Here is a 57,671-nt window from a genome sequence, read left to right on the forward strand (position 1 = left end):
GACGATAGCAATTTTTCCCTCTGTCAGATGGGCGCCGATAATATCGGGTCTCTGGGTGTATCGAACCTTTGGGAAAGGATTAAACTTGCTCTTTCGCTTTCCTCCCTCCAATTCTTTCATCAGATTTTCCACCAGAGTCTGGTCACCGACGGAAACGCTGTCCAATTTGATTTTTGACAAGGCAGTATCCACTTTTGAGACAAGGTCTGCATCGGCAACCCCTTTCATATAGCAGAGTGCCACATCGGTCTTAGACTTTTCGCCGATGTTGAAACTTTTGAAGATCAGACGATTGTCACGGATTCGCCTGCGGATCAGTCCCAGATTTTCCATGAAGCTCTCAGTAAAGCCGTCCTTTGCGCCGCGCAGGGTCTTTTCCTTCTCTGGTTCCTGGACACTGCGGCTGGGATAGCTTCTGGTATCGGCTACGATGAGCTTGTCGAAGCCGTCCATCATCACTACGGACAGACCGGCGTAGAGCTGCTTTACTACATTGGGGATATCCGTCTCTGCCGTGCTGGCAAGGAACGGAAAGACTTTTTCTAAAAAGTCGTCGCTCGTATCCACATCTTGCATATCAGAAGTGGTCACTCCCATAAGGAAATTGAGTAGCAGCTGGCATTTCTGGCCGTCAGTCAGGCCGTCGACAAAATACATGCGCCCTGGTTTTCCGGCGATTTTGATGTGTCTCTCCACAAGATCAAAGCTTTCTCCTACTGGCAGCTGACCGGTAAAATGTTCTAAAAAATATTCATATCTATTTAAACTCATAAAAACCTCCTTATTGCTTATCATATATTTTGTCAAAAACCTTGAAATTCATACCGTCCAAAGTATATAATGTAAGAACTTAGCGAATTACCAAAATGGAGGTTTTAATAAATGGATGATAACAAATTAGCAGAATTGCTGTTTCCGCAGATAAAAAAGAGAGCGGAGGATTATGAAGCCATGTATCCTGCGAGAAATCTGCCGGAAGGAGCGAAAGTGACCAGACTTGGTCCAAGCCCGACAGGATTTATCCATCTGGGCAATTTGTACGGCGCTTTTGTCGATGAAAGACTGGCCCACCAGAGCGATGGGATCTTCTATCTCCGAATTGAAGACACCGACGATAAAAGATATGTAGAAGGCGCTGTAGAAATCATCATCAATTCTTTAAAGTTTTTCGGCATTCACTTCGACGAAGGTGCGAGTCTGGAAGGCGACTTGGGCGATTACGGCGATTATACCCAGAGCAAGAGAGGTGAGATCTATCAGAGTTTTGCAAAGAAGCTGGTAGCAGAAGGAAAAGCCTATCCTTGTTTTCTGACGGAAGAAGAGATTGCAGAGATCAGAGCAGGACAGGAAGCGGCTAAAGCAAATCCGGGAATCTATGGAGAATATGCAAAAAGCAGAGAACTATCTTACGAGGAAATTCTGGAAAACCTGAATGCTGGAAAACCTTACGTTCTCAGGCTTAAATCTGATGGAAATCCTAATCAGTCAGACGAAACCGTAAGGAAAATCAGAGTCAACGACGCAATCAGAGGGATTTTAGAGATGCCGGAGAACTTCCAGGATGTGGTCATCCTCAAGGCAACTGGTATTCCGACTTATCACTTTGCCCATGTAGTTGACGACCATTTGATGCGGACAACCCATGTAATCAGAGGGGCTGAATGGCTGCCATCTCTGCCGATTCATGTGGAACTGTTTGAAAAGCTAGGCTGGGAACCGCCGATTTACTGCCATACTGCTCAGCTGATGAAGTTAGACGAAGAAGGCAATAAGAGAAAGCTATCCAAGCGGAAAGATCCTGAACTTTCACTGGATTACTATAGGAACCAGGGGTACCATCCCGCTGCTGTGAGAGAATATCTGCTGACCATTCTCAATTCCAACTTTGAAGAGTGGAGAATGGAAAATCCAGACGCACCGATTGACGATTTTACATTTACCACGGAGAAGATGAGCAATTCCGGCGCTTTATTTGATTTGAACAAGCTCAATGATATCAGCAAAGACGTGCTGCTGCGCATTCCGGCAGCAGAGTTGTATGCATTTCTCAAGGAATGGGCGGAAGAATTTAAGCCTGAGATCATGCACATTTTTGACGATAGAGCATATCTCGAAAAAATCCTCGACTTGGGAAGGAACGACAAGAAACCGAGAAAGGATTTCATCTATGCCCAGCAGATGATTGCTTTTATCAGCTACTTCTTTGATGATCTGTTTCAGGTAGAAGATGAGATGCCGCAAGAGGTGCCGTCAGAGGATGTACCAGCGATTTTAAATGCTTATCTGGCAGGTTATGATCACAGCGACGACCAGAGCCAGTGGTTTGATAAGATTAGAAATATCGCCACAGAGCTGGGTTATGCCGCAAAACCGAAGGACTTTAAAAAGCATCCGGAGGATTACAAAGGTCACGTGGGCCATGTCAGCACTGTCATCAGAATTGCATTGATGGGACGGGCACAGTCTCCTGATGTTTGGGAGATTCAGCAGATTCTTGGTGAAGAAAGAACAAAAGCGAGAATTAGCAGGTATCAATAGAGTTTAAATAGCGGGCTGCTCTGCAGCCCGTTTTTAGCGCAAAAACGGAGTAAAAAAGACGGCCTATTGATGATAACAGCCAGCTTGATTATTATAAAAGACAAAGAAAGCCGAAGACTTTGGTATATTGGACTCTTTGCTGTTCTCTTTAGCATATACAGCGCCTCAGAAAACCGTTTCAACCTGTATATGACTGCGAATCCATATCTGATGTATCTGATTAACTTTATTGTATTTGCAGCATTTCCGCTGCCTTTACTGATGTTTTTCCGTGAATCGGTAAATAAAAACTACAAAAAGTTCTACAATGTCATTATAGGGGCCGGTCTGGTCAATCTCACCGTGCAGATGGCGCTTCACTTTGGCCGCATTCTCGACTTGCGCGAGATGCTGCTGGCCACTCATATTGTTGATTTTGGCGGACTTATTATCATTATATGTACGCTTTTGAAAACGCCTTATGACGTCTCAGAAAGGAAGAGGCGGACACTGCTCAGCATTATCCCCATCGGGTTGGGTATGTGCCTGGATCTGCTGACGCATTACACCCATTTCATAGAATCGGCCAGCAATAGCTTTTACACCCAGGTGGGCATCCTGCTTTTCCTGGCTATGGGGGCAGGCTCCGTGATCAAAACCGTCCTAAACAGCTACAAAGAAAACTTCAAAAACCGTTACTATAAGATGATGGCGTTTCAGGATGGACTGACCGGACTCTACAACAGAGCAGCCTTTATGGAGGAACAAAAGCAAATAGACCGGAATCGAAAGAAGTATCAAAATGTAATCTGCATCTGTGCTGATGTCAACAATTTGAAGCAGATAAACGATGAAGACGGTCATTTAATTGGTGATCAGGTCTTGTGCAGGGTTACGATAGCCTGCAGCCAGGAGAAAAGATGGAGACATGTACCAAACGAGCTGACGATCGAATGTATGAGCATAAAAAGGCAATGAAAGAGGGACGCCTGCGTTAACGGGCCCATAGGCTAAGTGTCTCTGCTTTCATGATTTCTGCAAAGTCCTCCATGCCATTCGCCCATCAAATTGCTGTTTGAATCCTTTTCGGGCAGATTCCGCCGCTCCAACGCCAATTTAGCCGCCAGCATACAATCGTTACAAAATAAAAATGCAGCAGGATATCCTGCTGCATTCTTGACGTGCTATATTTTCTCGATTTCTTCTAAGGAAAGTCCGGTGATCTCTGCAATATCATTCGCCTCAAAGCCTTTTGCCTTCATCTTGCGGGCAGTTTCGCAGAGTGCGTTTTTTTCGCCTTCTTTGCGTCCTTCTGAAAGTCCCTCTTTTTTGCCGATGCTGAAACGTACATCCATTTCTTCTTCCAGTGTCATAATCTGTTCAATCTCCTTTCTACCGTTCAGTTCCTCTACCAGGTGATGGATCTGTTCAATAAAGGAGTCATTTGACGGTATTTCCTGGCTATTGACATAGCTGAAAAATTTTCTCAGCGACGTCGGAACCTTTTCTTTTGGACAGGTTGTATTTAAGATTACTGTATACGTTTCGTCGCCATAAGGCAAGGCATTTTTCACGTCATATTTCTCAAAGAAGTAGACAGGTTCCTCCAGGTTGTAATAATCAAAAGTACAGATGAAAATGACAAAAGTTGGCTTTAACTCAGAATAGGAGGAGCTTTATTGCAATATTGACCTTAATTGTAATATATTGACTGTAAATATATTACAATTAATTGGTTGATATGTCAAGTATGCAAATCCGATTTTATGTAAGTTATGTGAAGAATCCAATTTTCTATTGACTTTTGCGTCAATGCTTGATAAGATACTTAAAGTTTTTTAATTAAATATTTTTAAATAAATAAATTTAATTAAAAATATTAAAATAATTTTGATTGTAAACAAGGAGAAATAAAGATGAATTTTGAAAAAGTAAAAGAGACAATGGTTAACACTTTAGGATGTGACGAAGAGAAGATCACCATGGAAGCAAGTATTGCAGATGATCTGGGCATCGATTCATTGGATGCAGTGGAGCTGGTTATGGCACTGGAAGAAGAGTTCGATATCAAAATTCCTGACGAAGAGCTGGGCAAGATGAAAAAAGTCAGTGACATTGTAGGCTGCATCGAGAAGTATCAGGCGTAAACCATGGAACAGAAGGAAATTTATGATCTCATTGCCAGATTTGAAGGTTCCTCTCTGACTGTCATGGAGATTGAACAGGACGCCTTTAAAATTCATCTGGAAAAAGGCGGTAGAGAGACGCAGCCAATACAGGCAGCAGCGCCCCAGATACAGATACCGCAGGCCCAGGCAGCGGAAAATGGCTATGAGAAGGTCAGAGCGCCTCTGGTAGGCGTATATTATGCGGCAGCAGCGCCGGATGAACCGCCTTATGTCAGCCTGGGAGACCGTGTAGCGAAGGGGCAGGTGCTCTGCTTAGTGGAAGCAATGAAGATGATGAACGAACTGAAATCCCCTGTGGATGGAATCGTGCGCAGCATCAAAGGCGTCAGCGGCGAACTGGTAGAGTATGATCAGATTCTATTTGAGGTTGAACCATGTTAAAAAAGGTACTTATTGCAAATCGGGGTGAGATTGCGGTCAGGATCATCCGCGAGTGTCTGGATTGTTCTATTGAGGCGGTCTCCGTCTATTCAACAGCTGATAAACAGGCGCTCCATACCATCATTGCGACAAAGGCGATTTGCATCGGTGGTCCGAGAGCAGGCGAGAGTTATCTCAATATCAGCAACATCATAGAAGCGGCCAAGGCGGAAAAATGCGACGCTATCCATCCGGGCTTCGGTTTTCTCTCTGAGAACAGCCAGTTTGCCCGGGCCTGTGAGGAAAACGGCATTAAATTTATCGGCCCGGCTTCTGACACCATCGACAGGATGGGAAACAAGTCTGCCGCCCGCAGACTGATGGTGAAGGCCGGCGTTCCTGTAGTGCCAGGTTCTGATGGCGCCGTCAAAGACGCAGAAGAAGCCGTGACCATTGCAGACAAAATCGGCTATCCGGTTTTGCTCAAAGCCTCTGCTGGCGGCGGCGGCCGGGGCATGAGAAAGGCCTATGATAAAGAAGAAGTCCGAGAAGGTTTTGCAGCGGCATCAGCGGAAGCGGAGAGCTGCTTCGGCAATGGCGAAATGTATGTGGAGAAGCTGATTGAAAATCCACGTCATATCGAATTTCAAATTTTGGCCGACGGCCAGGGCAATGTGGTACATCTAGGAGAACGAGACTGTTCTGTGCAGAGAAGAAACCAGAAGCTGGTGGAAGAAGCGCCGGCCTGGGGACTTTCCAGCAAACTGCGAGACGAGATGGGGGCGGCGGCCGTCAAAGCGGCGAAAGCCGCAAATTATGAAAATGCAGGGACCATCGAATTTGTCGTCGACAAAGACAACAAGTTCTATTTCATAGAGATGAACACCCGGATTCAGGTGGAGCATCCAGTCACGGAAATGGTGACAGGCGTCAATATCGTTAAAGAACAATTGCGTATTGCCGCCGGTCTGCCATTAGGGTTTTCGCAAGAGGATGTGCAGCTTTCCGGCCATGCGATTGAATGCAGAATTACAGCGGAGAATGTCTTTGCTAATTTTGCCCCGTGTCCCGGGAGGGTAGAGTTCATTCATTTTCCAGCCGGTGCAGGAATCAGAGTGGACAGCGCCCTCTATAACGGATGTCAGATCAGCCCGTTTTATGATTCCATGGTGGCAAAGATCATCGCTCGCGGCGACACTCGTTTAGAGGCGGTGAGAAGAATGCGGCGTGCGCTGGAAGAGACGGTCATCACCGGGGTAGAAACGACACTGCCTGTGCAGCATCTTTTGATGTACAACGCGGATTTCCTCAGAGGAGGTTATGACACAAGTTTTATTGAGAATCACTTAACCGAACTTCTCAGTATTTATGAGGCAGCAGGAGGAAAAAATGAATCCCTTTAAACAAAAGAGAGAGCTTCTCTCATCTTTGAAAGAATTGAAGCAGAATGAAAAGCTGATTATCTGTCCTGGATGTGAGCAGAAGTTTACCAAAGAACAGCTGGCGGAGGGAATGTACGTGTGCCCGTCTTGCGGTCATCACTATAATATATCAGCAAAATACAGATTAAAGACCGTTCTCGATCCGAAATCTTTTCGGGAAATCTGCGGCAGCATCAAAGGCGGAAATCCTCTGGATTTTCCAGAATACGATGAAAAACTGGCAGCACAGAGAAAGAAGACCAACTTGAGAGAGGCGGTCATTACCGGAACGGGAAAGATTCAAGGCACCAAGACGGTAATCTGTGTCATGGACAATCGATTCATGATGGGCAGCATGGGCATGGCCGTAGGGGAAAAGATCACGAGAGCCTGCGAATATGCGACAAAGAATAGGCTGCCATTGATTATATTTTGCGCTTCAGGAGGAGCCAGAATGCAGGAAGGGATTCTTTCCCTGTTCCAGATGGCGAAAACCTCTGCCGCCGTGGCCAGACACGGTGAGGAAGGGCTGCCCTACATATCGGTGCTGACCCATCCGACCACAGGCGGCGTAACCGCCAGCTTTGCCAGCCTGGGAGATATTATTCTGGCAGAACCGAAAGCCTTGATCGGCTTTGCAGGACCGAGGGTCATCGAGCAGACCATCGGGGAATCACTGCCAGAAGGTTTTCAGCGAGCAGAATATTTGAAAGATCACGGTTTTGTGGATGCTATTGTGCCGCGAAAGGATCTTCGGGCAAAATTAGGCTTATTATTACAGATCCACGACAGGAGGGGCAGAAGATGAGAATCAGTGAAAAAACGGCAGCCGAAAGGGTTGCACTCGCCAGACACCCGCAAAGACCGACGACCAGAGATTATATCGAGGCAATTTTTGATGACTTTTTCCCTCTGGCCGGAGATCGAAAAAACGGGGAAGACGCCAGCATTTTAGGCGGCCTGGCTTTTTTTCACGGGTATCCTGTGACTGTGATTGGACATCAAAAGGGCAGAGACCTAGAAGAAAATTTGAAGTACCGTTTCGGTATGCCGAATCCGGAAGGGTATAGAAAAGCAGAACGGCTGATGCTGCAGGCGGAGAAATTCCACCGCCCGGTCATTACCTTTGTGGATACGCCGGGAGCTTATCCAGGACTGAAAGCGGAAGCAGGCGGCCAGGGTGAGGCCATCGCCAGATCCATTGCGGTCATGGCAAGGCTCAGGGTGCCGACCATTTCCGTCTTTATCGGAGAAGGCGGCAGCGGCGGCGCTCTGGCAATCGGTGTCAGTGATAAAAACATCATGCTGGAAAACAGCATTTTTTCTGTCCTTTCACCAGAAGGATTTGCGACAATTCTCTGGAAAGACGCAGGCCGCTGGGAAGAAGCCTGCGAAGTAATGAAGCTGACAGCGCCGGATTTGGCTGAGCTGGGCATCTGCGATGTGGTGATACCAGAGACAGAAGAGGGGGCACACAAGGCGAAGGCTTATGTATTTGAGGCTGTAGAAAGAGAAATCTACAGCGGGCTTATACACTTTGGAAAGACCAGTGGGTCTGCTTTGGCAAAAGACAGATATAAGAAACTACGGAATACAGGAAACTTTAAGAGAAAGGCGGAAAAAGCAGATCATGGCAGGAATTAAGATAATCGGCCTTGGAAAGTCCCAGGGAGATAAAGTCGTCACCAATGATGACCTGGCCCAGATTGTGGACACCAGCGATCAATGGGTGAGGGCCAAGACAGGCATCAAATCCCGTTATTTTGCAGAGAACAAGACCAATGAAGACATGGCTTTTGAAGCGGCCAGCCAGGCTATCGAAAATGCTGGCATTGATAGAAAAGAGATTGCGATGTGCATCGTCTGCACTTTTACGCCTGACGACTACACGCCGGCAGTGGCGTGCAATGTAGCCGGAAGACTGGGGCTTTTAGAGCAGATACAGGCTTACGATATTAATGGCGCCTGCTCAGGTTTTATTTACGGCTGCAATTTAGCTAATGGCCTTCTCGCTTGTCAGCAGGAAAAATACGCCTTGGTCATTGGAAGCGAGAAGATTTCACCTCTCATGGACATGACAGACAGAGGAACCTGTGTCCTCTTTGGCGATGGCGCCGGGGCGGCAGTTTTGAAATATGATGCGGCAGCTGATTTTGTCTTTTATGCTGGCTGTGCTGCAAATAAAGAGATTCTCTACTGCTCACGCCAGGATACGGCAATTAAAATGGCAGGACAGGAAGTCTATCGCTTTGCGGTCAGCAAGGTGCCCGAATGCATCAAAGCGGTGCTGGACGAAGCAGGATATACTGACAAGGAAATAGACCATTTCGTCTGCCACCAAGCCAATGAACGAATTATCGATAATGCGGCCAGGCGTATATCAAAGGATACGGATAAGTTTTTTAAGAATCTTTACGATTACGGAAATACTTCAGCGGCCAGTATTCCAATCGCACTTTGCGAAATGGAAGAGCAGGGCCTTTTACATGCGGGCTCAAAGTTGGTCTGCACCGGTTTCGGCGCTGGACTGACTTATGGATGCATGTTAGTTACATTCTGCCCCGGGAGCGGAGCGAGCGGCTAGGCGTTCGTCGTATTACCTTCCGTCCAGTAAAGGCTGCGCGATAGGTGAGCAGCCAGCGTACTAAAATCAAGACAGATTAAGATATAGCGAAAAATGACAAAGGAAAATACAAGTATGAGAATTAACGAACTTTTAAATATAGAATTTCCGATTTTTCAGGGCGGTATGGCAAACATTGCAACAGGTGAGTTTGCTGCAGCGGTGTCAAACGCCGGCGCTCTTGGGACCATCGGAGCCGGCGGCATGGACGCCGAAACCTTGAGAGAGCACATAAAAGTGTGCAAGTCTCTGACTGACAAACCATTCAGCGTCAACATCATGCTGATGAATCCCGACGCTGACAAGATGGCGGAAATCGTTGTCGAGGAAAAAGTTGCGGCGGTTACTACTGGCGCCGGCAATCCTGGAAAATACATGGAAAGCTGGAAAAACGCAGGCATCAAAGTGTTCCCCGTAGTTTCTTCTGTAGCTTTGGCCAAGAGACTGTCCGGCCTGGGTGCCGACGGCATCGTGGCTGAAGGCTGTGAAAGCGGGGGGCACATTGGTGAATTAACGACTATGGCTCTGGTACCGCAAATTTGCGACGCGGTCAATGTTCCCGTCATTGCAGCAGGCGGCATCGCCGGCGGCAGGCAGATGGCGGCGGCTTTTGTCCTCGGCGCCAGCGGCGTCCAGATTGGAACCTGCCTTTTGGCCAGCGACGAGTGTCCGATCCATCAAAACTATAAAGAAGCGGTAGTAAAAGCGAGGGATAACGACACCATCGTGACGGGCAGAATCGGCGGGGCGCCGGTCAGAATCCTAAAGAATCCTATGGCGCGAGAATACGTCAAGCAGGAAAAAGCAGGGGCAAGCCTGATGGAACTGGAGAAATACACTCTCGGTTCTCTGCGGAAAGCCGTTGTGGATGGAGATGTCAAGAATGGTTCTTTGATGGCCGGTCAGGTCAGCGGCATGGTGAAAGAAATTCTGCCAGTGAGAACAATACTGGAGAACATGGTAAGAGAATATGAAAACATTAGATAAATTGAGAGTCCCTGTCATTCAGGGCGGTATGGGCGTCGGCATTTCTCTGGGAGGACTGGCCGGAGCTGTCGCCAGAGAAGGCGGTATGGGTGTCATCTCTACGGCAAACATAGGCTTTAGAGAGGCGGATTTTTGGCAGAATGCAGAAGAGGCGGATCGGCGCGCACTGCGCAAGGAAATTGAAAAAGCGCGTGACATTTCTGAAGGAAAGGGACTGATCGCTATCAACGCCATGGTGGCAACCACCAATTTTGGAGATATGGTGCGCCTGGCCTGTGAGTGCGGCATTGATGTCGTCATATCGGGTGCCGGTCTGCCCTTGGAATTACCAGAACTGACGGCGGGCTTTGATGTGCTCATCGCACCCATCGTTTCCAGCGGCAGAGCGGCAAAGACTCTGCGCAGAATGTGGGGAAAACGTCACGGACATGAGCCTGATTTCTTCGTAGTGGAAGGAAGCCAGGCCGGCGGTCACTTAGGATTCTCCCAAGAGGAAGTGGAGAGCGGCAGTGCCCCTCCTTTGATGGAGATCTTGGCAGGTGTGGTGGAGGAGGCCGGGGAGATCCCTGTCTTTGCCGCCGGCAGCGTCTTCGACTGTGCAGACATACGGAATTGTCTCGCGGCAGGGGCCAGGGGTGTGCAGATCGCGACGCGTTTTATCGCCTGTGAAGAATGTGATGCGACCCAAGGGTTTAAAAATGTGATTCTCGGCGCCTCTGCCGATGACGTAATGATCTTAAAAAGCCCTGTGGGAATGCCGGGCAGAGGAATCAGAACACCGCTGATGGAAAAGGTTGCAGACGGCCGGCGCTTTGGACCGGAAACCTGTATCGGCTGTATTCATACCTGCAATCCGGCTGAAACGCCATATTGCATCAATAAGGCCTTGATTGAAGGATATTATGGAAACTACGAAGAAGGACTTTTTTTCTGCGGGGGCAATGTGGGCAGGATCAATGAAATGACTACTGTCAAAGCCTTGATGGAAGAACTGTCTTCAGAATGGAGCAGATAGATGAAATTAGGAATTTTATTTGCCGGCCAGGGGAGCCAGGCTGTGGGCATGGGAAAAGATCTATATGAGAATTGCCAGGCTTTCCGGCAGGTATTTGATATCTTGTCGGAGCAGCAGCGACAGATCGCTTTTGAGGGGCCGATGGAAGCCCTTTCCGATACGCGTTACACCCAACCCATCATGGTCGCTTTCGCAGCAGGTGTTATGGCAGAATTGCAGAAGGCGGGCGTAGAGCCTGTCATGACGGCAGGTCTGAGTCTGGGAGAATACTCCGCGCTTCACGCGGCAGGAGTTTTTGATGCTGCAACAGCCATAAATTTGGTCAGTCTTCGTGCCCAGGAAATGCATAAAGCGGCAGAGGGCGTCGACTGTAAAATGAGCGCTGTTATGGGTTTTGACCGCGAGGCTTTGGCAGAATGCTGTGCTTTGTCCTCTGATGCGGGTGTGGTACAGATTGCCAACTACAACTGCCCCGGACAGATTGTAATCGCCGGAGAAGGAGCGGCAGTGGACAAATGTGTAGCTCTGGCTTCAGAAAAAGGCGCCCGCCGCTGTGTGCCGCTGCCTGTCAGCGGACCGTTCCACACCGTATTTATGGAGCCGGCAGGCAAAGCGCTGGAATCGGTATTTTCTGATACAGAATTTAGCGCCATGAGGTTTCCTGTCATCTTTAATGCAGTTGGGCGTGAAAAAACGGCAGCGGAAACGATAGCGGACTTATTGGTTCGCCAGGTGTCAAACAGCGTATATTTTGAAGATACCATCAAGACCATGGCAGAAGCCGGAATCGATACCATCATTGAGGTTGGACCGGGCAAAGCGTTATCCGGCTTTGTGCGCAAGACCTGCAAGGAGATCAAGTGCCTGAATGTAGAGGATTATCAAGGTCTGCAGGCCGTATTAGCAGCGCTGAAGGGAGAACAGTAATGATGCAGGGAAAGACAGCAATCGTGACAGGCGCCAGCCGCGGTATCGGCAGAGCAGTGGCTCTGACCTTAGCCGAAGAAGGCGCTAACATCGTAATCAATTATGCAGGTAATGAAAACGCGGCAGCGGAAACTGCCAGGCTATGCGAAAAATTTGGCGTTCAGACCCTGCTTGTCCGCGGGAACGTGGCTTTATCTGAGGACTGCAGCCGTTTGGTTGAGGAAACAGTAAAAGCCTTCGGAACAGTAGATATCTTAGTCAATAATGCTGGCATCACTCGCGATAACATTCTGATGAGAATGTCTGACGAGGACTTTGATCAGGTCATCGCAACAAACCTGCGCGGTACTTACCTGATGATGAAAGCAGTCAGCCGGATCATGATGAAGCAGCGATTTGGACGCATTGTCAATATGGCCAGCGTGGTAGGTCTCATGGGCAACAGCGGCCAAGTCAATTATGCGGCCAGCAAAGCGGGAGTCGTCGGTATGACAAAATCCTTTGCACGTGAGATTGCCGCCCGCGGCGTTACGGTCAATGCAGTAGCGCCAGGATTTATCGCTACAGATATGACAGCTGATTTGCCGGAAGCGGCAGTTTCTTCGCTGATTGCATCCATTCCAAAGGGTTCTTTGGGAAGCCCTGAGGATGTGGCCAATGCGGTGAAGTTTTTGGCAGCAGACCAGTCTGGTTATATTACCGGACAGGTAATCTGTGTTGACGGCGGCATGTGCATGATGTAAGCAGGAAAGTAAATTCCGCGCCGATTTGACGTGTCTCACTGGGATTTCAGCCCCCGCTCCTGTGCTTTGGAGGAACTGCCGAAACGACGGCAGCTCCTTAGCCAAAGCATCAGTTCGCTTGCGGTGCGAAATCGCTACGTTCGACCCGAAGAATCGGCGCGGAACACTTCCTGCTTACTGCGGGGAAAGTTGACTGAGTTTGTTTTGGCAGTCTTCTTTGCCGGAGATTTCAGCGGGTTGATTTTTGCTAAATAGGCGATTTTTCGGGCTTTTGGAAAAACTGTTGTACACAAGTGTTTCCAATGGGTATGGCGTTTGAATGAGAAGGCTGAATTGCTGTAATGATTGAAATTTCAGTATTTCTATGAGTTTTGCCTAATTGGCAAAAAACTGCGATTTTGGCAAAAAATCGACTGCGTACAGGTTTGCACAATGTCATTTGGACGAGAATATATAAGAGAAGGTAGATATTATGAAGAGAAGAGTTGTAATCACGGGCATGGGAGGTCTTTCTCCTATCGGAAACACGGTGCCGGAGATGTGGGAAAATGCCAAAAACGGAGTTTGCGGTATCGACACGATCAAAAGTTTTGATACAGAAAATCACAAGGTGAAGGTCGCGGGGGAGTTAAAAAACTACAATCCAGAAGACTACATGGATAAGATGCAGGCGAGAAGGACGGCCAGGTTCACCCAGTTCGCTTTGATTGCCGCTAGAGAAGCCATGGCGCACAGCGGCATTTCCATGGAAAAGGAAGATGCTGCCAGATGCGGCGTCAACATTTCCAGTGGAATCGGCGGACTGCCGACTATTGAAGAAGAACATTACAAAGGCATCAAGAGAGGTTTTGACAGAGTTTCACCGCTCTTCGTGCCTATGGCAATTACCAATATGGCGGCAGGCATGGTAGCAATTGAACACGGCTTTAAAGGAAGCTGCACTTGTATTGTCACAGCCTGCGCCTCTGGAACCAATGCTATCGGTGAAGCTTTCAGGCAGATCAGAGACGGCTACGCCGATATTTTCCTGACTGGCGGCGCAGAGAGCTGCATCAGCGAGCTGGGCATCGGCGGGTTTACTTCTATGAAAGCCCTTTCAGAAGAACCTGACCCGAAGAGAGCGTCTATTCCTTTTGACAAAGAACGAGGCGGTTTTGTCATGGGTGAAGGCGCAGGCGTGCTTTTGCTGGAAGAATATGAACACGCGGCGGCAAGAGGCGCAAAGATTCTGGGCGAGGTTGCTGGATACGGTGTCAGTTGTGATGCCAACCATATGACCGCGCCTTTGGAAGACGGCAGCGGTGCGGCGGCATGTATGATGCAAGCCATGGAAGATGCGGGAATCACCGCAGAGCAGATCGGTTATGTCAACGCACATGGCACGGCGACGCCGATGAACGATAAGTGTGAGACTTTAGCGGTGAAATCGGCATTTGGTGATGCAGCGGCAAAGCTGCTGATGTCATCTACAAAATCTATGACAGGACATCTGCTGGGTGCATCAGGAGCTGTGGAAGCGCTGTTTACCGTATCTGCTTTGGCAGATCAGTTTGCGCCGCCGACGGTCGGCTACAAAGTGCCTGATCCAGAATGCGATTTGGAAATCGTACCGGGCAGAGGACGTACCATGGATACCGAATACGCTATGTCCAATTCCTTGGGATTTGGCGGTCACAATGCATCAATTATCTTCAGGAGGGTATAATAATGGAACTAAATTCAAATCAGATACAGGAAATCCTTCCGCACAGATATCCGTTTTTGCTGGTAGATAAAATCACTGATATGGAAGTAGGCAAATGGGCCAAAGGCATCAAATGCGTCAGCGCCAATGAGATGCAGTTTCTAGGTCACTTTCCGGAGAAACACGTGATGCCGGGGGTTTTAATCATGGAAGCCCTGGCTCAGGTGGGAGCAGTAGCAATTCTCTCTGAACCAGCAAACCGAGGTAAGCTTGCTGTCTTTGGCGGAATCAAAAACTGCCGTTTTAAGCAGCAGGTGGTGCCAGGAGACGTGTTGGACCTCTATTGTGAGATGATAGATATCAGAGGTGCGGTCGGTTTTGGCAAAGTAGTGGCAAAAGTCGGCGATAAAATTGCGGCCCAGGGCGAGATATCATTTGTGATAACATAGGAGATTCGGCCTAATGTATTCCCCTATGCTTCAACAAATGTACATAAGTTTCATTGCAAATAATCAAAAACTTTGCTAAAATAAAAGTAGTCGTTGGATTGTAGAAATGGAGAGAGGTATGCTTGAGAAAAATTTTTCAGACATTTATACAAAATTTAAAATGAGTCTTTATTCCAAGGTGTTCAATCAGAATGTCAAAGCAGAAGACAGCCTTTCATCCATGGAGGTGTTGTGCGTAGAGGTGATTTTTGCTCTGGGCAGACCGACAATCAATGAATTTGCTTCTTTTGCCCAGCTTTCGGCGCCAAATGCTGCGTACAAAGTGAACAACCTGATCAAAAAGGGTTATGTGAACAAAATACAGAGCGAGGTGGATAAGAGAGAATACCATCTGGAAGTGACAGATAAATATATGAAGACTTATGGGGTCACATATGATTATATCGGTACCGTGATGAAGAGAATCAGAGAGCGTTTTTCACCTGAAGAGGTCAAGGAGCTGGAGGAGATTCTCGGTGTCATCGACGATGAGTTGATGCCGGAGGTCAAGCTGGAAGAAGAATAGCAATAGTAATTACGTAAGGAACAGTTATAGACGACTGTTCCTTTTTTGATGTCCAAAATGCCGATTTTTTTGTATTTCTTTCGTTTTGCAATCGCTGGATACCCCCTCCCCCTGCGTGATTCGATTCTTAGTATAACATAATTTAGAGAATGTTTTGCCAATACAACTTGCAAAAATGTACCGGGGGGGGGTATAATCATATTAGACAGATTGTCCCCTCGGTGCCTGTCAGAAGTGATGCAAGAGAGCATACCGACGACAGGTCGCCTTTCTTAAAATACAGAACAGGGGATGACTGGCATATCATGCAGCTAAATAAGACGATATGGGTAAACCTGCCGAAAGGCCGGGGCACAAAACCACAGGGCCTGTTCTGAGAGGATGGTAGCCAGTTGCAGACAAGCGAGTGACGAGCAGACCTATATGTCTGTTTTTTTATTGTTGCCATATGGTCAGATGCAGCAAGACGAGTAATTCGGAAAGGGTGATTGGAAGAGGATGGCGTTACTTTGGGTACAGTCAAATATTCTATTAGTCTGTCTAACACTGGGAAGCATGGTTGGCTGCATTTGGCTCTCGATCTTTCGAGAGCGATTGGCAATTCATGGTGTAATGATTCCTATCATGTCAATTTTGCATTCAATTGCAGGAGTGATTTGCGTCAGACTGTTCGCCAGCATCGAATCCTGGGGAACGCTTTTGTCCAGCGGGCAGAGTTTATTTGGAAGTATCTTCTTGCTGCCTTTGTTTTATTTTGCAGGAGCAAAGATCTTTCGCCGCAGGATTGGTGACGTATTTGATGTATTTACCATGTGTACCGTTACGACTTTGCTATTCGCACGAATTGCATGTATCTTTTCAGGCTGTTGTTACGGAATGCTTCTCCCAGGAAGTGAATCTGTCCGTTGGCCTACCAGGGAACTAGAACTAGTTTTTTATATTATTTTGCTGATCGTTCTGTATCGCAAAAATCGCAGTGTCTCTCATAAAGGAGAAATATGGCCGATTTATATGATTTCATATGGGGTATTCCGATTTGTTGTGGAATGGATGCGGGAAGAAAAGGCTATCTTGGGATTCTTCCATTATGGGCATATATGGGCAATACTGAGTGTGGTGATAGGGTTTTCCGTGTATTTTGAAGTGAAGAAACGAAGAAATAGTCATAGATGAGATATTAAAAGGAGAAGGAACATGATAGGTGGAATTTTGAAACGTTTACTGGCGCAGATATTGGCACTGCTGCTCATATTCAGCTTGCTGCCAGTGATTGGACCGTCAGAAGTGTTTGCAGCTGCAGAAATCGAAGGCGCTGGTCTGACAGATAGGGGAATTGGACTTTCTGTAGATGGTGGGACATGGTTCGCTGAGGGTGCAGCTATCGAGGGGAGTGTAACGGGTACAAAAAACTGTAATAGTGAAGTACCGGGGACATCAACCCTGACAATTACCAACAATAAAGCAAATACAGCAACCTTGGCATTTTCTTATACCATTGTAAACAAAGGAACTATCGTGATAGACGGAGAGCCTGTTACGAAGGCAGGTCGTTTTCAAAAAAAACTGGATGCAGGTGCATCAATCACTGTAGAGCTGACTGCTCCAACAAGCAAAGTAGAGACATCTATATCTATTCAAAATATAGAACTTTTGCAGGACCTTTCTCCATCTGTGACTTTCGTGATGCCTGAAAAAGGAACCTATACTATTGATGGAACTGCGCTAAGTGAGGAAATCACATATAACAAACATGCATCAGAAGGGTATGTTTTAACTGCAACGCCTGATGCAGGATATAAATTTGCTGGCTGGTATCAAAATGGGATTTTTCTGTCTGAGAGACAGGCGTATACATTGAAGACGGATACTGATGCAAAAATCAGCGCTAAATTTATTGCAGAAACAGCACCGACGCTAAAAGTAGGCAACGACAAGTATTATGACTGGCAGGAGGCTATCGATGCAGCGTATGCTTCGGCTACTGACAAAACCATTACAGTGCTGCAGAACAGCGTGATGGAGGATAACTATACGATTCCTGATGGAGTCACTTTGCTGGTACCTTTTAATGCTGCTGGAGATTGCTATACAGAAAAACCAGAGAGCGTGAAGACTCCAGGGACGAGAAGTGAATACTGCAGGCTGACGGTGAACGGTACACTGACTGTCAGCCCGGGCGGTGCGGTCAGTGTCAGCGCCAAGCATTGCTCACAACAGGGTTATATTGGAACCACGGGCGGTGCATATGGTCACTTGATTCTCGGTCAGAATGGAAAAATAGATGTTCAAAATGGGGCATCTTTGTATGCCTATGGTTACATTACCGGCGACGGAGTCGTCGAGGCAAATGCAGGGGCAAAGGTCTATGAGTATTTTCAGATTATGGACTGGAGGGGCGGTACAGCTGGCTCCAACATGCTAAGTGAAAGTAATAAGGCACATAGAACGTTTTTGTTTTCGCAGTACTATGTGCAGAACATCGAGGCAAAACTGCGGATCCATAGTGGGGCAGTTGAAAATATCGTGACATCGGTAACTGCTTCCATTGTAACCCAATCTGTGACTGTACCGTTTTTAGGTACCGACGGACTCTTTGAACTGACGGGAGAAGGGTACATCGAAAAATGGTATGATGGAACAACAGACCGTCTTCACATAGATTTTTATGGAGATGCAGCTTTAAACTCGATTTCTATGAGTGTAGGCATCAAAGTATCTTCTGAAGACTTCGTGTTGCCGATTACAAACAATTTGTCAATTGGGGTGAATCGAGGAACCTTCGTTCTTAATGAAGAAGTTGAACTGCTCCCTGGCGTAGAAGTAGCGGTTGCTGAAAATGCGACCTTAGAAGTCGCTGAGGGCAAATCCCTGTTTGTATATGACAGAGATAATTGGATCAACAAAAAATTCGTCTTTAACAATACTGATTTCAGGACGGTCGGATTTACTCCTTCCACGATATATAAGCGCACACAATCAGATTTGAAAGACGCTGTACTGGACATTAATGGAAAGCTCATCGCTAAGGGCGGATTCTATACGACGAAAGCAGATATTGGAGAAGCGGCAGATGGACCTGACATCATCAGCAGCGAAGGAACGGGCAAGATTCAAATTGTGACACCGTCAGATCCAGAGCGTAAGTTATATGAGGCTACGCAGGCAAACACGACGATAACGTATCAGGAAATTCCAATCTGGCCAGCTAGATTGAAAAATGCAGACGGAAGTTTTATGGAAACAGAAACGGATTTGGCTGGTTTGCACATCATATATGCAGACGGAACATGGAAACAGGAAAAGGCAGAGACTCCTAGTGCTGACATTGACAGCGGAACCTATGAGACCAATTTGAAGATAGCACTGCAGACTGTGACAGAAGGGGCAGAGATTTACTACACCACAGACGGATCGGAGCCGACTGCAGAGAGCAGTTTGTATACAGTGCCAATCCAAGTTACTGGAGAAGAAGGAAAGTCTGTCACAACTGTGATAAAAGCAATCGCAATAAAGCCAGGCGCTATTGTCAGCCCAGTAGCTGCATTTGCATATATCATCGAGATTCCGCACCAACATCAATGGGCTGAAACGTGGCAGTCCGATGAAACTTCCCACTGGCATGAATGTAAAGGATTGAATTGCCCGATCAAAGAAGATGATAAAAAAGAGGGATATGCGACACACATAGAAGTTATCGACGAGGGAAAAGCGCCGACCTGCACAGAAACAGGGCTAACGGAAGGAAAGCACTGCAGTGTCTGCGGCAAGGTCTTGATTAAACAAGACATCATCGAAGCAATGGGACATACAGAAATCATCGACGAGGGAAAGGCGCCGACCTGCACAGAAACAGGGCTAACGGAAGGAAAGCACTGCAGTGTCTGCGGTGAAATCTTAGTTGCACAGGAAACGATTGCAGCTCTCGGTCATGATTACGTAAATGGAGTCTGCAAAAACTGCGGAGAAAAGCAACCTGTCATTCCGCCGCCAGGAGGCGGAGGCATTGTACCGCCGCCAAACCCTGAGAGCATTGTGACTAATACAGAGAATCAAGGCGAGAAGGTCACCAGTGTGAATATCGGAGCAGAAATAAAAGAGAGTTCTGACGGTATCCTGACTGCAGTTACAGAAATTACACAATCGATTGCGGAGGAAATCATCAAAAAGGCTGCAGCGCATAATTCGGAGCAGATTACCATTGAAGCAACCACATCTGCAGGTAAGACAGATACAGCAGAAGTAAAGATGCCAGCTGATGCCCTATCCCAATTAGTAGAAAAGGTACATGCAGACATTATCGTTAGGACTGATGCCGCAGAAGTAAAGCTAGATCAAAAAGCGGCTGCGGCGGTAGCGAAAACGGCGCCTGCAGATTCAAGCGTTACGATTGCAGTTGTAAAGGTTAAGGAAAATGCAGATAGACTAGAGTTGGAACTGAAGATTGTAACCGAAAATGGAAATGTCACTGACTTCAAGGGTGGAAACGCCACTGTAACTATTAAAATTCCTGAGGGCATGAAGGACAAGGAAGTCGTATGCGTCTACATCGACGAGGACGGCAATTACGTCAAGATGGAAGGCAGGAAGAATGCTGACGGCACCTACACCTTCAAAACAGGCCATTTCTCCATCTACGCCGTCATGACAGCTGAAGAGGCTGACAAGGTAATCGCAGAGCAGGAGAAGGCGAAAATTGAAAGAATCAAGGCAGGCGTGAAGGCTACGACCATCAAGGCTTCTTCCTCTGCGAAGAAGGGGTCCATCACAATCAAGTGGAAGAAGAGTTACGGATACAAGGTGGACTATTTCCAGGTATTCCGCTCCACGAAGAAAAACAGTGGGTACAGAACGAAGGCCTTCTACACCACAAAGAAGGGAACCCAGAAGAGTTACAAGAACACCAAGAAACTGAAAAAGGGAACCAGATATTACTACAAAGTGAGAGGCGTTAGGAGAATAAACGGCAAAAACGTGTATACCAGGTACTCCAACAAGGTATGGCGTACCGCTAAATAAAATCGGCTAATGGCAAATTGCTTTAGCATATATCAATTATAACATTTAAGAAAGAGAGGAAAGAAAGATGAAGAAATTTTTATCGCTATTTCTGGCTGCTGCGATGATCCTTTGCATGATGCCAGCCATGGCGTTTGCAGACGAAGATTTCTCAATGCAACCTGACGAAAAAGTGAAGCTGGAATTGAAGTCAGGCAAGACTACCGCTACAGTGACTGCAAAGGATAACTATTCTATTGTTGCAGAAGTAACGGGAACAGAGGTTGACAAGTCGCAGGTTACAGTGACACTAGGCATGCAGAATATCGCAGGCCTGGGAATCAAGGACATGAAAAAACACGAACTGACATTTAACACGGGACTTGCCAGCAGTGAAGTGGACTTGAACGTTTGGCTTGAAAATGTGTTGAAATTTAGCGGATGCATCATCAACGGCAAGGTGAATGATAAAGTATTTGATTATACTGTTGCAAAAGATGACGATAGCCCTAAATGGATGGCAACTCCAAATACAGAAGATGCCGTAAGAGCCGCATGGCGGACGCTGACTGGCACAGATTTGCTCACCGCAAACACCAATGAAACAGCAGACAACAGTAAGATCATAATTGGACACGGTGCATATCTGCAGATTGGCAAGGAAAAGCTGGTCTTTGACGAGAAAGATGGGAACTGCACCATTGACAACATTTCTACGGCAGAGGGGTTGAGCGCTGCAGTAAACACGATTAAAGAGCACGCGCAGCTGACTACTGATGCGGCACCTGCAGAGAAAAATATAGAGATCTATCTGCCAAAGGGAAGTGTACTGCAGATCAGCAGTTCCAGCGTAACACTGAAAAGAGACATGTATATCAGAAGCGATGTAGATGTGGCAGCAGGCGAAAATGCGCCGTTAGCTGCTTTGAGAACAGCTGTCAATGGTAATAATGATGCAATGGCAGAAGTGATCAAAGCACTGGTGAACATGTTTAACAATGTAGTAAAGAGTGTTGACAAGGGAAGTTTTGACGTAGAACTTCTCGGCGGCTATACTGTTACATATAACGGAACTTCTGTCACTGTTCCATACGGAACTGCTGTAAGCAAAGCCATAGAAAAACTGAACCTGACAGGAACACAGTTTAATGAGAGCGGCACTGTAACAGAGGATATGACCTTAACAAAGAAAGACCCAACTCCACCAAGTGGCGGCGGTGCAGTGACTCCTGGCGACAACGTTACCAATGACCCTGGTGACAAGACTACGACTGCTGACGTAAACACTTCAACAGGTGCGGACGGCAAAGCAACTGCAACGGTAGACAAGACTACAGCTGACAAAATCGTGGATAAGGCTGTTGAAAACAAATCAGAAGAGATCATCATTGATGCAAAGACGACAGGAAATGCCAACGCTGCAGAAATCAACCTTCCGGCAGAAACTGTCAAAGATATCGTTGAAAAAACAGAAGCGAATGTAGTTGTGAAAACTGATGTCGCAGAAGTCGTCCTCGACCAAAAGGCTGCAGAAGCAGTGGCTGAAAAAGCGACGACCGGTACGGTATCCATCGTTGTTGAAAAAGTAAAGGAGGACGACAAACAGGTCCATATTGAGCTGAAGGTCGTAACTGCAAATGGCAACGTAACCGATTTCAAGGGCGGTAATGTAAAGGTAACATTGGCACTGCCGGCAGCCTTAAAGGACAAGGAAGTCGTATGCGTATACATCGACGAGAAAGGCAACTATACGAAGGTAGCTGGAACTAAGAACGCTGACGGCACTTATACCTTCAACACAGGGCATTTCTCCACTTATGCTATCATGACTGCTGAAGAAGCAGACAAGGTCATCAAAGCACAGGAAAAGGCAAAGAACGATAAACTGAAGGCGGGCGTAAAAGCTACCACTATCAAGGCGTCTTCCTCTGCAAAGAAGAAATCCATCACAATCAAGTGGAAGAAGAGCTATGGCTACAAGGTCGACTACTTCCAGGTATTCCGCTCTACGAAGAAAAACAGCGGATATGGGACAAAGGCATTCTACACCACCAAGAGTGGAACCCAGAAGAGCTACAAGAACACAAAAGCTCTGAAAAAAGGGACGAGATACTACTACAAGGTAAGAGGCGTCAGAAAGATCGACGGTGTAAAAGTTTATACCAAGTGGTCTAACAAAGCGATCAGAACTGCCAAATAATAGAATACAAACGCTACTAATAAACCCGCAGACTCGGCTCTGCGGGTTTTTCAGTAGCAAAAATTGGACAGGACTCTCGCAGTTTTGGTTCCGAAAATGAGAGGACAAGGGGGAGGATATCCCTTATAATGGAGAAAACTAGCGAGGAGGAGCATACATGAAGTTACCATTTAGGATTGTAAAGCGGGACAGTTTTCGTGTCGTCGGCTATCGCATACAGACAACGAATAAGAGAAAAGAAGGGAAAAAGATGATTCCTGCCCAGTGGAAGGAATTCCGGGAGAAGGGACAGCAGGCTGTTTTGCTGCCTTTGATGAATCAGGAGCCTTACGGCTTGTTTGGAATCAGCGTCTATAATACGGATCAGGGGGATTCGAGAAAGTTCGATCATTACATTGCAGTTTCCAGCGATCAGGAAGCAGAGGGGCTGGACGTGTACACCGTGCCGGCGGCAACTTGGGCTGTCTTTTCGTGTACCGTGGAAACCATCGGAAAGACCGAGGCGATGGCCATCACGAAGTGGCTGCCCAAGTCAGATTACAAGCCTCTCAATGCAGGCTACCTCACAGGCAGGATGAAGTCGGGAGCACCGGATATCGAGTATTACGGCGAAGGGAATTCAGTGGAAGTCTGGGTTGCAGTCAGAGAAAAATAACCAAAAGAGCGTATCATCAATTTGACGATATGCTCTTTTGCTTAGTTTGTCAGTTATCCCTGCTATGTGGTAAAGTTTGCATGAGTGCAAAGAAACGTTCTGGTTCTCCAGTACGGAAATATTCGTACCAGGCTTCTAAAGTATTCGCTTCAAAAACACCCAAATGCTCGATAATTTGTTTCGCCCACGGCAAAGCCCCGGTGGAACTTGCAGTAATCAGGTTGTTGTCCGCTACAGAGGGCCTGTCTATATAGAAGCTCTGCCCTTTATAACCAGGAGAAAACATTTCAAGAAAGCCCGGCCCATTACTGGTATGGGGACGATGATCCAATAGCCCGAAGCTGGCAAGGGCAGTAGTTGCTCCACAGATTGCACACACAGTCGCCCCTAAAGAGAGAAATTCGCCTGCTTTTTCGATGATGGCGCCGTGTTTTGGGTCATTCCAGGTATCTGCACCTGGTAACACCAACACGCTTGTTTCACTTATAACCATGTCATCTATCGAGCAATCGGGTAGGATTGTCAGCCCGCCCATTGTATGGATTGGCAATTTTGAATCGCTGACTGTTTTGAGAGATAGACGCGGCGCATCCTTTTTGAAGAAACGACCAGAATGCAACTCGGCAGTAACGTAGCCTATCTCCCAGTCAGCTAAGGTATCAAGAACATAAATATAGATTGTATACATAAACTTCCTCCGTCTCTATTGTCTTATTGATTTGCTTGTATTTTTATAGTACCATATAATTGTTGACAACAGTATGGCAACAATCAAAAAATGATGAATGGCGGTGAGCAGATGAAAGTTGACAGGCTTGTCAGCATTATTATGATACTCCTTGACAAAGAACGCATTGGGGCGCAGGAGCTGGCAGATATGTTTGAAGTATCGCCCCGCACCATTTACCGCGACATAGATGCGATCAATATGGCAGGGATTCCGGTCCGTTCGACATCGGGAGTGGGCGGCGGTTTTGAAATCATGGAGCGATATAAAATTGATAGAAAGGTCTTTTCGACTGACGATCTTTCTGCCCTCTTGATGGGACTTTCCAGTCTCTCGGGTGTGATGCGAGGTGATGAACTGGTACACGCCCTTGCGAAGGTCAAAAGCTTTATTCCTGCTGAGAGAGCAAAAGACATCGAATTAAAAACAAATCAAATCTGTATTGATTTAAGCCCCTGGATGGGAAACAGGAATCTGCAATCCTGTGTTGACCTTATTAAAACTGCTTTGTCTGAAAAGAGGCGGCTGACCTTTGCATATATAGCGCACCACGGAAATAAAACCGCACGGACGGTCGAGCCATATCAGCTTGTATTGAAAAACAGTCATTGGTATTTGTACGGGTATTGTCAGGAAAGAAACGATTTTCGCTTATTCAGACTATCCCGAATTTCAGACTTACGAATGCAGGTGGAAACCTTTACGCCGCGAGATTGTCAAAAACCGAATCTAGACTTTGCAGAAATTTTAGAAACGATACAAACAAAAATAAAAATCCGTATTCATAAATCTGTGATGGACAGAGTCCTTGACTTTTGCTCTTATGAAGATTTTTCGCCAGACGATGATGAACATTACATTGTCAGTTTCCCTTTTATAGAGAACGAATATCACTACAACATTCTGTTCAGTTTTGGGGATAAATGTGAGTGCTTGGAGCCGTCGCATATTCGGTCTGAAATGAAACGCAGAATACGCCAGATAGCAGCCATATATGAAAGTTAAAATTAGAGAGGAACGGAAAAGAGAGTGGCATTTGACTGCTCTTTCACGTCAAATATTCGCAAAAATCCCATACTCCAAAAGGATTGACTTCCTCATTGGAAAAAGGGCAGGACTATGATAAAATGAAGAAAAGCATAGTCATCTTCATCATCAACGGCAGGCTTTTCACGGAGACGGAGCGACTGCATATAGTATTCTTATTGAAGGAGGCGGTAAGGATGAGTGAGAAAATTTTCCGCGAACTGACGGAGGACGAGATCGCATACGAGATGCTGGAACGGGAAGAGAGGTACGAGCACGACAAGGCAACTTGGATTGCAGAGGAACGGAAAGCGATTGCCCGGGTGATGAAAGCAGACGGATACCCTGTGGAAGAGATATGCAGGCTGACCAAGCTGTCCGAACACGAGATAGAAAAATTATGAAATGAACAAAGCCGCGGACTTGTGCCGCGGCTTTTGTCATGATGATATGGTCTTTACCCATATTTCCATCTCAGTGGTATCGGAACTGTGGCTATGGTAACGTTCGGCAGAAAAAGGCTCTGTCGTAATGCCGTGGCGTGGAAGCCAGGTGCCGAAAAGATACTGATGGGCTTTATAGAGCACATCCATGACCAGATGCTCAAAGTTTTCTGCTTCAAAGGTACAGACGACGTACTCTCCCGGTGTCAGCTGCCAGCTCTGAAAGCCGTCGATATTGGCACCTGCAGAGGCCCTTCCGCCGGCAAAATAGTTGAAGAACCCTTCTTCATCACTTGCATAGGTGATTCCTATTTCATCGCCGCCTCGGACTAAAGCGGGGATGGAATTTTTTTGATCGTGGAATGTCCGCCAAAGGGTATCCAGGGGATCGGGACCCGACGCTACGCCGAGATCGTTGATGAACTGGAGTGGCGCTTTTGCTGACAAGCCTACAAAAGATTCTGCGCTCTGCAGCTGCCTTCTGCCAATTTCCAGAACGATGCCGTCGCTGATTAAGGGGACGTTTTCATCTATCAGCGTGTAATGGAGCAGGAGCTGCGGTTTGGTCATTCGATTGAAGACGGCCGGGTTTTGCCGGTATTCTTCCGGTGTGAGGCCAAAAGTCTTTTTAAATACCCTGGTGAAGTGTTCGTGGGTAGCAAATCCTAGATCCAGGGCCACATCCAGAATCCGCCGATCCTTTTCCAGAAGTTTTTCCGTCGCAATGGCCATGCGGCGCAGCTTGATGTATTCACCTGGCGGTTTTTTCACCAGCCGGCGAAAGAGCCTTTGATAATAGAATGGTGATAGAGCGGCCATCTTTGCCAACTCTTCAATCTCTAAGGGTTCTGCGATATGATTTTCAATATAGTCTATGGTTACTTGTATTTGTTCCCATGCGTGCATGATCAGCACCTCCTTTTCCTCTATAGAATAACATAGGAATTGAAAAATATGCTTGTCTGGCAGTGCTCTTTTTGCTGCCAAAGAAAAAACACTTGTTCTTCTCGTTTATACATTGTAAAATAGAAGAGCATAAAGAAAGGGGAACATCATGAACGACAAGAGCAAGGCAAACTGCCAATTATTTATAGAAAACAGGGATCGCATCAAAGGGGAATTCCCATGGGAGAGCGCCTATATGTATCCTCTCTGTGCGGCGCTGTATACTGCAAAAGGCCGCAGGGTCAACGATGAAGTTCTGCGGGAGGCGATGGATCTGCTCAAGGCGCGTGCAGGTCTCTTTTCCAACTTTCGCAGCACGGTGAAGCTGGCGATTGCCGCCATGCTGGATCTCAGCGGGAACCCGGAAAAAACTTTAAACGACGGACTCAAGGTCTACGACAAACTCAAAGAATCCTTCTTTTCATCGGCTTTTCTGCCCATTGCGGCGATGACTATCGCCCAGATGGCAGAACCCTCTCAATATGAAGAGATTGTCCTGCGGACCAGACGGATCTATGACAGGATGAAGTCCAATCATTTTTTCCTCACTTCCAGCGAGGACAGCGGCTTTGCTGCCATGCTGGCATTATCCGAGAAGACGGACGATGCCCTGGTAGAAGATATGGAAAGCTGTTTTGCTATTTTAAGCGGCATGTCCATGTCCAGCAACGCGGTACAGTCACTGAGTCACGTCCTGTCTATCAGCGAAGCGGCAGCCGATGACAAATGCAGGCGCACGGCAGCGCTCTTTGATGCGCTGAAGAAGGCAGGATATAAGTACGGCAAAGGGTATGAGCTGCCGACTTTGGGAGTTTTGGCGCTCTCAGAGGGAGACGTGGAGGACATCGCGGGCACCATGGGGGAAATCGACGATTTTCTGTCGGAGCAGAAAGGCTTCGGCATCTTTGGCATCGGTGCAAAACAGAGATTGATGTATGCAGGGATTCTGGCACAGAGCGAATATCTGGACAAAGACGTCATGAGCGCAGCTGCAGTGAGCAGCACCGTATCCATCATCGTAGCCCAGCAGGCGGCCATGTGCGCTGCAGTAGCAGCATCGGCAGCCGCGGCATCTGCATCATCATCAAGTTAGAACTAGCGAAAGGGGAAGGGAAATGATTATCATGATATGCCTGGATGACAGGGGCGGCATGCTGTTTAATAAGAGACGGCAGAGCCAGGATGTGCTTCTGCGCCAGCAGATTTTGACGGAAACCGCAGGAGGAAGACTGTGGATGAACAGCTACTCGGCAAAGCAGTTCGCAGAGGAAAGCGCGGCAAATATAGTCGTAGACGAAACTTTTTTGGACAAAGCCCGGCCAGGTGACTTTTGTTTTATAGAAAACGTCGCGCCCTCTGCTTACGAAGATAAAATTGAAAAAATCATATTATACAGATGGAACAGAAACTATCCGGGGGATCTCTATTTTGATATTCCCCTGGAAGAACACGGCTGGAAACTGATCGAAACCGATGACTTTGCCGGCCGCTCTCACGAGAAAATCACAAAGGAGGTATATGAGAGATGAAAAGAATGAGCAAAATTTTGATGCCTCTGATTCTGATTCTCGCTTTGACGGTGACTGGCTGCACCATGGGCGAATCGAATTCTGACGGCACGATGCACGCGTCTTCGGCGGAGTCTGTGGTCAGCCTGGATGAGGTGCCAGAGTACGGGGGCGATCCTTTTGTGGTGGTAAACGACAATGAACCGTCTTTCAGCAAGAGCGACTTGCAGTCGGCATCTTTTGAGGAGTACAGTGATCTGGACAATCTGGGCAGGTGCGGCACCGCCTTTGCCAATATCGGCAGGGATCTGATGCCCACGGAGAAGCGGGGCAGCATCGGTTCCGTAAAACCCAGCGGATGGAAGACCGTCAAGTACGACAATGTAGACGGCAAATATCTCTACAATCGCTGCCATCTGATCGGATATCAGCTTACGGCGGAAAACGCCAACGAAAAGAATCTGATTACGGGAACCAGGTATATGAACGTGGAGGGCATGCTGCCTTTCGAAAATCTGGTAGCCGACTACATCAAAGAAACGAACAATCACGTGCTCTATCGTGTGACGCCGATTTACGATGGGAAGAACCTGGTGGCAAGCGGCGTGCAGATGGAAGCGGAATCTGTGGAGGACGAAGGAGAAGGTGTCAAATTCAACGTCTATGTCTACAACAACCAGCCAGGCATTGTCATCGACTATGCCACGGGTGACAGCCGCAGGGCAGGTGATACGTCAAAGAAATCTGATTCATCAAAGGAGCAGACTTTTGTGGTCAACACCAACACTCACAAATTCCACAATCCGTCCTGCAGCAGTGCCAAGGACACGAAAGCTTCCAACAAAGAGACTCTCCGGTGCCCACGCCAGGAGCTGATCGACCAGGGCTATGAGCCTTGTCAGAGGTGCAGGCCGTAGCTGCCTGCTGCGGCAGAAGTAGACACAGGATGTCTACCAGGGCTAAATACGATATTTCTCACTTTGTGTCGTGTTAAATGCCGCCGGATTTGTGTATCTTGAGAGTGAAAGGAGGAAATTTCGTGGATCAGAAAAAAACGGGCCGCTTCTTTAAAGAGCTGCGCAATGAAAAAGGATGGACACAAGAGCAGTTGGCCGAAAAGCTGAATGTGTCGGGAAGAACCATATCGAGATGGGAAACTGGAAACAACATGCCTGATCTAGACATGCTGATTGAAATGGCCGACTTTTATGACGTGGATATCAGGGAACTGATTGATGGAGAAAGGAAAAGTGAGAAGATGAATAAAGACATGGAAGAAACCGTATTAAAAGTAGCTGACTACAGTAATGAAGAAAAGAACCGATTGATGAAAAAACTGCACTATTTTTCTTGGGCAGGGGTTATCACATTTATTGTTTTTCTCGTGCTGGATGCCATGGACTTAGCAGACACGGGGATAACGGAACACATCGCCTCCCTCTGCCTGGGATTTTCTTTTGGCATGCTGATCGTAGCGGTCCTCTACACGAGCCGCCATATCTATAAGTTCAGAGCATTTAAGAAGAGGGTATTTCAACAGAAGTAGAGAATGAACAGGACACCGTTAAGGTGTCCTGTTGTGTTCTCGCCTTTCAGGGGATCATTCAAATTGCCCCCTGACTATCGGTATGCCGTTTCTGACCATGACACGCCCCATTACTACGACCGTGTCAATCTGCAGACTTTCCGTCAAGATGCATAGATCGGCATCAAAGCCCTCCGCTATGCGGCCTTTTTTCTTCAGGCCCAATACCCTTGCCGGATTGGCTGTAATAGCTTTGATGGCAGTTTCTAAAGGAATGTTCTCTCGTTCTGTGCATTCCCGCACTTCTTTTATAAGGGAACTGGACTGACCCATGCCGATTCCCAGGAACTGACCATGTTCATCGAATAATGGCAGGCTGCCCTGGCCGTCGGAGGAAATTGTAAATGAATCGCTGTCTGCGCCTTCTTCTAATAAGCTTTTTATGCCTTTGCTCACGCGGACTTCATCGGAAACGGTTTCCCAGTAGTCGATATCTTCATTGCCTGTAAAGTCGATGACTCCGCCCAGTTTGGCATATTCTATTGCCCTTTCAAAAAGTGCGGAATTGCGGTTCACATGGGTGGGCAGAAACTGTGAGGGCGGAATTTCCGTCTCTTGGACTACCCGTTCGATAAGATCCATGCAACGGCTGCCATCTCCCAGATGAACATTGACGATGCCCGCTTTGCCGGAAAGAATTCCTCCGACTCGTGCGTCGGCGCAGACTCTGGCAAATTCATCAAAAGTAGGCTGCGATGATCTGTGATCTGAAATAGCGATCTCTCCTACGCCGATGATTTCGTCAATCATCATGATGTCCTCCGTCACATTGCCCAGCAGAGTGTGAACAGGAATCTGATAGCTGCCCGTGTATGCGTAAGCCGATAGCCCCTGTTCTCTGAGACTTTTCACTTTTGCAATCAGGGACGCCATATTTCTGCCGACCCCATCTGTGCCAAGGCAGCCGACTACCGTAGTGACACCGTGTTTGGTAAGATCCGACAAGGCAGCTTCTGGTGTCCTGTTGGCGAACCCGCCTTCGCCGCCGCCGCCCAGGATGTGCACATGGGAATCAATGAAACCTGGGAGGAGCAGCAAGCCTGTTCCATCGATGATTTCCACGCCCAGATCGGAAGGGAGTTTGATGTTCTCACCAATTTTGCAGATTTTGCCCCCGGCGATAAATACATCTCTTACACCTAAATATTCCGGGCTGTATAGTTTGATATTTTTAATCAGCTTCATATTCTTTTACCTTCGCTAAAATCCGATGACACTTGCAATAATCATGGTGGCAATGGACATGATGACTAGTACGCCTAAATACTTCCACATAAACTTAATCCACTGCGACCAGTCGATTCTTGCCACAGCCAGTGCGCCCATGAGACATCCGGAAGTGGGAACGATGATATTGGTCAGACCGTCGCCCAGCTGGAAGCCCAAAACCGCAGTCTGTCTGGTTACGTCGAGCAAATCTGCCAATGGCGCCATGATCGGCATAGTAATTGCGGCCTGGCCGGAGCCGGATACGACAAAGAAATTGAAAACTGCCTGGAATAGGTACATCAGCACTGCCGCAAAGGTTCCCGATACACCGACAAAAGCCTCGGAGATACCGTGTAGGATGGTGTTAAGTACGGTTGGAGCGGCAGGATCAGAACCGCCGAGTACCAGCATGATTCCTTGGGCCATACCGACAATCAGCGCGGCACCTACCAGATCGGCCGCACCCTGTTTAAAGGAAGAAGCGATGTCGTTGAGTTTCATACCGTTGAGTTTGAAAATAACGCCAATGATACCGGAGACCAGACCCATGATGAAGAATTGTGTGGAGATTTCAGGAATATAGTATCCTTCTTTTAGTACGCCCCAGATAACCCAGATGATGCCCGCTGCCATGGTCAGGAGAACCAAAATGTGTCCAGTCTTAAATTTTTCTGTCTTGTCGATCGGCGTATTTGTCTCTAGGTCATTTCTGAAATATGCGTCAGATACATAGGAAATAGACGATAGAGGATTTTTTTTAACTTTGTTGGCGTGGAACAGCATCATAGCCATTCCCGCACCGGTAAAGATAATCCAAAGAACGACTCTGAATGTAGCGCCAGAAAGGACGGGAACGCCTGCCACACCTTGGGCGATGGCAACAGAAAATGGATTCATCCACGATGTGCCAAAGCCAATCTGGGTAGCCACGTAAGTAATCAACACGCCGGTGACTGCGTCGTAGCCCATGGCGATTACCATTGGCACTAAGAGCATGGCGAAAGGAATTGACTCTTCACCCATACCCCAGATTGCACCGCCTAGAGAAAAGAAGATGAATAAAACTGGCAGTAAGAACTTTTCTTTTCCATTGCCTTTGCGAATCATGCCCATGATTCCGGCTTCAACTGCGCCGGTTCTCATGATAATGCCAAATGCGCCGCCGCAGACCAAAATGATTGCAATGACGCCGATAGCAGAACCCCATTTGTCGCCGCTGACCATGCCTTCAAACAAATAGTTTAAAAGACCTACGCCGCCGCCAGCTTCAAAGAGGCCAACGCCTTTTTTCAAAGGTTCTCCGTTGGCATCCAGCACATATTGGAAGCTGTTGTCTTTGATGACTGTTCTGGTAGACTCGGCCCCGTCAATCATATAGGAAACCTCCTGGGTTTCGTACATGCCCTGGGGAATAAGATAAGTGAGCAGAGCAGCAAAGCATACGACGAAAAAAATAATGACATAGGTGTCAGGAACCTTAAACCCTTTGTTTAAGGTTTCCAGGGTTTCACCTTTTTTCTTTTTACTCATGGTGAGTACCTCCTTAATATATTTTGTATCGCAGTGGATACTCTACATATAGCAAGGGACGTGCCAATCAAAAAATCCTCTAATTTAGACCTTCTCGCTGACAGAGATGTAAATACAGGATTTATATGGGATTGATTTTGGATGAAATTTGGCTTTACTGCCGATTTTAATTGCTGTCGAAATCTGAGTATAAACAGGCAAAGCCTTTTTCGGTCAGGGTCAGGCCGTATTTTCCCTGGTGATTTGCAATGAGATTTCTGGAAAGCAGGGTTGAAATACCTTTTCTAATCTTGTACTCCGAAACATGGTGAGGCTGTTCTTTCAGAAAGCGTAAAATGCTGCCGCGGCCTGCGATATCGCCTTTCAAGTTGATTTCCCAAATAGCAGAAAGGACCAGCAGAGCTATCTCGTCCATGTGAAGTGCAGGCGCGCAAGCAGATATTGGCTGCGGGCATTCAAAACTGTCAGCGGGCAAATCTTCTTTTGTAATTACATCTCTCTCACTTACGGCAAAAGCGAATTTGATGACATTGAGCAGTTCCCTGATATTTCCCGGCCAGTCGTGTCCCATGAGAATTTCCATGACTTCATGGTCGATGGGTTTCGGATCAGAGAAGAGATGGCTCTGCCAATGGCGCACCAACAGGGGAATATCTGTTTTTCGTTCTTTCAAAGAGGGCAGGTGAATGTATCCTTCGCGAAGACGGTAATAAAGATCCTTGCGGAAGGTTTTCTCATAAATCATCTGTTTTAGGTCTCGATTTGTTGCAGCGATGATTCGTACATCGATGGGAATGATCCGATCTCCGCCTATTTTCATGATTTCCCGTTCTTCGATGACGCGCAGCAGCTTTGCCTGCATCTTTATGGAGATATCCCCAATCTCGTCGAGAAAGATCGTACCGCCGTTGGCCTGCTGAAATAATCCCACTTTGCCGCCCTTTTTTGCACCGGTAAAAGACCCTTCCTCATAACCGAACAGTTCAGATTCCAAAAGATGGTCTGGCAGGGCAGAAAAGTTGATTGCTACAAAAGGCTGGCGCACCCGCTGCGAAGCGTTGTGGATGGCGCTGGCAAAGAGCTCTTTGCCAGTACCGTTATCTCCTTCGATCAAAACGGTCAGATCAGTTCTGGCAATTTTCTGAGATATGACCTTGGTCTTTTGAATGTTTTCACTTTCTCCGATAATGTCATCAAAACGATATTTGGCGTAGTATCCGGTTCCAATCAGTTCTCTGCGCACGGTCTTCATCACTTTGCTGGCCTCATCGGCGATGTTGGATACTCTCTTGGCAAAATCTAAAATGTTGGTTAGATATAAATTGGCGTAGTCTTGGGTTTTTTGCTCTAAGACGCCATAATGAGACATGATTTTGACCACGGTGGGAAAGTCCATGACTCTGGTGCCGATGTTGTAGACTGCATCGATGCCGGGCGGCACTTTGTCGACCTCTCCAGGGGTTATGGCGATGGAAATGTCTTTTGGGACAGACTGACAGCCTGGATAATAAGGCACTAGATGTAAAAAGTCAAAACCGATGTCTTTTAAATGATCGATACTTTCTAAAGCGCTGACAGGAGAATCATTGACCAGCAGAATTCTTTGATTGCGCGGCAGGGTGAGAATGGTATCAAGCTGGTTGTTAAACATGGTTCTGTTGGTAATGATGTACTCCTTGATGAGAGGACGGAAACCGGACTTTAAGAAATCATCATAAACCTCCTGACTGGAAAACACGGAGAAATAATTGCCCTCAGGCGTGTCTTTGCCTTCATAGAAAAAGAAAGGAATGATGGGAACTTCCTTTGGAAGAAACCCCCGCAGCTGCTCTAGTAATGCGTTTTCTGTAGAACGGCTTCCACAGATTAAAAGCAGCGGCTCGTAATTTAAATTGTAATTCATAGTATCTCCTTCTATTTGACTGTGCTCACTGTTCTTCTATATTATCAACATCATAGCATATCTGCCGTCGTTTGTAATCCTTCAAACAAAAAAAGAAGAGACTGTCGCTACCAGCAGATTCTTCATCTGCTAGTGCGACAGCACCTCTCAATAATTAACAAGTACCTGTTAGCTTTTTGCCCAAAAAAGACGCTTGTATCAAGGACCCCGGCAGGAATAAGGAGCAGGCGCGATAGCGCCGGGGACGCAGCCATCATTTCAACTTGTATGCTGGTTTTTTAGACCCCAGACCACCAAAAAAATGATAATTGACATGTATGGATGTCTATGGTATTATAATTATACCGCGTTCGGTTTAATAATAAGGAGGGATATTATGTCACGCACCCAGAAAGACTTTGCGCCACGTAAAGAGAAATTGATTCAAATTGCTTTGGATCAGTTTCTCGAAAAGGGCTATGAAAATACAACCATCACTGACTTGCAAAAAGCGTTTGGGCTCACGAAGGGCGGAATGTACCATTACTTCAACAGCAAGGAAGAAATACTGGATGCTGTAATTAAAAAAGGGATAGGGGATTGGATTGACGAAGTGCGCAATCACATAATGGAGTTACCGGCGGAAGACAGATTGATGTATCTGTGTTTCACCGACACAGCGAACAGCTTCTCCAGTCAGCTGCTCCAATACGGCAGATCGGGAGATAGCTCCATCGTAACTTATAAGCTGCGGGAACAGCGCATGAAAATGTCGGTTCCGCTGGTGACGGAAATTATTAAACAGTATATGGACAGCGGGTTTTATACATGTGATTATCCTGAAGAAATAGCGGAAATCCTCTTGATGCTGGCTGTTTCCACCAGTGATCAAATATTTGGCCCCGCCACGAATGAGGATAAGTGGAAGAGGCGAATTGATGCTATGATAACATTGTGGAGAAATTGCGTACACCCTCCTGAAAGCCATTTGGATGAGTTGCGAGACAATTTGACCCGTTTTTATGAGGATAGTATGACAAGAAGTAACTCATGCAATTATGACTCACATAAGGAGAATATCACATGACACTAAAAGCAAAACTTTGGAACAAGGATTTTACTCTGGTCGTAATAGGCCAAATTATCTCACTGTTCGGTAACGCTGTTCTTCGCTTTGCGCTGCCGCTGTATATCTTGGAGCAAAGCGGCTCACCCGCCCTGTTTGGGCAAGTTTCGGCACTGGCTTTTTTACCTATGATTCTGCTTTCGCCAGTGGGAGGCATGATCGCTGACCGTGTGAATAAACAACGTATCATGGTTGTCTTAGATTTTATTACCTCCGCTTTGGTTTTTGGCTATATCGCCATAAGTGGTTATTTTTCAGCCATAGCCATTGTAGTCGTGCTGATGATGGCGCTCTATGCCATTCAAGGGGCGTATAGCCCGGCGGTGCAAGCCAGCATCCCATTGCTGGTAGAAGAGGAAAAGTTGGTTCCAGCAAACGCCGCCGTAAACCTCGTAAATTCACTGTCTAATATGCTGGGACCGGTCATAGGCGGCATACTTTATGGAACGTTTGGACTTCCTATAGTGCTTATTGTAAGCGCCATATGTTTTTTTCTATCAGCGGTCATGGAATTATTTATTAGAATACCGCACAAAAAGCAAGCGTCCACCGGTAATATGTGGACTACAGTGAAAAAGGATATGGGCAGCAGCCTTCGCTTTATGTTCAAGACAAAACCGATTTTAGCAAAAATTATCTTTATCATGACATTGTTTGAACTGTTTGCCAGTTCAGTACTTATTATCGGCGTGCCAGTGTTGATTACACAAACATATGCGTTTTCCAGCCAATGGCTAGGTGTGACACAAGGCATTATGATGGGTGGGGGATTAGTAGGTGGAGTGCTGGCTGGAGTGCTGGCGAAAAAATTATCCATAAAAAAAATACACCGGTTGCTGTTACTGATCGCTCTGTGCTTTGTACCGATTGTGTTAGGACTACTGTTAGGCGTTTCTGCTATCGTTGGCTATGGTATCATTACTGCGGCTTGCTTTTTTACGATGATTGCCGGTGTACTGATGCGCGTGCAGTTGTTTGCATTCATCCAGCAGGTAGTTCCGGAAGAAATAATGGGCAAGGTATTTTCTTGTTTGATGGCAATTATTCTTTGTGCTCAACCCGTTGGTCAATGGCTTGCTGGCTGGAGTTTTGAGCGTTTTGCAGAGTTGCCGTGGGTCGTGTTATTGGCGGCTGTCGCACTATCCAGCATAGTATCCGTCTATTCCCGCAGTTGCTTCCACAAAATCGAAGTATAGTTCATTCCATCCCTACGAAAGTTTCGGCTGGCGTAAGTGGTTGATTGTTAGAGGGATATTTTTCCCTCCCCTGATACAGAACGGGCGGCTTCTGGACAAAATGTCCAGAGGCCGCCCGTTCCCCTTTGCGGCGGCATCCTTGTTGAAGATGGCCGGCAGAGGTATAATATAGCGGAGATGGATTACGGCCAGGCCGATATGGATATTTACGAATACTTCAAGGCCCAGGGCGTGAAAATCGAAAGCCCGCCGGAACTGCAAGCTACAGTTCCGAACTGACCGCCGCCCGCGCCGCGCTTGCCAAAACTGAAAGCGAGATTGAAAAACTGCTTGATACGCTTCCCGGTGCAAACCCCACCTTGCTACAATACGCAAACAACCGCATTGAGGAACTGGATGGGTAACGGCAAACCCAGGCGAAACGGGTGGCCGACCTTACCGCTAATTCCGTTTTGTCCTCTCAGGTTGAAAGTATATTCGGCTATCTGCGGGACTGGGAGTCCGTGACTTTGACGACAAGCGCCAGGTGCTTGACACGCTTGTTTCACAAGTGCGGGCCACGAGTGCGCAAGTTGTGTTATATTGAAAACTTTGTTTTTTTCACCTCACATCATGCCATTGTCAAAGACATTTAAAAATCCTGTGTTGCAATTATTCTTTATGAAAGCTTACTAGGAGCTGATTGTATTGAGGAATTATTGATACTATGCGAAAGAAAAGCTTTTTAACTTTCAACCTGCCGATATTTAAAATATAAGTTGATTTCCGTACGAAGAAGGCAGAAGCAGCAGCGAAATATGCCGATTCCGGAGATATTTATTAGTCTCCATGCGGAAAATCAAAGAGAGGAGTATCGTTTCGTTATTTGTTATCTGCTAGCACCTTGGCGCATAGTAAAGTCTGATTACATTTTCGCCGTTACAGAGGTTGATGTGATATGGCTTTGCGCAGACAAAGCGAAAGCCTGGAATGCAGCGGATGTTGTGACAGGCGGAAACACAGATGCAGGCGCTGACATTGGTGACAGTCTGATCTGGAATGATTCGCTTACCTGTACAGCAGTTGAGATATTGTACGGTATACGAGGCAGTACCGTCAATGACAGTTGCAGAAGCGTTATCATAGAGATAGGTTGTGCCTGTCTCCAGGACGGCGAAGTCGGATAGAACCGTGTCTCGGCAGTCAGTTTTTCCATAGAAAGGAAATTCTGCTGCGCTGTGGGCGGGAACTACGAGATTTTCAGCTAAGATGCGGCGGTTTTGGCTGACCAAAGCTTCTTCAATAGTTTCTGCGCCCTGTACGTCGTAGAGCAGAGGGAAGGTCAACTGCGTATCGGTGTAGTTTTCTACCATGACTCGATAATAGATATTTCGGCAGGCAGAGATAGAAATTTCCTTATAGTTGACATTGTCTGCAGAACTGCCGACGAATTTTTTGATAGAAAAATCTGCGCTGCAAGCTACAATTGGCGATGGAAAGTTTAACAAACGAGAGGGTTGATTATAACTCAAATCAGATGCATCAGCGACAAGGTGGTTTGGCTCCAGGAAGGTGACGTAAGTTCTTTCATCGTAATTGGTGTGAAGATGGGTTCCGTGGGCGGAGCCTTTATTTGCAAGATCATAGGTGATTCTGATTTGTGTCCGACTGTCGGGGGAGGCGAGGGGAAAAGGAACTTTTCCCAAATCTATGACGATGGTATCGCCATGAATATTGGCATCGCCCACATCTGGCAATAGAGCTGGTTTGACATAAATCGTGTAGTCTGGGTCAGCAGGATCGATAATATCGGAATCGCTGACGGACTTCAGCCGAAGACCGTCCTGCCAGCCAGTGATTTTGATGGAGCCGGGTACATAATAGAAGAGTGCCTTGTTGATGGTATCCACAATGGTAAGCTGCAGGCTGCCCGTCAGTACAAAGAGATCGCGAACCAGGCGTTCCAGTTCTTCAATAATAGGACTTTCTGAGCCGTTTTCCGTGGCTTCACGCAGATAGGAGCCGGTAGAGGCGATTGTCCGCATGATATTGAGCACGTCGTCTCTGGTGTAAGGACCAGGTGTCTGCGCGTCGATTTCAATTCCCAGAACAAAGAGGGACGCGTTACCTTCAGAAGGGTTTTTCACGCGCAGCGCAGCCTCATAAGCTCTCTGCAAGGCCAAAACCAATTCCTCAGAAGTAGCTGATCTGTTAGCGATTTCTCCGAGAAGTGTAGGCAGTGTTTGCCGCAGATAGAGATAATATTTCCAAGGTTCACCGGCTGTATCAGGCAGAAAATCACTGTTGACGCTGGTCGGTTTCGCATAGACGCCTCTGTACTCTGGATTGACAGAGCGATTAGCCTGACCGTCGGTAATGAGCACTACCGCCCTGCGCAGGATATCGTCAGACTGTGTGAATCCTGGCGTCTTCAACAGAATATAAGCTTCTTCCAGACCGGCTTCTGTGTTGGTATCTTCGCCATAAGGAATGGCCCAGATCATGTTATCCAGTATGGTATTGTTTTCATAACCGCTGTCATTCATACTGTAGGGCAGCTGCGAAGGTGTCAAAGGCGTCGAAGCTGCCACAGCAGTGATGAAATTCCCCGTATAAGCCGATGGATTCGCCGCATACACAGTCGATAGATATTCCTGCAGAACAGTGTCTGCTTTGGCGGAACCGTCGTCGTTGTAAATGTCCGTATACTGAATCTGGTAATATCGGTAGTAATTGTAGAGACTGAGCTGGGTGCTGGCAGCGATGGGCGCAGATTGTTCCATATACACTGTCATATCAGTCGATGAGACGAAAGATCCGTTGCGATAGCCCAGAATCTGTCCGATCAGATTACCGCTGGTAGTAGAGCGGCGCCAGGTAAAAAGCGTACCTAGATAATCGTAAGAAAAGCCTCTATCTACACCCGGAACGTAAGCGTCACGGGCAAAGGGCACTATCGTGACCCTGGTCTCTTTATTTTGCTGCCATAGCAGATTAATTGTCTGAATCAAGGCCCTTTTGGCAAGCGCCATTTTTCTGCTGCCGCCGGACATCATGCTGGCTGTCACATCTAGGACGAAGATGACATCCAGCGAATGAGGCGGATAGTAAGAGAAGACCAGCGGATTTGCTTCTAAATCTAAGGTTACAGTAGGGTTACAATCACCTTCTGCGCCCTTGGAAATTCTCAGCCGGTCATAAAAATGAAGGTCTGCGCCGGTGCCGTTATTTGCGGCAGCATCAAAGACTGTAGTTTCACCCGACGTAATCCAGTAGTCCGGATTGAGGGGGTCGTTGACGGGGCGAATCAAATCGTACCCGCCCAGATATGCTGGATTCTCTTTTCCAACCCCCTGATAAAGACATGGTATTTTTGTGATAGACATAGCTATACCTCCAATCTCTATCAGTATATTAAAGGACAACATTTCATGTGTTTTTCAGGACAAAGGCAGACTGCCTGATTCTAATGCAGTTTGGTTGGGTGAATTTCTCAAGGGATGGTTGTGTACCATCTAAACAAAGTGTGATACTATCAGTTTAATGAAAGAACTGCAGGGAGGTAGAAAATGAAAATCAATGATTTTAAACTGGAATGTTACTTTGGTCTGTACGAGTTTACAGCACCGTATTTATTGACGCAGTCAGACTGCGAGTCTATGACGACAGAGGAGCTTCTTGCCATGGAACCGGGCGCCAAGGAAGATTATCTCAAGCAATGGTTGGGTTATACAGAGACCTGGGGCGATCCTGCGTTGAGAGAAGTAATCGCCGGACTATATCAGGACATGAAAGCGGAAAACATTTTGGTATTCCACGGCGCCCAAGAGGCAATTTTTGCCTATATGAACGTCATGCTAAATCCAGGCGACCATATGATCGCCATGTATCCAAACTACCAGTCAGCTTATGAGGTGGCAAATTCCGTTCCCGACTGCGCCTTCTCTAAGTGGTGGGTAAAGGACGGCGGCGATAAATGGGTGATTGATTTTGATGAGCTGGAAGGTCTGATTCAACCAAATACCAAGGTGCTGGCGATCAACTCACCGAATAATCCTACTGGCTATACTTTTACCAATGAGGAGATAAGACGTCTGTGCAAAATCTGCAAAGATCACGACATCTATCTATTCTCTGATGAGGTATATAAGGGATTGGAGATGGATGGAGAGACGCGAGACTGGATGGCAGACCATTACGAAGGATGCGTTTCTCTAGGCGTCATGTCGAAGGCTTACGGTCTGGCCGGTCTGCGAGTAGGCTGGCTGGCTTCTAAAGATACGGAAATGCTCAATAAAGTCGTAAAATTCAAGCATTATATGAGTATCTGTGATTCAGCGCCGTCTGAATTCCTATCAAAGGTAGCGCTAAAGCATAGCGATCAGCTTCTGAAGCGAAGTCACGACTTGATTGTTGAAAACATTAAACTGGCAGATCAATTCTTTGAGAAATACGCTTACTTATTTGAGAAAAAAGAGATTACCTGTGGGCCTGTTGCGTTCCATAAGCTTTTAATCGACATGCCGGTGGATGAATTCTGCCAGATGGCTGTAGATAAAAAAGGCGTGCTTTTGCTGCCTGCTGGAATTTACGATATGGAAGGCCAGTATTTCAGGATGGGTTATGGAAGAAAAGGTGTTCCTGAGGCTTTAGAAAAATTTGAAGAGTTCCTGATCGAGAATGGATTTACCAAGTAGGAGGTGAAGCCGATGAAGACGATGCTGCTTTGCATGAACGATGTGAGAAGTTCCTTATCCATGGCGGCGGTCATTGAGGCTGTAGAGGAAGGATACCTGGCCTTTGAAGAGGGGAAAGTACAGCAGCCCGACATCGTATCAATGGAGATGCCGGAGCATCACGGAGAAACCGACATCAAATCCTGCTATAATGCTTTAAACGAGAGCGTGTCTGTTAAGATTGCTTCGGGATTTTATGATAATGGGAAAACAAACGATTTACCGACGATGATAGGTACGATTCTGCTTTTCGATGGCAGGACTGGCGCGCCTGTCTGCATTATGGACGGCAGTTTGATTACGGCAATCCGTACAGGCGCTGCCGGCGCAATTTCCTCAAAGCTTTTGGCCAGGAAGGATTCTAAAACAGTCGCGGTTTTTGGCGGAGGCGGTCAGGCCAGAATGCAGGTCTACGGACTCTGTCAGGTGATGGACATTGAAACGATTAAAGTATACAGCCAGTATCCACATGAGCTGGCGGCTTATAAAGCCGACGTAGAAAAAGAGACTGGAAGACAGGTCATCCTATGCGATTCTGTAGAGATGACGATGGAAGACGCCGATATTGCCATATCTACAACGCCGTCAAAGGAGTTTTTGGTGAACAGCAGCCTGGTCAAACCGGGCATGCATATTGTCGCTGTCGGCGCCGATATGGCTGGAAAAAACGAGTGGGATCCACAGATTTTCAGAGGTGCAAAAGTTGTAGGCGACAGTATTGCACAGTGTGTAAGCCGCGGCGAAATGCGAAACGCCATTGTGGCGAAAGTGATTGCAGAAGATGATATCTATGGGGAGATTGGAGAAATCCTCGCTGGGAAGAAGGCAGGCAGAGAGTCAGCAGAAGAAATTACGATCTTTGATACCACGGGAATGGGAATTCAAGATAATGTGACAGCTATGAGGGTTTACGAAATTGCAAAAGAAAAGGGACTTGGCCAGTGGTTCGAGTTTCTGTAGGAAAAGAGCGCCAGCCGCGTTAGAAGGCTGGCGCTCTTTTAGAATTTTGCGGCGCTGATTTAATATTCCGCCAGTGTGAAACCTTATTTTACTCATGGTCGTTTTATGATACAATAGAAAGAAAGACAGCGCGAAGTTGTAAGTTATCAGTTAACAGGACAATTCGAAAGGTACTCTATTACAGCCATCATTTTATACCCGATTTTTCTTAAATGGAAACAGTCAGACGATATATGTAAGCTGAAAAAATATTGAAGGGAATTGTAATGATAGAATTCGAGTGGAAACCCGATAAGACGGCCAAGACGCCAATTTATCGGCAGATTGTAAAATACATCAGCGATAAGATTGCCGCAGGGGACTGGGTGATCGGCAGCCGCCTGCCATCCCAGCGGGCAATGGCTTTGGCTTTTGACGTCAACCGCAGTACCATCGTCACCGCCATGGAAGAATTATTATCTTACGACATTTTGGAGAGTGATTTTGGCGGCGGAACCAGAGTCAAAAGCAACTCTTGGTCTCTTTTGATGAGCCAGCCGCCAGACTGGAACAAATATATCAGCAGCGGGCCGTTTCACGCCAACCTCCCGACCATTCAGACCATCAACAAGCTGGAGTTTGAACCGGGTTATATCAGGATTGGCACAGGAGAACTGGCGCCAGAACTGTATCCCAACAAGCTGGTCACGAAAATCTTCCGCAGGATGCCGGAAGTTGTGCCACATCTGGGTTATCTGGGACCCCTCGGCTTACCAGAACTGGGGCGGGCCTTGTCTGAGCGCCTTCAATTGGAACAGGGTATTGAAGCCGATCCGGCCAATATTATGGTCGCTTCTGGTTCGCTGCAAGGGCTGCAGCTGATCAGCGTCTGCATGCTGAAGCGTGGCAGCCGCGTTTATACAGAGGCGCCTACCTATTTAAAATCTCTGCAGATTTTTCAGTCTGCAGGTATGAATTTGTGTGGTATACCGATGGACGAAGAGGGTATAAAATACTGGAACATCAAAGGCGCTTCCATCGATTCGCTGCTTTATACCATTCCAACTCATCACAATCCGACGGGCCTGGTCATGAGCGAAGAACGCAGGAAAGCGCTTCTCAGCTTCTGCCAGAAGAACTGTCTGCCTGTGCTGGAGGACGATGCTTACGGTCAGCTGTGGTTTGAAGAAAAGCCCCCAAAGGCTATTAAGGCCAGCGACAAAACAGGTTCAGTCATTTACCTGGGCACTGTCTCCAAGACCATGGCGCCAGGCCTGCGTATTGGCTGGGTCGTTGGACCAGAGGCTGTTGTACAGAGGCTGGGTGACGTTAAAATGCAGACCGACTACGGGGCCAGTTCAGTTTCCCAGTGGATGATGACAGAGTTATTGACCAGTGGAGATTATGATATCTATTTAGACGATTTGCGCCGGGAGCTGAAAGGGAGAAGAGATAACGCCCTGGCGGCTCTCAGACGTAATTTCAACGATATGGCTACGTGGAACCGACCCAGCGGAGGATTTTACATCTGGCTTCGTCTCAATAAAGAAGTACCGATTGACAAGGTGTTTCATGAGGCGCTGCAGCATGGGCTTCTGCTGAATCCGGGAAACATTTACGACTATATAGAAAACCACGCCATCAGGATTTCCTACGCTTATGCCGATCCGGAGGATATGACGAAAGCGATAGAAATTTTGGCATCCATTGTAGAAAAATATGATTAGAGGTAGTTATATGGCATTTACACATTTACATGTTCATACAGAGTTCAGCCTGCTGGACGGCGCCGCTCGCATTACCGACGTGGTAACGAGGGCCAAAGAGCTGGGCATGGACTCTTTAGCAATTACAGACCACGGCGTCATGTTCGGCGTCATTGATTTTTACAAAGAGTGTAAGAAGCAGGGAATCAAGCCGATTATAGGCTGTGAAGTCTATACGGCGGCCAGGACCATGCTGGACAAAGACGCGGACAAGGACAAATATCAGGGACACCTTGTCTTGCTGGCGAAAGACAACGAAGGTTATAGAAATTTAATTAAAATCGTATCCAAGGGTTTTACGGAAGGATACTATTATAAACCCCGCATAGATAAAAACGTTTTGCGGGAACATAACGAGGGAATTATCGCGCTTTCTGCCTGCCTGGCAGGAAAAGTGCAGAACTGTCTCCTCAACAGGGATTATGATGGTGCCAGGACAGAAGCGATGGCTATGGACGAAATCTTCGGTCACGGTAATTTTTACTTGGAACTGCAAGACCAGGGGCTGGAAGAAGAAGCGATGATTAACCCCAGCTTGGTAAAGCTGTCAAAGGAGCTTGATATTCCGCTGGTGGCTACCAACGACGTGCATTATGTCAGGCAAGAGGACGCCGAGGCACACGATGTGCTGCTGGCGATTCAGACAGCCACCACGATCGACGATGAAAAGAGAATGCGCTTTCCTAACGATCAGTTTTATTTAAAGAGCGAGGATGAGATGAAGAAGATCTTCGCCTATGCGCCGGAGGCCATCGAAAATACCCAAAGAATCGCAGAGCGCTGTAATGTGGAGTTTACCTTTGGCGAATACCACTTGCCAGAGTTCGTACCGCCAGAAGGTAAAACGAACCAGCAATATCTGCGAGAGTTATGCCAGAAAGGACTGCACGAGAGATATGACCATGTGACCGAAGAGCTGCAGGAACGACTGTCATACGAGATGGGTGTCATCGAGTCCATGGGTTATGTAGAGTACTTTCTCATCGTATGGGATTTTATTAACTTTGCTAAGGTAAATAACATCATGGTAGGGCCGGGACGAGGCTCCGCCGCCGGCAGTCTGGTAGCTTACAGCCTGAAGATCACCGACATCGATCCGATTAGATATAACTTGATTTTTGAGCGATTCTTAAACCCTGAGAGAGTCAGCATGCCCGATGTGGATATCGACTTCTGCATTGAACGCCGGGGTGAGGTGATCGACTATGTCATTAAAAAATACGGCAAGGAGAACGTTTCGCAGATCATCACCTTTGGAACCATGAAAGCGAAGGCGGCTGTACGTGACGTGGGCCGCGCGCTGAATCTCAGCTATGCCGAAGCGGACAAAGTTGCCAAGGCCATACCCTTTGAACTGAAGATGACCATCGACAAAGCCATGGACATGAATCCGGAGCTGAGAGAGATGTACCAGTCCGATGATCGAATCGCCAAGGTCATCGACATGTCGAGAGCCATTGAAGGCATGCCGCGCCACGCATCGACCCATGCGGCAGGCGTTGTAATATCAAAGCTTCCTCTGGACGAGTACGTACCGCTGTATATGTCTGACAAAGGGGTCGCTACCCAGTTCAATATGACCACCATCGAAGAGTTGGGTTTGTTGAAGATGGACTTCCTCGGTCTGCGAAATCTGACGGTAATCAGAGACGCCCTGGAGTTAATCGAAAAAAATTACGGCGTTACCATCGACTTTGCCAGAATGGGTTATGATGAGCCTTCGGTCTACGAAATGATTGCCAGCGGAAATACCGACGGCGTGTTTCAGCTGGAGAGCGGCGGTATGACCCAGTTCATGAAAAACCTGAAGCCGACCTGCTTTGAGGATGTCGTAGCGGGCATCTCTCTTTACAGACCGGGACCGATGGACTCCATTCCCAAATATATAGAATACAAGAAAAACCCTCATAAAATTAAGTACGTGACGCCGGAGCTGGCACCGATTTTGGACGTCACTTACGGCTGCCTTGTTTATCAGGAACAGGTTATGCAGATTGTCCGGGATTTAGCTGGCTACAGCTTTGGCCGTTCAGACATCGTGCGTCGTGCCATGAGTAAAAAGAAGAAAGACGTCATGCTGCAGGAGAAAGAGTATTTCATCAACGGCAAGACGGATGAAGAGGGCAACATCGAAATCATGGGCTGCGTACGCAACGGTATTTCGGCCCAGGCGGCAGAGGCTATCTTTGCCGATATGGAGACCTTTGCCCAGTACGCTTTCAACAAATCTCACGCGGCGGCTTATGCGGTGGTCGCTTACGAAACGGGCTATTTGAAAAAATTCTATCCTGTAGAGTTTATGGCGGCGCTGATGACCAGCGTTATGGGTGACGCCAAGTATATATCGAGATATATTAGAAATTGCCAGGATATGGGCATCGAAGTTCTGCCGCCATGTATCAACGAGAGTCAGAAAAAGTTTTCTGTAGTCGATGGAAAAATCAGATTTGGACTTCTCGGTGTAAAGAACGTGGGGGAAGGCGCGATTGACGCGATTATCAAAGCGAGAGAAGAGAAGGGGTACCCTAGCGATATCTTCCAGTTTATCAACAACGTGGAAATCAGCGAGGTTAACAAGAAAGCGGTGGAGAGTCTGATTAAAGCCGGCGCTCTCGACTGTCTGAATACCAATAGGGCGGCGCACCTGGCTGTTTACGAAGGTCTGGTAGAGTCGGCACAGAATAACGCCAAGAAAAACATCGCCGGCCAGATGTCTCTCTTCCAGATCAGCAGCGAAGAGATGAGCAGCGGCGATACGTCGGGAACCCTGCCGCAGGTGAACAACTTTAGCAAGGATGTTCTGCTGGCTATGGAGAAAGAGATGGTGGGCGTGTACATCACGGATCATCCTCTCAACGAATATACCGATCGCATTAAGAAATTGGCGACGACCACCAGTGAGGAATTGGCCAGCGCTGCCGAATCGGAGACGCCGGACACTCGCATCAAAGACGGGATGACAGTGACTATGGCGGGCATGATTGCAGGAAAGAAAAACCTGGTGACAAAAAACAACAAGATGATGGCCTTTGTAGACTTAGAAGACTTGTACGGCGAAGTGGAAGTCGTGGTTTTCCCCAACGTCTACGAGCGCTGCCGTGAAGCGATCGAAGAGGACAACGTCGTCGTCGTCAAAGGAAAGCTTAATTTTAAGGAAGAAGAGATGCCGAAGCTGCTTGCTGATTCCGTTGTGGATATCGACGGGGTAGAAGAGAAGCTGTCTCAGTCGTCTGAGCGGCCATCCCGGCCGTCCAGAGGAACAGAGCCAGACTCAGTCAAGGTGAGAATTCCGGCGGAGGCAGATGAAGAGGAAACCCTTGCCGCTTTGCGAGAGATTTTCCATCAGCACAGAGGAAATGCGCCAGTTCTGATTTATTTGCAAAATGGCAAAATTGTCAAGACTGGTCAAGGCGCAGGTGTTTATCCGACCATTGACTTTTTTGATACAGTGGCTGAAGTAGTAGGACGACCTAACGTTAAAGGGAGACCTAGCTTTTAACCATTATACGGCTAACGCCTAGCCAGCTAGAGCTGGGGCGTTATAGCATAAGGAGTTCCCAGCAATTTACTTTGTAAATTGGCGCAACTCCATTAGGAGGAAATTATGAAACGAATCGGAGTACTAACCAGCGGAGGAGATTCTCCTGGAATGAATGCGGCAGTCAGGTCTGTAGTGAGATGCGGCATCGATGAAGGCATGGAAGTCTACGGAATTTACAGAGGTTACGAGGGTCTCATGGATGGAGAAATAGAAGAGTTAGATCGAAATTCTGTAGGAGATATTCTGCAGAGAGGCGGTACGATTCTGAAGACTGCCAGAAGCGAAAAGTTCAGAACGGAGGAAGGGCAAGCTCATGCAGCAGCTATGCTGGATACCTTCGGCATTGAAGGTCTGGTCGTTATCGGCGGGGACGGTTCCCTGCGCGGCGGTGCAGACCTGGCAAGGAGAGGCATCAGAGTCATCGGCCTGCCGGGAACCATAGATAACGATCTGGGGTATACGGACTATACCATCGGCTTTGATACGGCAGTCAATACCGTATTAGAAGCAATTACCAAGATCCGGGACACCTCTTCTTCACATGAAAGGACCACGGTCATTGAGGTTATGGGCAGACACTGTGGAGATATCGCTCTTTTTGCCGGTTTAGCCGGAGGGGCGGAAGGCGTTTTGATTCCAGAAATAGAGAATGATATCAACGAACTCTGCAAAAAAATCGTCATGGGCGCTAATCGGGGCAAACAGCATAGTATCATCATCAATGCGGAGGGTTCGGGCATCTCTTCTCAGGAACTGACAGAGACGATACAGTATAGAACGGGGAAAGATACCAGGCTGGTGGTTTTGTCCTATCTGCAGCGCGGCGGCAGTCCGACGTTGCGGGACCGCATGCTGGCCACTTTGACAGGAGCAAAGGCCGTTGAACTGCTGAAAGACGATTCTGACAGCAAAGCGATCGGTACTGTCGATGGTGAGATTGCGGCATACGATTTGATTGACGCCCTTGAGCAGAAAAGAGAAATCGACAGGGCGATGTACGATTTAATCGGCGTGCTGAGCAAATAGAAAGGTTAAAAAATGAAAATCGCAGTAGTATATACCAGTAAGTATGGAACGACGCAGCAGTACGCACAATGGATTGCCAAGGATGTAGGCGCCGATCTTTTACGGCAGGATGCGTGCAAGGTGAAAGATTTAGAAAAATACGAATGTCTTGTTTTTGGCGGGCCTATTCATGCCGGCGGCATTTTAGGCATTAGGTTTTTGCAGAAGAATTACAAGAAATTGTCGGACAAAAAGATCTTTGTTTTTGCGGTGGGACTCAATATCGAAGACCCGGCTGTACAGCAGGAATGCAGGGAAATCAATTTTGTCAAGACGATAAAGGATTTACCTTGTTATTTTCTGCGGGGCGGGTATGATCCATCAAAGGTAACCGGTATGGACAAGAGGCTGATGGGTATAGTCAAGAAGATGATTGCCGGAAAAGGAGAGATGACCGAATCAGAGCGGGAATTGCTTGATGCTATTGAGCAGGGCGCTGATTACACCAGCTACAGCGCCACCTATGATTTGGTATATGCAATTCAAACGTTACATTTAGAAACTAAAAGTTGGTAGAGGATTGTCGCTGGGTTCGGTTATAATTGGGTCATCAGGAGGTGACAAATGAAAATAGGTGAGAAAATCGCAGAGGCAAGAAAGAAGAAGAATTTGACACAGGAACAGCTGGCAGAGCTGATGGCGGTGACCAGGCAGACGGTTTCCCGTTGGGAATCAAATCTGGCTTATCCGGAGATGGAAAAAGTAGTAAAACTGGCATCCCTTCTCAAGGTGAGCTGCGACTATCTGCTCAATGACGATTATGAAAGTCCGACAGACGGTGCGGAATCGGCAGGCGGCCCGAGAAACCCTGTGACTAGACTGCTTTTAGCGGCCAAGGGACGACTGGTCAGAATGCAGTTAACCGACGAAGCTGATTATGATTTGTATAATAAATTGTGCACGATTGTAGAATTTGACGGCATGTGGATGAAAGTGGAGTATAAAAAGGGGAAGGCGACGGAGTCCAGGCTAGTCCCGATTTCAGCGATTACTTCATTGAAGTTTGAGAAGGAGGGGAAGTAAATGGAGACCATGGGAAATGTCTTTGGCCTCCTCGGTATCGTGGCCTTTGTCATGTATTTCGATCTAGCAAAAAAGGTAAAGAAGCTGGAACGAATGATAAAGGATTCTGGCATTGTGGATTTTGAAAAAGAGTCCCTTAAGGATATCCTGAAGAAAAACTTAGGTAAAACCGCCAAGCTGGAGCTGGAACGAGAGGCAGAAGACTCGGATTTTGCCGCAAAGGAATGCCTTATCGTGGATATTGATGAGGAGTGGCTCCAGATCAGATCAGTCAAAAAGGGACAGGAAGGTCTGATCAGAGTGGATTTCGTAAAAGGCGTGCAATTTGTTTAGAGTATAGAAAAACCGTGGCCTAAGAAATGAGGTCCACGGTTTTTTATTATGTAGGAAATATCGATGAAATCGATATTGACGGAATATCAAAGAACGTACCTTGCGAAGCGTCGCCCCTTGCGGGCGACATGAGTGCATAGGAGCGACGCTCCGTCATGCACTCGTTTTTTATTATTCTTTGTGTTCTGCCAGGTATCGAAGAATGGCTTCCTTGAAAAATTCTATAAAGGTTTCAATGACCATTTCTTCTTTTGCTGGATATACGCCGAGTGAACGCTGAATAGCCATGCCGTCCAGTGCAGCAACAAAGAAAGAAGCCATCAGATATTTATATTTGTCATTTTCGATTCCTGAAGCCGGTCCGAATAAATTGCCGGCGTTTTGTATCGTCATCTTATAATTCTTAATGACGCGATCTCTGTTCTCATCGTTTTTGCTGATGAGATCTCCAAGGAGCGCGATGTGCAGCTTCTGTTCATCCTCTTTGAGGAGACGGCGACGCACATTATCTGCTATTTCGTTAAAAAGCTCCTGCTGGGTTTTTTCACCGCTGTCTGCGGCAGTGATAATTCTTTGAGAGAAATGAATGGATTCGTTGATGATATCCTGAAACAGTTCTTCTTTGTTCTTATAATAATGATAGACGGCGCCAGTAGTGACGCCGGCCTGAGAAGCGATTTCTCTGACCGTGGTTTTCTCCATACCCTGTGTGCGGATTACGCGCATTGCGGCTTCTAATATCTTCTGCTTTTTCTCTGAATTTTTCATCTTTTCTCCTTAATGACTCTATTCTTGTTTATAAATCAATTCCTAAATCATTATCAATAATCTGACCAAAAGTGATGGAGCTATCTCCGAACTTTTTACGAATATCGTCCATGGTCCGCTCGATGGATTCACGTTTTCCTCGTCCGCCGTCTGCGGCGCTGTCAAAGAGGGAAAGCTGTTCGTCAGCGGTTTCATCTGTCAGATTGATGGCTGTAATCGTCAGCAGCCTGATAGGGTCTGAAAGATTCCATGATGTTTTTAGAATTTCCAGGCTGGTCATTCTGATTTCTGACGCCAGGTTTGTCGGCAGATGCAGCTGCTTTTGTCTGGAAATCGTTTTGAAATACGGGTCTTTGATATCCACTTTGACGCCATAAGCCTTCATCTGGTATTTACGCAGGCGGCTTGCTACTGTGTCAGCCAGACTGGTTACGGCAGTCAGAATATCTTCCATCCCTTTTAGGTTGCGTTTAAATGTGATGCCATTTCCAACTGACTTAATTTTTTCTCTCTGATCATACAGGGTGACGGGGCTGTCATCTAAACCGTTAGCATAACTGTAAAGAATGGAACCTTGTTTTCCGAGCAGGGCTTCTAGGGCGAGGGGATCGCTATGAGCTAAATCGCCGATGGTGTGGACACCTAGTTTTTCTAATTTTTCAGCGGTAGCCCAGCCCACGAAGAACAATTCCCGCACTGGCTGAGGCCACAGCAGGTCTCGGTAGTTTTCGCGGGTGATTTCTGTCGTCGCATCCGGTTTTCTGTATTCACTGCCCATTTTTGCAAAGATTTTGTTGTAGGAAACGCCTACTGATAAAGTTAGATTCAGCTCGCTTTTGACACGTGCTCTGATCATATCGGCGATCTGTCTGCCGGTACCGAAGAGTCTTTGGCTTGCGGTGACATCCAACCAGGATTCATCGATACTGAAGGGTTCCACCATATCGGTGTATGATAGATAGATTTTATTGATTTTCTCGCTGAACTCCTTATATCTGTCGTGGTGTGGTTTGACCAGCTGTAAATCAGGGCACTTTTTCTTCGCTTGCCAGATGGTTTCGGCAGTAACGACGCCGTATTTCTTAGCAATTTCGTTTTTCGCTAATATGATACCGTGACGGCTCTCTGGGTCTCCGCAGACCGCCATGGGCTTGTCCCTGAGATCTGGTCGGGAGAGGAGTTCCACTGATGCGTAAAAACCATTCATATCACAATGTAAAATTACTCTGTCCATACGAATATTTTACCACAAGAAAGAAATATAGCAAATCAGAAACGTCTAAAAGATAAAAAATAGTGGAATGACGACAAACAATTTATAACTAGAAGAAAAGATATCAAATAACATTCACATTTCACTGGTAGATTTATGATATAATGAACGCACGATTTCACGACGTTGTCGCAAAGAAGCGTTCATTGAATCATAAATTGCGATTCAATCCCTAAAGGAATATTCATGATATAATGAGCGCACGATTTCACGACGTTGTCGCAAGGCAGAAATCATTGAAACATGACTTACGATTGCATTTTTAAAGGTATCGTCATGTTATAGTAAATACGAATGGGAGAAAAGGGGTTCTCCCTGAAAGCGATTTGATAGTAAAATAAGGGGTGAAAAAATGAATAATATCATGGTCTGCGTAACCAAACAGAAGACTTGTCAACGACTGATCGACTATGGCAAGAAGCTGAAAAAGTCTGATGATGACCAACTGTTTGTAATCCATATTGCAAAGAGTGATGATTCATTTCTTGATAATTCGGAGGAAGGGGAAGCACTGGAGTTCCTCTACGAGAAGGCGAGAGATGCAGGCGCGAGCCTGACAGTAGAAAAATCAGACGATGTGATGAAGACTTTGATCGATATTGTGGATAGAAATGGGATTACAGAGGTTATTACAGGACAATCTGGAGAAAAAGAAGGCAGGGATTCTTTCCTTGACCGTTTTAACGAGTACCTTGCAGGCAAGGCGGAGCTGATCGTCGTTCCAGCACATTCTTGACTAAAAGCCCGAAGCCAAGTATAATGGTACAAGTAATATTAAATATACGAATAACGCAGCCAAATGAGCAGTGCAGGATGTGCCTGCGTTTAGGAATTGGCCGCCTGCGTGCCACGCGCTAATGCGCTGCACTTTTGACCGGGTACCTATCAGCGATTAAGCTGCGCTGAATTGGGTTAGGTCTCCCAAAGCATAGGGACTTTCTCACAAACTGTGACAAGTCCATTATACAACAAGCGCCAGACCGCTCACTGCGTTTGCGGGGCGCTAAAGCATAAGGACTTTCATCAATTTGTTTCACAAATTGTGACAAGTCCATTATACGACAAGCGCCAGACCGCTCACTGCGTTTGCGGGGCGCAAAAGCATAAGGACTTTCATCAATTTGTTTCACAAATTGTGACAAGTCCATTAAGGAGGTAAACTGAGTGAGAATATTAACAATAATCGTCGGTGCTCTGCTGACAATACTCGGTGTGTTTTCAGTAGCAAATGCCGGATTATCATTTCTTTCCCTAGCCTTTCCCATCGGCGTCGTTCTGATTATTGTCGGAATGGTAGAATGTTTTGCATATAAGAGAACCGTTGAAGACGAGGAGAACAGGCACTGGGTTCTCATCGAAGGGCTGACAACTTTTATACTAGGTGTCGTCGTTCTGACCGGGCAGCTGGCAGCAGATATCGCTGTACCTGTAGTTTTCGGTATGTGGAGTATGATTTCGGGCATCAGAGGATTTGTCATCGTTACTCAAGTCGTAGAAAAGAAAGAGAAAGATATAGATTTTTATTGGACTGTCGTAGTGAGCGCGTTGAACTTGATTGTAGGTGTATATACTTTCTTCAACCTGATGCTCTTCCATTTGTCGGTGCTCATGATCTTAGGTGTATGCTTCGTCGTACAAGGTGCAAATGTCATCAAAATCGGCGTCGACATATCCTACACCAAGCCCGAGCTGATTAAGACCAAAGAAGAGAAGATTGCCGATGCGGAGGCAGCGGCAGAAGAAGCCCATGAAGAAGTAAAGAAAGCGATCAAGAAAGCAAGGCAGGCGCGAAAAGGTATTAAGAAAGCGGAAGAGTCAAAGGAATTTCACGAGATGATCAGTGAGCCAATTGGCGAAACCAATAGTGAAGAGCCTGAAGAATCGAAAGAAGAATAATGAAATCGGGGGTGTCGCAAAATAGTTGAAATCAGCTATGGAACGACACCTTTACTTATTAGGAGTGACAGAGAAATGATTGACATATGTATCATTGGCGGCGGCGCAGCGGGAATGACGGCCGCAATCTGCGCGAAGGAAAAGAATCCTTCGTTAGATGTCCTGATCATAGAGAAAAAAGAACAGATGGGAAAAAAGATTTTGGCATCGGGTAATGGAAAGTGCAACCTTACTAATATCAAATGCCAAAATTACCGACAGACTTTGGCCTTTTTTGCCCATCTGGGGCTTTTGACTCGGACCGACGAAGAGGGCAGAGTCTACCCCTACACGGAGGAAGCCCGGGCAGTTTACACGGCGATGGAAAAAAGGATTGGGATTCTCGGCATCAGAACTGAGACCTCCAGCCAGGTTCTAGCGGTGGACAAGAAGGAGCATTTTCAAATTCATACTGCAAAGGACTGTTTTGAAGCCAGAAAGCTTTTGATCGCATGCGGAGGAAAAGCTGGACCGCAGTTTGGAACTACGGGAGATGGCAGCAAGTTGGCAAAACAGCTGGGACATCATGTCACCAGACTGGTGCCGGTGCTGACGGCCATTGATGTGAAAGAAGATAACCGGGATCTAGCGGGTATCAGGGTCAAGGCCTGTGTTTCTTTGTGTCACAGAGGTGAGATCATTGCTGAGGAAACCGGCGAGCTGCAGTTTACAAAGACGGGAGTTTCCGGCATCTGTGTGTTTAACCTATCCCGTTTTCTCTTGCTTCCGCAGGGGAAGACGATAAAGGATGGCTTTGATGACTACCGTATCCTGATCGATTTCTTTCCTGGAAAAGGTAATCTTACGGAAGTTTTACTTGAGAGAAGTCAAATGAAGGGGTTTGAGAGAGAACATCTGCTGGACTTCTTGGTGAGAGGTCCTATTGCAGAAAGAATATATCAATTGTCAAAAGGCGATATCAAAGAAATGGCGAGACTGCTTCGCCACTTCCCGCTGTCTCCTAAAGGAGCAAAAGGTTGGGATTATGCCCAGGTGACCAAAGGCGGAGTTTGCCTCGATGAAATTGATCTGACGGCCATGGAATCGAAAATAACAAAAGACCTATATTTTGCAGGGGAAGTTGTCGATTATGACGGACCGTGCGGCGGCTATAATTTACAGTATGCTTTTGAGACGGGCATGTTGGCTGGAAAGGAAATGGCAAATGAATAGCAGATATAGAATGCATCAGATAAAATTGAACATGAATGAAACCAAGAGTGATATCCCCAAGAAAATACTAAAGAGACTGAACAACAGGGATTTGATATTGACGGATTTGAAAATTATAAAAGAATCTCTCGACGCGAGGGACAAGAAGGATATCAAGTTAGTGTATACTGTGGATTTTCAGGCAGTAACCAGACAGCGGCCGAAGCAGTATGCCAGCCTTCCTTTAAACCCTAAGCTAGGCCTCGAAGAAGCGCCGGATATGAGTTACATCGATGTTGAATCAGGCGGCGAAGAGATGATTGACCAGCCTGTCATCGTTGGCTTTGGACCGTGCGGCATGTTTGCCGGCTTGATTCTGGCAAAGAGAGGATATCGCCCTATCATCATAGAGCGAGGCAGTCAGATTGAAAAGAGGGTAAAGGATGTGGAGTGCTTTTGGAATGAAGGCATTTTAAATCCGGAATCCAACGTGCAGTTCGGTGAAGGCGGCGCCGGGACCTTTTCTGACGGAAAATTGACTACTGGGATCAAGGATCCGCGCATCAGAAAGGTGCTCGAAGAGTTTGTGCGCGCTGGGGCTGACGAAGATATTCTCTACAAACAGAAGCCACATATCGGCACCGATGTGCTGCGGACTGTAGTCAAAAACATCAGAGAAGAGATTATCCGCTGCGGAGGAGAGGTTAGATTTGATACCCGCTTTGCAGAAGTAAATACAAAGAAGAAATGTGTGAAATCTGTGGTCGCAGAGTGTGAAGGCCAACGTTATGAAATTCCTACACAGAATGTAATCTTGGCTGTAGGGCACAGCGCCCGCGATACCTTCCGCTATCTCTGCGAGCGGGGAATCAAAATGCAGCAGAAACCCTTTTCTGTCGGTGTGCGGATTGAGCATTCCCAGGAACTGATAGACAAGTCACAATATGGCGACACAATGGGACTGCCGCCGGCGGATTATAAGTTGAATTACCACTGTGAAAACGGCAGAGGGGTCTACACTTTCTGTATGTGCCCCGGCGGTGAAGTCATCGTAGCATCTTCTCAGGAGGGCGGTGTCGTAACCAATGGAATGAGTAACAGAGCCAGAAACAGCGGCAAGGCCAACAGCGGGCTTTTAGTCGATGTCAGATGCGAAGATTTCGGTTCACCCCATCCACTTGCCGGCATTGAGTTTCAGGAGAAATATGAAAAGCTGGCTTTTGAAAATGGCGGAAGTAATTATCAGCCGCCAAAGACCACTTGGGGTGAATTCCGCAGCGAAACCCTGGCTGCCGCACCAGTCATCCGCTCCCTGCCGGACTTTGCTGTAGAGGCTATACGGGAAGCCATGCCGAACCTGGGCAGAAAGCTGTCCGGTTTTGATCGGGACGATGCGTTGATGACCGCTGTAGAAACGAGAAGTTCCTCACCGGTCAGATTTGCGAGGAATGAGCAGATGGAAGGGACTTTTGGCGGGTTTTACCCGGCCGGTGAGGGTACCGGCTACGCCGGCGGCATCATGAGCGCCGCCTGTGATGGTATCAAAGTGGCAGAAAAGATCATATCAAAATACAAACCCTTCTAACTCAAGGATAACTAAAGCACGGAGAGAACTTGGCGTTCAGCGTCTTCTCCGTGCTTTTCTTTGAAACCGTGGATTCTGTTGAAATACGTGCCAAGGGTATGTATTCTCTCAGGCGGCAGACCGCTGTCAATCCCACCAGGATGCCGCATTGTGGGCGCATTAAGCAAAAAGGCAGATGTGGAGTGAATCTGCGTAGCGAATATGTCGTTATAGGGAGAAACTGCGTAACGGAGGCTCCAGAACTGTGGTCGCATTAAGCAAAAAGGCAGATGTGGAGTGAATCTGCGTAGCGAATATGTCGTTATAGGGCGAATCTGCGTAACGGAGGCTGCAGAGCTGTGGTCGCATTAAGCAAAAAGGCAGATGTGGAGTGAATCTGCGTAGCGAATATGTCGTTATGGGGCGAATCTGCGTAACGGAGGCTGCAGAGCTGTGGGCGCACACCTTGACACACAACATTAAGTCTGGCCTCACTGTAACTTTATGCGGCTGTTGCGGACGAATTGTCTTACATGTTGATATTTGTCGAAAAAAACGGTATAATGGTTCCGATACTCAAACGGCGAAGCCGCAAGGAGGGAACCATTGAATCATATCGTTGGATGCTATTTCAAAAGGAATCGGCCGGGTATGATAAAACAGATAAGCATATTGGAAAAAAGATACGTAGATTAAAAGGGGATAAGAAAGTGAGAAGCAAGCGTTACAAGAAAACATACGAATTTAAAGACGAAAAATACAGTCCGGAATTAATTCGAAAATATGAAGATCCTGAATACGCGAAAGCTGCCGAAAAATACGAGAGGCAGGCTCGCAGAAAACAAACCGGCAGAAGCAAAAAACGACATGCCGCCAGTGAAGTTACAGCACCTACGGGTAAGGGGAAACGTAGTGCGCGCAGTACAAAAAAGAAGAAATATCGCCTCAATAAGAAAAAACTGTTTCGCAATATACTGGCTTTAGTGCTTTTATTGGCGGTGTTTGGCTCAGGCTTCTTTTTTTATCTGACGAGGAATTTCGACAAGGTTGATACGTCAAATGCAGATTTTGCCATAGACGATCAGGTGGC

Annotated in this window: 49 protein-coding genes, 1 pseudogene and 1 riboswitch (2 of these 51 running past the window's edge); of the genes and pseudogenes, 40 read left to right on the forward strand and 10 right to left on the reverse strand. The window is 47.0% G+C overall.

Features of this window, described 5'->3' with window-relative positions; translation table 11 throughout:
• Positions 1-771: the 5' portion of a spore germination protein gene (locus BN6539_RS08415; RefSeq protein WP_067536490.1), read on the reverse strand. 648 nt of this gene lie to the left of the window's left edge; only the first 771 of its 1,419 coding nucleotides appear in the window; its start codon is at positions 769-771; its stop codon lies off the left edge, out of view.
• A gap of 111 nt (positions 772-882) precedes the next feature.
• On the opposite strand from BN6539_RS08415, the gene BN6539_RS08420 reads away from it, so the two are divergent.
• Both BN6539_RS08420 and BN6539_RS08425 read left to right on the forward strand, forming a co-directional pair.
• Positions 883-2,538 (forward strand): glutamate--tRNA ligase, encoded by a 1,656-nt coding sequence (locus BN6539_RS08420; RefSeq protein WP_067536493.1) that lies wholly within the window; start codon positions 883-885, stop codon positions 2,536-2,538.
• Between the two features lie 69 nt (positions 2,539-2,607).
• Positions 2,608-3,495: a GGDEF domain-containing protein gene (locus tag BN6539_RS08425; RefSeq protein ID WP_067536497.1), complete on the forward strand. Its 888-nt coding sequence runs from the start codon at positions 2,608-2,610 to the stop codon at positions 3,493-3,495.
• Positions 3,496-3,701: 206 nt separating this feature from the next.
• Here the strand turns inward: BN6539_RS08425 and BN6539_RS08430 are convergent.
• Positions 3,702-4,175, reverse strand: a pseudogene (locus BN6539_RS08430) (Rpn family recombination-promoting nuclease/putative transposase); the annotation flags it as partial.
• A gap of 258 nt (positions 4,176-4,433) precedes the next feature.
• Here BN6539_RS08430 and acpP point away from each other — a divergent pair.
• The 17 genes from acpP to BN6539_RS08515 all read left to right on the forward strand — a co-directional run bounded on the left by acpP (position 4,434) and on the right by BN6539_RS08515 (position 23,330).
• A complete protein-coding gene (gene acpP / locus BN6539_RS08435; RefSeq protein WP_067536503.1) occupies positions 4,434-4,664 on the forward strand; it encodes an acyl carrier protein in 231 nt (76 codons plus the stop codon).
• Between the two features lie 3 nt (positions 4,665-4,667).
• On the forward strand, positions 4,668-5,087 hold the full coding sequence (locus BN6539_RS08440; protein WP_067536507.1) for an acetyl-CoA carboxylase biotin carboxyl carrier protein: 420 nt from the start codon (positions 4,668-4,670) through the stop codon (positions 5,085-5,087).
• Positions 5,081-6,469, forward strand: a complete 1,389-nt coding sequence (accC, locus tag BN6539_RS08445; RefSeq protein WP_067536510.1) for an acetyl-CoA carboxylase biotin carboxylase subunit — start codon at positions 5,081-5,083, stop codon at positions 6,467-6,469. Before BN6539_RS08440 ends, accC begins: the two co-directional genes overlap by 7 nt.
• Positions 6,456-7,295, forward strand: coding sequence for an acetyl-CoA carboxylase, carboxyltransferase subunit beta (accD, locus tag BN6539_RS08450; protein ID WP_082907415.1), 840 nt, complete (start codon positions 6,456-6,458; stop codon positions 7,293-7,295). Before accC ends, accD begins: the two co-directional genes overlap by 14 nt.
• Positions 7,292-8,131 carry an acetyl-CoA carboxylase carboxyltransferase subunit alpha gene (locus tag BN6539_RS08455; protein ID WP_067536517.1) on the forward strand — a complete coding sequence of 280 codons (840 nt, stop codon included), beginning with the start codon at positions 7,292-7,294 and terminating at the stop codon, positions 8,129-8,131. Before accD ends, BN6539_RS08455 begins: the two co-directional genes overlap by 4 nt.
• Positions 8,118-9,071 carry a beta-ketoacyl-ACP synthase III gene (locus tag BN6539_RS08460; RefSeq protein WP_067536520.1) on the forward strand — a complete coding sequence of 318 codons (954 nt, stop codon included), beginning with the start codon at positions 8,118-8,120 and terminating at the stop codon, positions 9,069-9,071. Before BN6539_RS08455 ends, BN6539_RS08460 begins: the two co-directional genes overlap by 14 nt.
• Before the next feature lie 114 nt (positions 9,072-9,185).
• On the forward strand, positions 9,186-10,097 hold the full coding sequence (locus BN6539_RS08465; RefSeq protein WP_067536524.1) for a DUF561 domain-containing protein: 912 nt from the start codon (positions 9,186-9,188) through the stop codon (positions 10,095-10,097).
• Positions 10,081-11,112 (forward strand): NAD(P)H-dependent flavin oxidoreductase, encoded by a 1,032-nt coding sequence (locus tag BN6539_RS08470; protein WP_067536527.1) that lies wholly within the window; start codon positions 10,081-10,083, stop codon positions 11,110-11,112. Before BN6539_RS08465 ends, BN6539_RS08470 begins: the two co-directional genes overlap by 17 nt.
• Positions 11,113-12,039 carry an ACP S-malonyltransferase gene (gene fabD / locus BN6539_RS08475; RefSeq protein ID WP_067536531.1) on the forward strand — a complete coding sequence of 309 codons (927 nt, stop codon included), beginning with the start codon at positions 11,113-11,115 and terminating at the stop codon, positions 12,037-12,039. It begins immediately after the preceding gene.
• Positions 12,039-12,782 carry a 3-oxoacyl-[acyl-carrier-protein] reductase gene (fabG, locus tag BN6539_RS08480; RefSeq protein ID WP_067536534.1) on the forward strand — a complete coding sequence of 248 codons (744 nt, stop codon included), beginning with the start codon at positions 12,039-12,041 and terminating at the stop codon, positions 12,780-12,782. The genes fabD and fabG overlap by 1 nt, the downstream gene beginning before the upstream one ends.
• A gap of 472 nt (positions 12,783-13,254) precedes the next feature.
• Entirely contained in the window at positions 13,255-14,487 is a 1,233-nt protein-coding gene (gene fabF / locus BN6539_RS08485; RefSeq protein WP_330385063.1) for a beta-ketoacyl-ACP synthase II, read from the forward strand.
• A 2-nt stretch (positions 14,488-14,489) separates the two neighbouring features.
• Positions 14,490-14,915 (forward strand): 3-hydroxyacyl-ACP dehydratase FabZ, encoded by a 426-nt coding sequence (gene fabZ, locus BN6539_RS08490; protein ID WP_067536541.1) that lies wholly within the window; start codon positions 14,490-14,492, stop codon positions 14,913-14,915.
• A 118-nt stretch (positions 14,916-15,033) separates the two neighbouring features.
• Entirely contained in the window at positions 15,034-15,480 is a 447-nt protein-coding gene (locus tag BN6539_RS08495) for a MarR family winged helix-turn-helix transcriptional regulator (protein WP_067536544.1), read from the forward strand.
• 318 nt (positions 15,481-15,798) lie between these two features.
• Positions 15,799-15,880: riboswitch (cyclic di-GMP riboswitch) on the forward strand.
• A 155-nt stretch (positions 15,881-16,035) separates the two neighbouring features.
• On the forward strand, positions 16,036-16,653 hold the full coding sequence (locus tag BN6539_RS08500; RefSeq protein WP_067536547.1) for a prolipoprotein diacylglyceryl transferase family protein: 618 nt from the start codon (positions 16,036-16,038) through the stop codon (positions 16,651-16,653).
• A gap of 21 nt (positions 16,654-16,674) precedes the next feature.
• Positions 16,675-20,496 (forward strand): chitobiase/beta-hexosaminidase C-terminal domain-containing protein, encoded by a 3,822-nt coding sequence (locus BN6539_RS22900; RefSeq protein ID WP_067536551.1) that lies wholly within the window; start codon positions 16,675-16,677, stop codon positions 20,494-20,496.
• A gap of 67 nt (positions 20,497-20,563) precedes the next feature.
• Positions 20,564-22,675 carry a hypothetical protein gene (locus BN6539_RS08510; protein ID WP_067536554.1) on the forward strand — a complete coding sequence of 704 codons (2,112 nt, stop codon included), beginning with the start codon at positions 20,564-20,566 and terminating at the stop codon, positions 22,673-22,675.
• A 157-nt stretch (positions 22,676-22,832) separates the two neighbouring features.
• A complete protein-coding gene (locus tag BN6539_RS08515) occupies positions 22,833-23,330 on the forward strand; it encodes a GyrI-like domain-containing protein (RefSeq protein ID WP_067536557.1) in 498 nt (165 codons plus the stop codon).
• A 49-nt stretch (positions 23,331-23,379) separates the two neighbouring features.
• Here the strand turns inward: BN6539_RS08515 and BN6539_RS08520 are convergent, their stop codons facing one another.
• Positions 23,380-24,018, reverse strand: a complete 639-nt coding sequence (locus tag BN6539_RS08520; RefSeq protein ID WP_067536560.1) for a type 1 glutamine amidotransferase family protein — start codon at positions 24,016-24,018, stop codon at positions 23,380-23,382.
• Positions 24,019-24,108: 90 nt separating this feature from the next.
• Here BN6539_RS08520 and BN6539_RS08525 point away from each other — a divergent pair, with 90 nt between their 5' ends.
• Complete coding sequence (locus tag BN6539_RS08525) at positions 24,109-25,062, forward strand: helix-turn-helix transcriptional regulator (RefSeq protein ID WP_330385064.1); 954 nt, start codon at positions 24,109-24,111, stop codon at positions 25,060-25,062.
• A gap of 122 nt (positions 25,063-25,184) precedes the next feature.
• Positions 25,185-25,487 carry a hypothetical protein gene (locus BN6539_RS22305; RefSeq protein ID WP_207645086.1) on the forward strand — a complete coding sequence of 101 codons (303 nt, stop codon included), beginning with the start codon at positions 25,185-25,187 and terminating at the stop codon, positions 25,485-25,487.
• Between the two features lie 36 nt (positions 25,488-25,523).
• Here BN6539_RS22305 and BN6539_RS08535 read toward each other — a convergent pair whose 3' ends face one another.
• Positions 25,524-26,432, reverse strand: a complete 909-nt coding sequence (locus tag BN6539_RS08535; protein WP_067536570.1) for a helix-turn-helix domain-containing protein — start codon at positions 26,430-26,432, stop codon at positions 25,524-25,526.
• Between the two features lie 148 nt (positions 26,433-26,580).
• Between BN6539_RS08535 and BN6539_RS08540 the strand changes: the two genes are divergently transcribed.
• The 4 genes from BN6539_RS08540 (at position 26,581) to BN6539_RS08555 (ending at position 29,525) form a co-directional block, all read left to right on the forward strand.
• Entirely contained in the window at positions 26,581-27,564 is a 984-nt protein-coding gene (locus BN6539_RS08540; protein WP_067536574.1) for a DUF4003 family protein, read from the forward strand.
• A gap of 22 nt (positions 27,565-27,586) precedes the next feature.
• Positions 27,587-28,000 (forward strand): ribonuclease Z, encoded by a 414-nt coding sequence (locus BN6539_RS08545; protein ID WP_067536577.1) that lies wholly within the window; start codon positions 27,587-27,589, stop codon positions 27,998-28,000.
• Positions 27,997-28,896 (forward strand): DNA/RNA non-specific endonuclease, encoded by a 900-nt coding sequence (locus BN6539_RS08550; protein WP_067536580.1) that lies wholly within the window; start codon positions 27,997-27,999, stop codon positions 28,894-28,896. Before BN6539_RS08545 ends, BN6539_RS08550 begins: the two co-directional genes overlap by 4 nt.
• A 122-nt stretch (positions 28,897-29,018) precedes the next feature.
• Positions 29,019-29,525 carry a helix-turn-helix domain-containing protein gene (locus BN6539_RS08555; RefSeq protein WP_067536584.1) on the forward strand — a complete coding sequence of 169 codons (507 nt, stop codon included), beginning with the start codon at positions 29,019-29,021 and terminating at the stop codon, positions 29,523-29,525.
• 54 nt (positions 29,526-29,579) lie between these two features.
• Here BN6539_RS08555 and iadA read toward each other — a convergent pair whose 3' ends face one another.
• The 3 genes from iadA to BN6539_RS08570 form a co-directional block, all read right to left on the reverse strand.
• Complete coding sequence (iadA, locus tag BN6539_RS08560; RefSeq protein ID WP_067536587.1) at positions 29,580-30,749, reverse strand: beta-aspartyl-peptidase; 1,170 nt, start codon at positions 30,747-30,749, stop codon at positions 29,580-29,582.
• A gap of 15 nt (positions 30,750-30,764) precedes the next feature.
• Positions 30,765-32,303, reverse strand: a complete 1,539-nt coding sequence (gene yfcC, locus BN6539_RS08565; protein WP_067536590.1) for a putative basic amino acid antiporter YfcC — start codon at positions 32,301-32,303, stop codon at positions 30,765-30,767.
• 166 nt (positions 32,304-32,469) lie between these two features.
• Positions 32,470-34,206, reverse strand: coding sequence for a sigma-54 interaction domain-containing protein (locus BN6539_RS08570; protein ID WP_067536594.1), 1,737 nt, complete (start codon positions 34,204-34,206; stop codon positions 32,470-32,472).
• A 376-nt stretch (positions 34,207-34,582) separates the two neighbouring features.
• On the opposite strand from BN6539_RS08570, the gene BN6539_RS08575 reads away from it, so the two are divergent.
• Positions 34,583-35,272: a TetR/AcrR family transcriptional regulator gene (locus tag BN6539_RS08575; protein ID WP_067536597.1), complete on the forward strand. Its 690-nt coding sequence runs from the start codon at positions 34,583-34,585 to the stop codon at positions 35,270-35,272.
• A complete protein-coding gene (locus tag BN6539_RS08580) occupies positions 35,269-36,507 on the forward strand; it encodes an MFS transporter (protein ID WP_067536600.1) in 1,239 nt (412 codons plus the stop codon). Before BN6539_RS08575 ends, BN6539_RS08580 begins: the two co-directional genes overlap by 4 nt.
• Before the next feature lie 875 nt (positions 36,508-37,382).
• Here the strand turns inward: BN6539_RS08580 and BN6539_RS08585 are convergent.
• Positions 37,383-39,872: a vWA domain-containing protein gene (locus tag BN6539_RS08585; RefSeq protein WP_067536604.1), complete on the reverse strand. Its 2,490-nt coding sequence runs from the start codon at positions 39,870-39,872 to the stop codon at positions 37,383-37,385.
• Positions 39,873-40,055: 183 nt separating this feature from the next.
• On the opposite strand from BN6539_RS08585, the gene BN6539_RS08590 reads away from it, so the two are divergent.
• From BN6539_RS08590 to BN6539_RS08625, 8 genes are all read left to right on the forward strand, one after another.
• The gene (locus BN6539_RS08590; RefSeq protein ID WP_067536608.1) at positions 40,056-41,183 is read left to right on the forward strand and encodes an aminotransferase class I/II-fold pyridoxal phosphate-dependent enzyme; all 1,128 of its coding nucleotides are present in this window, start codon (positions 40,056-40,058) and stop codon (positions 41,181-41,183) included.
• Positions 41,184-41,195: 12 nt separating this feature from the next.
• Entirely contained in the window at positions 41,196-42,182 is a 987-nt protein-coding gene (locus BN6539_RS08595; protein WP_067536612.1) for an ornithine cyclodeaminase family protein, read from the forward strand.
• 266 nt (positions 42,183-42,448) lie between these two features.
• Entirely contained in the window at positions 42,449-43,888 is a 1,440-nt protein-coding gene (locus tag BN6539_RS08600; protein ID WP_067536615.1) for an aminotransferase-like domain-containing protein, read from the forward strand.
• A 10-nt stretch (positions 43,889-43,898) separates the two neighbouring features.
• Positions 43,899-47,426: a DNA polymerase III subunit alpha gene (locus tag BN6539_RS08605; protein WP_067536619.1), complete on the forward strand. Its 3,528-nt coding sequence runs from the start codon at positions 43,899-43,901 to the stop codon at positions 47,424-47,426.
• A 105-nt stretch (positions 47,427-47,531) separates the two neighbouring features.
• Positions 47,532-48,494: a 6-phosphofructokinase gene (gene pfkA / locus BN6539_RS08610; RefSeq protein WP_067536622.1), complete on the forward strand. Its 963-nt coding sequence runs from the start codon at positions 47,532-47,534 to the stop codon at positions 48,492-48,494.
• Between the two features lie 12 nt (positions 48,495-48,506).
• Positions 48,507-49,049 (forward strand): flavodoxin domain-containing protein, encoded by a 543-nt coding sequence (locus BN6539_RS08615; RefSeq protein WP_067536625.1) that lies wholly within the window; start codon positions 48,507-48,509, stop codon positions 49,047-49,049.
• Between the two features lie 48 nt (positions 49,050-49,097).
• Complete coding sequence (locus BN6539_RS08620) at positions 49,098-49,556, forward strand: helix-turn-helix domain-containing protein (protein WP_067536628.1); 459 nt, start codon at positions 49,098-49,100, stop codon at positions 49,554-49,556.
• A complete protein-coding gene (locus BN6539_RS08625) occupies positions 49,557-49,889 on the forward strand; it encodes a hypothetical protein (RefSeq protein WP_067536631.1) in 333 nt (110 codons plus the stop codon). It abuts the gene before it with no gap.
• Positions 49,890-50,060: 171 nt separating this feature from the next.
• Here the strand turns inward: BN6539_RS08625 and BN6539_RS08630 are convergent, their stop codons facing one another.
• Both BN6539_RS08630 and dinB read right to left on the reverse strand, forming a co-directional pair.
• Entirely contained in the window at positions 50,061-50,657 is a 597-nt protein-coding gene (locus BN6539_RS08630; protein WP_067536635.1) for a TetR/AcrR family transcriptional regulator, read from the reverse strand.
• Positions 50,658-50,685: 28 nt separating this feature from the next.
• Complete coding sequence (gene dinB / locus BN6539_RS08635; protein ID WP_067536638.1) at positions 50,686-51,891, reverse strand: DNA polymerase IV; 1,206 nt, start codon at positions 51,889-51,891, stop codon at positions 50,686-50,688.
• A gap of 391 nt (positions 51,892-52,282) precedes the next feature.
• Here dinB and BN6539_RS08640 point away from each other — a divergent pair, with 391 nt between their 5' ends.
• The 5 genes from BN6539_RS08640 to BN6539_RS08660 form a co-directional block, all read left to right on the forward strand.
• Entirely contained in the window at positions 52,283-52,666 is a 384-nt protein-coding gene (locus BN6539_RS08640; protein ID WP_067536641.1) for a universal stress protein, read from the forward strand.
• Between the two features lie 428 nt (positions 52,667-53,094).
• Positions 53,095-53,826: an HdeD family acid-resistance protein gene (locus BN6539_RS08645; protein WP_067536645.1), complete on the forward strand. Its 732-nt coding sequence runs from the start codon at positions 53,095-53,097 to the stop codon at positions 53,824-53,826.
• A 75-nt stretch (positions 53,827-53,901) separates the two neighbouring features.
• Positions 53,902-55,038 (forward strand): aminoacetone oxidase family FAD-binding enzyme, encoded by a 1,137-nt coding sequence (locus BN6539_RS08650; protein WP_067536649.1) that lies wholly within the window; start codon positions 53,902-53,904, stop codon positions 55,036-55,038.
• 31 nt (positions 55,039-55,069) lie between these two features.
• On the forward strand, positions 55,070-56,602 hold the full coding sequence (locus tag BN6539_RS08655) for an NAD(P)/FAD-dependent oxidoreductase (protein ID WP_242869383.1): 1,533 nt from the start codon (positions 55,070-55,072) through the stop codon (positions 56,600-56,602).
• A gap of 602 nt (positions 56,603-57,204) precedes the next feature.
• Positions 57,205-57,671, forward strand: partial view of an LCP family protein gene (locus BN6539_RS08660; protein ID WP_067536655.1) — the beginning only. 868 nt of this gene lie beyond the right edge of the window; the window shows 467 of its 1,335 coding nt (coding positions 1-467); its start codon is at positions 57,205-57,207; its stop codon lies off the right edge, out of view.

It is taken from the genome of Emergencia timonensis (assembly GCF_900086585.1).
In the GTDB taxonomy this organism is placed as follows: Bacteria; Bacillota; Clostridia; order Peptostreptococcales; family Anaerovoracaceae; genus Senimuribacter; species Senimuribacter timonensis.

What these genes read in the sequence shown, in the direction of transcription:
- BN6539_RS08495 (WP_067536544.1), top strand. Translation starts at nt 15,034, where the DNA reads ATGCTTGAGAAAAATTTTTCAGACATTTATACAAAATTTAAAATGAGT.
- BN6539_RS22305 (WP_207645086.1), top strand. Translation starts at nt 25,185, where the DNA reads ATGAAGAAAAGCATAGTCATCTTCATCATCAACGGCAGGCTTTTCACG.
- fabG (WP_067536534.1), top strand. Translation starts at nt 12,039, where the DNA reads ATGATGCAGGGAAAGACAGCAATCGTGACAGGCGCCAGCCGCGGTATC.
- yfcC (WP_067536590.1), bottom strand. Translation starts at nt 32,303, where the DNA reads ATGAGTAAAAAGAAAAAAGGTGAAACCCTGGAAACCTTAAACAAAGGG.
- BN6539_RS08650 (WP_067536649.1), top strand. Translation starts at nt 53,902, where the DNA reads ATGATTGACATATGTATCATTGGCGGCGGCGCAGCGGGAATGACGGCC.
- BN6539_RS08590 (WP_067536608.1), top strand. Translation starts at nt 40,056, where the DNA reads ATGAAAATCAATGATTTTAAACTGGAATGTTACTTTGGTCTGTACGAG.
- fabZ (WP_067536541.1), top strand. Translation starts at nt 14,490, where the DNA reads ATGGAACTAAATTCAAATCAGATACAGGAAATCCTTCCGCACAGATAT.
- BN6539_RS08420 (WP_067536493.1), top strand. Translation starts at nt 883, where the DNA reads ATGGATGATAACAAATTAGCAGAATTGCTGTTTCCGCAGATAAAAAAG.
- BN6539_RS22900 (WP_067536551.1), top strand. Translation starts at nt 16,675, where the DNA reads ATGATAGGTGGAATTTTGAAACGTTTACTGGCGCAGATATTGGCACTG.
- BN6539_RS08540 (WP_067536574.1), top strand. Translation starts at nt 26,581, where the DNA reads ATGAACGACAAGAGCAAGGCAAACTGCCAATTATTTATAGAAAACAGG.
- BN6539_RS08515 (WP_067536557.1), top strand. Translation starts at nt 22,833, where the DNA reads ATGAAGTTACCATTTAGGATTGTAAAGCGGGACAGTTTTCGTGTCGTC.
- BN6539_RS08465 (WP_067536524.1), top strand. Translation starts at nt 9,186, where the DNA reads ATGAGAATTAACGAACTTTTAAATATAGAATTTCCGATTTTTCAGGGC.
- BN6539_RS08535 (WP_067536570.1), bottom strand. Translation starts at nt 26,432, where the DNA reads ATGCACGCATGGGAACAAATACAAGTAACCATAGACTATATTGAAAAT.
- BN6539_RS08580 (WP_067536600.1), top strand. Translation starts at nt 35,269, where the DNA reads ATGACACTAAAAGCAAAACTTTGGAACAAGGATTTTACTCTGGTCGTA.
- BN6539_RS08575 (WP_067536597.1), top strand. Translation starts at nt 34,583, where the DNA reads ATGTCACGCACCCAGAAAGACTTTGCGCCACGTAAAGAGAAATTGATT.
- BN6539_RS08585 (WP_067536604.1), bottom strand. Translation starts at nt 39,872, where the DNA reads ATGTCTATCACAAAAATACCATGTCTTTATCAGGGGGTTGGAAAAGAG.
- pfkA (WP_067536622.1), top strand. Translation starts at nt 47,532, where the DNA reads ATGAAACGAATCGGAGTACTAACCAGCGGAGGAGATTCTCCTGGAATG.
- BN6539_RS08605 (WP_067536619.1), top strand. Translation starts at nt 43,899, where the DNA reads ATGGCATTTACACATTTACATGTTCATACAGAGTTCAGCCTGCTGGAC.
- BN6539_RS08455 (WP_067536517.1), top strand. Translation starts at nt 7,292, where the DNA reads ATGAGAATCAGTGAAAAAACGGCAGCCGAAAGGGTTGCACTCGCCAGA.
- BN6539_RS08525 (WP_330385064.1), top strand. Translation starts at nt 24,109, where the DNA reads ATGATGAATGGCGGTGAGCAGATGAAAGTTGACAGGCTTGTCAGCATT.
- BN6539_RS08630 (WP_067536635.1), bottom strand. Translation starts at nt 50,657, where the DNA reads ATGAAAAATTCAGAGAAAAAGCAGAAGATATTAGAAGCCGCAATGCGC.
- accD (WP_082907415.1), top strand. Translation starts at nt 6,456, where the DNA reads ATGAATCCCTTTAAACAAAAGAGAGAGCTTCTCTCATCTTTGAAAGAA.
- BN6539_RS08470 (WP_067536527.1), top strand. Translation starts at nt 10,081, where the DNA reads ATGAAAACATTAGATAAATTGAGAGTCCCTGTCATTCAGGGCGGTATG.
- BN6539_RS08640 (WP_067536641.1), top strand. Translation starts at nt 52,283, where the DNA reads ATGAATAATATCATGGTCTGCGTAACCAAACAGAAGACTTGTCAACGA.
- BN6539_RS08510 (WP_067536554.1), top strand. Translation starts at nt 20,564, where the DNA reads ATGAAGAAATTTTTATCGCTATTTCTGGCTGCTGCGATGATCCTTTGC.
- iadA (WP_067536587.1), bottom strand. Translation starts at nt 30,749, where the DNA reads ATGAAGCTGATTAAAAATATCAAACTATACAGCCCGGAATATTTAGGT.
- BN6539_RS08550 (WP_067536580.1), top strand. Translation starts at nt 27,997, where the DNA reads ATGAAAAGAATGAGCAAAATTTTGATGCCTCTGATTCTGATTCTCGCT.
- BN6539_RS08500 (WP_067536547.1), top strand. Translation starts at nt 16,036, where the DNA reads ATGGTTGGCTGCATTTGGCTCTCGATCTTTCGAGAGCGATTGGCAATT.
- fabF (WP_330385063.1), top strand. Translation starts at nt 13,255, where the DNA reads ATGAAGAGAAGAGTTGTAATCACGGGCATGGGAGGTCTTTCTCCTATC.
- BN6539_RS08615 (WP_067536625.1), top strand. Translation starts at nt 48,507, where the DNA reads ATGAAAATCGCAGTAGTATATACCAGTAAGTATGGAACGACGCAGCAG.
- BN6539_RS08425 (WP_067536497.1), top strand. Translation starts at nt 2,608, where the DNA reads ATGATAACAGCCAGCTTGATTATTATAAAAGACAAAGAAAGCCGAAGA.
- BN6539_RS08600 (WP_067536615.1), top strand. Translation starts at nt 42,449, where the DNA reads ATGATAGAATTCGAGTGGAAACCCGATAAGACGGCCAAGACGCCAATT.
- BN6539_RS08625 (WP_067536631.1), top strand. Translation starts at nt 49,557, where the DNA reads ATGGAGACCATGGGAAATGTCTTTGGCCTCCTCGGTATCGTGGCCTTT.
- fabD (WP_067536531.1), top strand. Translation starts at nt 11,113, where the DNA reads ATGAAATTAGGAATTTTATTTGCCGGCCAGGGGAGCCAGGCTGTGGGC.
- acpP (WP_067536503.1), top strand. Translation starts at nt 4,434, where the DNA reads ATGAATTTTGAAAAAGTAAAAGAGACAATGGTTAACACTTTAGGATGT.
- BN6539_RS08620 (WP_067536628.1), top strand. Translation starts at nt 49,098, where the DNA reads ATGAAAATAGGTGAGAAAATCGCAGAGGCAAGAAAGAAGAAGAATTTG.
- dinB (WP_067536638.1), bottom strand. Translation starts at nt 51,891, where the DNA reads ATGGACAGAGTAATTTTACATTGTGATATGAATGGTTTTTACGCATCA.
- BN6539_RS08440 (WP_067536507.1), top strand. Translation starts at nt 4,668, where the DNA reads ATGGAACAGAAGGAAATTTATGATCTCATTGCCAGATTTGAAGGTTCC.
- BN6539_RS08655 (WP_242869383.1), top strand. Translation starts at nt 55,070, where the DNA reads ATGAATGAAACCAAGAGTGATATCCCCAAGAAAATACTAAAGAGACTG.
- BN6539_RS08545 (WP_067536577.1), top strand. Translation starts at nt 27,587, where the DNA reads ATGATTATCATGATATGCCTGGATGACAGGGGCGGCATGCTGTTTAAT.
- BN6539_RS08570 (WP_067536594.1), bottom strand. Translation starts at nt 34,206, where the DNA reads ATGAATTACAATTTAAATTACGAGCCGCTGCTTTTAATCTGTGGAAGC.
- BN6539_RS08520 (WP_067536560.1), bottom strand. Translation starts at nt 24,018, where the DNA reads ATGTATACAATCTATATTTATGTTCTTGATACCTTAGCTGACTGGGAG.
- accC (WP_067536510.1), top strand. Translation starts at nt 5,081, where the DNA reads ATGTTAAAAAAGGTACTTATTGCAAATCGGGGTGAGATTGCGGTCAGG.
- BN6539_RS08595 (WP_067536612.1), top strand. Translation starts at nt 41,196, where the DNA reads ATGAAGACGATGCTGCTTTGCATGAACGATGTGAGAAGTTCCTTATCC.
- BN6539_RS08460 (WP_067536520.1), top strand. Translation starts at nt 8,118, where the DNA reads ATGGCAGGAATTAAGATAATCGGCCTTGGAAAGTCCCAGGGAGATAAA.